Here is a 40412-nt window from a genome sequence, read left to right on the forward strand (position 1 = left end):
ATTTCGGGGGGGCGGTAGGGGGCGCGGTGCGCACCAGCACAGACCTCGCTGCCTGCGGTGCGCACGGCGCACCCTACGGGATCGCGTTTTAAGCCGTTGCGGTCGCTTCCAAGAAGTCCTGGGCGAAGCGCTGCAGCACGCCACCGGCTTCGTAGATCGACACTTCCTCGGCGGTATCCAGACGACAGGTCACGGGGACGTCCAGGCGTTCGCCGTTCTTGCGCGTGATCACCAGCGTCAGGGTTGCACGGGGGGTGCGCTCGCCGAGCACGTCGTACAGCTCGGTGCCGTCCAGGCCCAGGGTCAGGCGATTGGTGCCGGGTTTGAACTCCAGCGGCAGCACGCCCATGCCCACCAGGTTGGTGCGGTGAATGCGCTCGAACCCTTCGGCGGCAATCGCTTCCACGCCCGCAAGGCGCACGCCCTTGGCAGCCCAGTCCCGCGACGAGCCCTGACCGTAGTCGGCGCCGGCCACGATGATCAGCGGCTGCTTGCGCGCCATGTAGGTCTCGATCGCTTCCCACATGCGAGTGACCTTGCCCTCGGGCTCGATACGAGTCAGCGAACCCTTCTTCACCTGGCCGTCGACCACGGCCATCTCGTTAACCAGCTGCGGGTTGGCAAAGGTGGCGCGCTGGGCGGTCAGGTGGTCGCCGCGGTGGGTCGCGTAGGAGTTGAAGTCCTCCTCCGGCAGGCCCATTTTCGCCAGGTACTCGCCTGCCGCGCTGTCGGGCATGATCGCGTTGGACGGCGACAGGTGATCGGTGGTGATGTTATCCGGCAGCAACGCCAGCGGGCGCATGCCCTTGAGCGAGCGTTCGCCGGCCAGCGCGCCTTCCCAGTACGGCGGACGGCGAATGTAGGTGGACTGCGGGCGCCAGTCGTACAGCGGGCTTTCCGCTTCGGCGAAGGTGCCCAGGTCGAACATCGGGATGTAGACCTGACGGAACTGCTCGGGCTTCACCGAGGCAGCGACGATGGCGTCGATTTCCTCGTCGCTCGGCCACAGGTCCTTCAGGGTAACCGGGTTGCCGGCCTGATCGTGACCGAGCACGTCCTGCTCGATGTCGAAGCGCACCGTACCGGCAATGGCGTAGGCGACCACCAGCGGTGGCGACGCCAGGAACGCCTGCTTGGCGTAGGGATGGATGCGCCCGTCGAAGTTGCGGTTGCCCGAAAGTACGGCGGTGGCGTACAGGTCGCGGTCGATGATTTCCTGCTGGATCACCGGGTCCAGCGCACCGGACATGCCGTTACAGGTGGTGCAGGCGTAGGCGACGATGCCGAAACCCAGCTGTTCCAGCTCGCTGAGCAGGCCGGCTTCTTCCAGGTACAGCTTGGCCACCTTCGAACCCGGCGCGAACGAGGTTTTCACCCAGGGTTTGCGCAGCAAGCCCAGCGCATTGGCCTTCTTCGCCAACAAGCCGGCGGCCACCACGTTGCGCGGGTTGGAGGTGTTGGTGCAACTGGTGATGGCGGCAATGATCACCGCGCCATCGGGCAGCAGGCCTTCGCTCTCCTCCACCTTGGCGGCGGCCAGCAAGGTTTCGCCGGCAATGCCGCGCTCTTGCAGCGCCGAGGTCGGCAGGCGTTTGTGCGGGTTGCTCGGGCCGGCCATGTTGCGCACCACGGTGGACAGGTCGAAGCGCAGCACCCGCTCGTACTCGGCGGTCACCAGGGCATCCGCCCAGAGACCGGTGAGTTTGGCGTACTGTTCGACCAGCGCCACCTGCTGCGGCTCGCGCCCGGTGAGCTTGAGGTAGTCGATGGTCTGCTGGTCGATGTAGAACATCGAGGCCGTGGCGCCGTATTCCGGGCACATGTTGGAGATGGTCGCGCGGTCGCCGATGGACAGGCTATTGGCACCTTCGCCGAAGAACTCCACGTAGGCGCCGACTACCCGCTCCTTGCGCAGGAACTCGGTGATCGCCAGCACGATATCGGTCGCGGTGATGCCGGGCTGGCGCTTGCCGGTGAGCTCCACGCCGACGATGTCGGGCAGGCGCATCATCGAGGCGCGGCCGAGCATCACGGTCTCCGCCTCCAGCCCGCCGACGCCGACGGCGATCACGCCCAGGGCATCCACGTGCGGCGTATGGCTGTCGGTGCCGACGCAGGTGTCCGGGTAGGCCACGCCGTCGCGCGCCTGGATCACCGGGCTCATTTTCTCCAGGTTGATCTGGTGCATGATGCCGTTGCCGGCGGGGATCACGTCGACGTTCTTGAACGCGGTCTTGGTCCACTCGATGAAGTGGAAACGGTCCTCGTTGCGGCGCTCTTCCACGGCGCGGTTCTTCTCGAACGCATCGGGGTCGAAGCCGGCATATTCCACCGCCAGCGAATGGTCGACGATCAACTGGGTGGGCACCACGGGGTTGACCTTCGCCGGGTCGCCTCCCTTGTCGGCGATCGCGTCACGCAGGCCGGCCAGGTCCACCAGAGCGGTCTGGCCGAGGATGTCGTGGCACACGACGCGCGCCGGGTACCAAGGGAAATCGAGGTCGCGCTTGCGCTCGATCAGTTGCTTCAGCGCATCGGTGAGCAGCGTCGGGTCGCAGCGGCGCACCAGTTGCTCGGCCAGCACGCGCGAGGTGTAGGGCAGCTTGTCGTAGGCGCCGGGCGTGATGGCCTCGACCGCCTCGCGGGTGTCGAAGTAGTCCAGCGCGCTGCCGGGCAGGTTCTTGCGGTATCGAGTGTTCATGCTGATCATGGGCGCTCCTTGAGCGGCACAAACTTAAGGTCTTCGGGACCGGTGTAGTTGGCGCTCGGGCGGATGATCTTGCCGTCGATGCGCTGCTCGATCACATGGGACGACCAGCCCGAAGTGCGGGCGATGACGAACAGCGGCGTGAACATGGCGGTGGGCACGCCCATCATGTGGTAGCTCACGGCGCTGAACCAATCGAGGTTGGGGAACATCTTCTTGATGTCCCACATGATGGTTTCCAGGCGCTCGGCGATGTCGAACATCTTGCTGTTCTTCTGTTCGACGGAGAGCTCGCGCGCGACCTCCTTGATCACCTTGTTGCGTGGATCGGACACGGTGTAGACCGGATGGCCGAAGCCGATCACCACTTCCTTCTTCTCGACGCGGGCGCGGATATCGGCCTCGGCCTCGTCCGGGTTGTCGTAGCGCTTCTGGATCTCGAAGGCCACCTCGTTGGCGCCACCGTGTTTCGGACCGCGCAACGCGCCGATGGCGCCGGCGATGCAGGAATAGATGTCCGAACCGGTGCCGGCAATCACCCGCGAGGTGAAGGTGGAGGCGTTGAACTCGTGCTCGGCGTAAAGGTTGAGCGAGGTGTGCATCGCACGCACCCACGACTCGCGCGGTTTTTCGCCATGCAGCAGATGGAGGAAATGCCCGCCGATGGAGTCATCGTCGGTTTCCACGTCGATGCGTTTGCCGTTGTGGCTGAAGTGGTACCAGTACAGCAGGGCCGAGCCCAGCGACGCCATCAGCTTGTCGGCGATATCGCGGGCGCCGGGATGGTTGTGGTCGTCCTTCTCCGGTGATACGCAGCCCAGCACAGAGACGGCGGTGCGCATCACATCCATCGGGTGCGCCGACGGCGGCAGCTGTTCCAGCGAGGCTTTGAGCGCTGCCGGAAGGCCACGCAGCGCCTTGAGTTTGGCCTTGTAGCTGGCAAGCTCGGCCACGTTGGGCAGCTTGCCGTGCACCAGCAGGTGGGCGATTTCCTCGAATTCGCAGCGGTTGGCGAAGTCGAGTACGTCGTAGCCGCGGTAATGCAGGTCGTTGCCGGTACGGCCGACGGTGCACAGGGCGGTGTTGCCAGCAGCGGTGCCGCTCAGGGCCACCGATTTCTTGGGTTTGAAGCCCGGCGTGGTCGTCTCTTGGGGTGCGCTCATCGCGGGTTACTCCTCATCTGATCCGGTTGATGTTCTTGTTGTTCATCGGAGCCTTCTGTTCGATACGCGGCCCGATCGATCACTTCTTGGCGGCGAACAGCGCATCGAGCTTCTGCTCGAAGGCGTGGTAATCGATGCGCTCGTACAGCTCCATGCGCGTCTGCATGGTGTCGACCACGTTCTTCTGGGTACCGTCGCGGCGAATCGCCGTGTAGACGTTTTCCGCCGCCTTGTTCATCGCGCGGAAGGCCGACAGCGGGTAGAGCACCAGGGAAACATCGGCGCCGGCCAACTCCTGCGTGGTGTACAGCGGGGTCGAACCGAATTCGGTGATGTTGGCGAGGATCGGCGCACGGACCTTCTCGGCGAACAGCCTGTACATGTCCAACTCGGTGATCGCCTCGGGAAAGACCATGTCGGCCCCCGCCTCTACGCACGCCGCGGCACGCTCCAGCGCGGACTCCAGGCCCTCGACCGCCAGCGCATCGGTACGCGCCATGATCACGAAGCTGTCGTCCGTGCGTGCATCCACCGCGGCCTTGATGCGGTCGACCATTTCCTGCTGGGAAACGATTTCCTTGTTCGGCCGGTGACCGCAGCGCTTGGCACCCACCTGATCCTCGATGTGGATCGCGGCGGCGCCGAACTTGATCATCGACTTGACCGTACGGGCCACGTTGAACGCCGAGGAGCCGAAGCCGGTGTCGACATCCACCAGCAGCGGCAGGTCGCAGACATCGGTGATCCGGCGCACGTCGGTGAGCACGTCGTCGAGACCGGTGATGCCGAGGTCGGGAACCCCCAGCGAGCCCGCGGCCACGCCGCCACCGGACAGGTAGATCGCTTTGAAGCCGGCACGCTTGGCCAGCAGTGCGTGGTTGGCGTTGATTGCCCCGACCACCTGCAGCGGGTGCTCGCTGGCTACGGCGTCACGGAAACGTTGCCCGGCAGATACATGACTCATGGCTGACCTCTTGTTGTGGTTGTTTCCTGGGTGCCCGGGTGGGCGCTGGGATAATGGCGCTCGACGTTGCGCTTGGACGCGGCGATGTGACGGCGCATCAGGAGTTCGGCGAGCTCTCCGTCGCCATCGGCGATGGCGTCGAGAATGCGGTGGTGTTCGGTAAAGGCCTGGCGCGGACGATTGGGTATCGCCGAGAACTGGATGCGGTACATGCGCACCAGTTGGTAGAGCTCGCCGCAAAGCATCTGCGTCAGCGTGCGGTTGCCGCTGCCCTGGATGATCCGGTAGTGGAAATCGAAGTCGCCTTCCTGCTGGTAGTAGCCCAGCCCGGCCTGGAACGCCTCGTCGCGCTCGTGCATGTCCAGCACCTGGCGCAGCTCGTCGATCTCCGCCTGGCTCATGCGCTCCGCGGCCAGGCGACAGGCCATGCCTTCGAGGGATTCGCGGATTTCGTAGAGTTCGATCAGTTCGGCGTAGCTCAGCGAAACCACGCGAGCACCCACGTGGGGCACGCGCACCAGCAGGCGCTGGCCTTCCAGCCGATGGATCGCCTCGCGCAACGGGCCGCGGCTGATGCCGTAGACGCGCGCCAGCTCCGGCTCGGAGATCTTGCTGCCAGGAGCGATCTCGCCCTTGACGATGGCCGCCTGGATACGCCGGAAGACGTGCTCGGAAAGGGTTTCCGAATCGTCTGCCACGGCCAGATTGATATCGGCGGCTTCTAGCATATTGTCGACACCAGGCAGGTTTGGTTCGGGAAAAATTACGCCTGAAGACCTATTCAGTCAAACCCAATCACCCGATTGTTGACAATCCTCCGGGATGACCGAAAGACGTCATGGCCAGAACCACCGCTGTTGCGGCCTATATGCGTCTGTCACCGCAGAAAATCAGCATGCTAGAATGCCCACCGCTTGCGCTGCCCAGGAATGATGCCCGCCATGCCCGCGAGCCCCGAGAACAAAGGCTCCAGCCACCCGCCGGTCATGCCGACCCGCCGTCGCGATCATCCAGGACGTATGAGATTCAAGCCCTTCGCTCCTTCCCTCTTCTGCCTGTTCCTTGCGCCCGACGCGGGTTTCGCCGGTGAGAAGACCGTGTACGGCCTGAACGAGCACGCGCGCCTCGCCGAGCTGGATCTGGAAGTGGCGGCGAAGCTGGACACCGGCGCCAAGACCGCCTCGCTCAGCGCACGGGACATCCAACGCTTCAAGCGCGACGGCGAATCCTGGGTACGCTTCTACCTCGCCATCGACGACGCCCATGCCCATCCCATCGAGCGACCGCTGGCGCGGATCAGCAAGATCAAGCGCCGCTCGGGCGACTACGATCCTGAACAGGGCAAGACCTACACCGCGCGCCCGGTGATCGAACTGAGTGTCTGCATGGGACGCGCCCGGCGCGACATCGAGGTCAATCTCACCGACCGCAGCGCCTTCGAATACCCGCTCCTGATCGGCTCCGAGGCGCTCAAGCGCTTCGAAGCACTGGTCGACCCCAGCCTCAAGTACGCCGCCGGCAAGCCCGGATGTGCCGACTCAATCTCTGCCGAGTAGACCCCATGCGCTCTCTTACCCTGCATCTGAAAGTCCTGATCACCGTGCTGGTGACGCTGGGCGTTCTGATTACGGCTTACCAGATCTTCATCCTCGGCATCCCGGTGACCGAGGACGAAACCGACGATCTGTGGAACATCGACGCCAAGGTCGAGTTCGTGGCCACGCCGCATGAGCCGGTCAAGGTGCAGATGTTCGTTCCGCCGCTGAACCAGAACTACGTCAGCCTCAACGAGAGCTTCATCTCCAACAACTATGGCGTGAGCATCAACCGCACCGGCGACAACCGGAAGGTGACCTGGTCGGCGCGCCGTGCCAAAGGCAACCAGACGCTCTATTACCGCCTGGTACTCACCAAGCGCTACAGCGGCGAACAGCTCAAGCCCAAGGGGCCGATCTTCCGCGACGAGCAGATTCCCGTGGATGGCCCCGAGAAGATCGCCGCCGAAGCGCTGATGGCGCCGATCCGCCAGCATTCGGCGGACGTCGAAACCTTCGTCGGCGAGACCATCAAGCGGGTCAACAACGTCAACGACGATAACGTCAAGCTGCTGCTGGGCGGCGACCAGTCCACCGTCAACAAGGCCAGGGTGGTCGACCTGCTGCTGTCCATCGCCCACGTGCCAATGGAGCGCGTGCACACCCTCCGCCTGATCGCCGACCAGCCGCAGAATCCGGAACTCTGGCTGCGCAGCTTCAACGGCGACAAGTGGCTGTACTTCAACCCGGAGACCGGCGAACAGGGCCTACCGGCTGACCGCCTGATGTGGTGGACCGGCGACGAACCGCTGGTGACGCTGGATGGCGGCAAGAAGATCCAGGTCAACTTCACCCTGAACAACAGCGAGATGAACGCCATCCGCCTGGCCAAGCTGACCGACGAGAACACCGACGTCGATTTCCTCGAATACTCGCTCTACGGCCTGCCGCTGCAGACCCAGCAGACCTACCAGATCATGATCATGATCCCGATCGGCGTTCTGGTGATCCTCATCCTGCGCAACCTGATCGGCCTACAGACTCTCGGCACCTTCACTCCGGTGCTGATCGCACTGGCCTTCCGCGAGACGCAGCTGGGTTTCGGCATCGCGCTGTTCACCCTGATCACCGCGCTGGGCCTGTCGCTGCGCTCCTACCTAGAACACCTGAAGCTGCAGATGCTGCCGCGGCTGTCGGTGGTGCTGACCTTCGTCGTGGTGCTGATCGCGGTGATCAGCCTGCTCAGCCACAAGCTCGGCCTGGAGCGCGGGCTTTCGGTAGCGCTGTTCCCGATGGTGATCCTGACCATGACCATCGAGCGCCTGTCGATCACCTGGGAAGAGCGCGGCGCCGGCCACGCGATGAAGGTGGCGATCGGCACGCTGTTCGCCGCGACCCTGGCGCACCTGCTGATGATGGTGCCGCAGCTGGTCTACTTCGTGTTCACCTTCCCGGCGATCCTGCTGGTGATGGTCGGCTTCATGCTGGCGATGGGTCGCTACCGCGGCTACCGCCTGACCGAGCTGTTCCGCTTCAAAGCCTTCCTCAAGGACTGAGCCATGATAGGTCTGTGGAAGAGATGGAAGGCCCTGGAAGCGCTCGGCATCATGGGCATCAACCGGCGTAACGCGGACTACGTGCTGAAGTACAACAAGCGCAGCCTGTACCCGATCGTCGACGACAAGATCATCACCAAGCAGCGCGCCATCGAGGCTGGCATCCACGTGCCGGAGATGTACGGGGTGATCTCCACCGAGAAGGAAATCGACAAGCTCGACGAGATCATCGGCGACCGCACCGATTTCGTCATCAAGCCGGCCCAGGGCGCCGGCGGCGACGGCATCCTGGTGATCGCCGACCGTTTCGAGGACCGCTACAAGACGGTGTCCGGGAAGATCGTCAGCCACGAGGAAATCGAGCACCAGATTTCCAGCATCCTCACCGGGCTGTACTCCCTCGGCGGCCACCGCGACCGCGCGCTGATCGAATACCGCGTAACCCCGGACCAGATCTTCAAGAGCATCAGCTACGAAGGCGTGCCAGACATCCGCATCATCGTGCTGATGGGCTACCCGGTGATGGCCATGCTGCGCCTGCCGACCCGGCAGTCCGGCGGCAAGGCCAACCTGCACCAGGGCGCGATCGGTGTCGGCGTCGACCTCGCCACCGGGATCACCCTCAAGGGCACCTGGCTGAACGCCAAGATCACCAAGCACCCGGACACCACCAACGCGGTGGACGGCGTGCAACTGCCGAACTGGGACGGTTTCATGCGCCTGGCCGCCGGCTGCTACGAGCTGTGCGGCCTGGGTTACATCGGCGTGGACATGGTGCTGGACCAGGACAAGGGCCCGCTGATCCTCGAACTCAACGCCCGCCCCGGCCTGAACATCCAGATCGCCAACGACTGCGGCCTGACCTTGCGCACCCACGCCGTCGAGGCGCACCTCGCGCAACTGGCCGAGCAGGACATTCAGGAGAGTCCGGAAGAGCGCGTGCGCTTCGCGCAATCGCTGTTCGGTCACGTGCCGAACAAGGATTGAACCCGTTGGCGCCTCGCGGTGCCAACCCTCTCAGCCTTCGCTGATCAGGCCCAGCGTCTTGCCCTTGAGCACCGCCTGGGTGCGGCTGCGCACGCCCATCTTGGCGAACAGCTTGTGCAGGTGCCATTTGATAGTCGCCTCGGAGAGGTGCACGGCCTGGGCGATGTCGCGATTGGACATGCCGGCGGCGACGAAACGCAGGATTTCCTGCTCGCGGTAGCTGACGTCCTGGTTTTCGTCGATCTTGTCCGGGTCGATGCCGAGGCGCGCGAACTGCCCGCGCAGCAGCTCGCCGAGCCCTTCCCAGGCACTCGCACGCAGCGGCTCCTGCACCTTCCAGGCCTCCCACAGTGGCAACAGCCAGAGCGCATCGTCCTGGAAGGCACGGCGGTAGCCCCGGCTCCAGGCATCTTCCAGATGAACCTGGAACAGCGCGAAGGCTTTTTCCAGATAACCCTTGCGCCAGTACGCCACCGCCAGCAGCAGCGACAGACGCAGCCGACGATCGCGCTGGTGCTCGGCCGCTTCGCCGGCAAGGCTGCTTTCCAGCACGGCCTGGGCCTTCTCCGGGCGCCGTTCGCTGAGCGCCAGGCGCGCCTGTGAAAGGGCCAGCGCAGTGCAGGCGTCGGGATAGCGTTCGGCCGGCAGCCCCTCCATGAGGCGCGCCAGCTGCAGGCAAATGCGCTCGGCCTCGCCAAGCTGGCGCTGCCACAGCAGCAGTTGCACCTTGCAGCCCATGCCCAGCGCCAGCACGCGCTCGTGCCCCGCGCCCTGCAAGCCGGTGAGCCAGGCATCGAGCTGCCCGAGCCCCTGCCGGGTATCGCCGGAGAAGAACCGCGTCCGCGCCATCACCAGCTGCCCGCGGCTGAACAGCTCCAGCGGCGTCGCCACATCGCGCCAGGTGTTCGCCGCCGGCAGCTCGCCGAGGATCGACGCATGCCGGTCCTGTTCGTACAGGAGATCGGCATAGGCCAGCGCCAGCGGGCCGCCTACCCGGCTGTTGGCGCCGAAGACCCGTTCGACCCGCCCGCGCGCCGCCTCGGCGATCGAACGACCACGTTCCAGCTCGCCGCTTTCCTTGCAGATCAGCGCCTCGATCAGGCTGGTAAGCGCCAGCAGGTACTCGCTGTTCACCTCCTTTAGGTTCTCATGCACTCGGGCGATCGCGCTGGCCGCCTCGCCGTAGTCGCCCAGCAGACCGAAAGCGGCGGCCTGCACGCAGAACAGGCTGGCGCGGAACACCGTCTGGTTCTCCGGCGCCAGTTTCAGCCAGTAGCGCGAAACCTTCAGGCAACTTTCCAGCTTGTCCTGATAGAGCATTACCAGCGCCTTGAGCACCTGCGCCGCCGCTAACAGCTCGGCCAGGCCGTAGTGCATCGGCCTGCCCTGCCCCTGCATCAGGCGCGTGCTGACCTCCTCGATCAGGGCCTCGGCCTCGGCGTACTTCTGCTCGAAAGCCAGTTGCCAGGCATAGAAGATCTGGAACACCGGATGCTCGCGGATTTCCTCGGCGGGCACCTGCTCGAGCCGCTTCAGCACGCCGTACACGCGGTTGCCGGCGATCAGCCCGGCGCCCTTGCGCTCCAGCAGGTCAGCCGCGTGCGGGTAGTCCCGGGCCCGCAGCGCGTAGCCGATGGCCCGTTCCGATTGCTCGTTGCTCTCGCACCAGCGCGCCGCGGCCTGCAACAGGTTGGTGCTGTCGCCGCGCTTGTCCAGGCGGCCCTGGAGAAATTCGGCGAACAGCGGGTGATAGCGAAACCACTCGCCGCGCTCGTCCAGTGCGATGACGAACAACTGCTCGCTCTGCAGGCGCAGGAGCATGTCCAGCGCATCGCGGCGCCCGGTCAGGGCGTTGCACAGCTCGGCGCTGAACTCGTCCAGCAGCGAGGTCTGCTCGAGGAACGCCAGCAGCGACGGCGGCAGGCCATCTAGCACGTCTTCCTCAAGGTAGTCCGCCAGAGTCCGCTCGGCCCCGGAGAAATCGGCGATGAAACGCGCCTGATCGGGTTGCCGGCGCATGCCCAGCGCCGCCAGGTGCAGGGCGGTGATCCAGCCCTCGCAGCGTTTACCCAGTTGCTTGAGCTGCGCGTCGTCCAGCTCGAGCACGCATACCTCGGAGAAATAGCGCGCCATCTCGTCGCGAGAAAAGCGCAGGTCCTCGGCCTTGATCCAGAACACCGATGCCTTGAGCACCGGATCGTCCTCGATGAACAGCGGCCCGAAACGGGTGCTGACCACCAGGTGGACGTGCTCCGGCAGGCGCTCCAGCAGGTAACGTCCGCCCTTGCCGAGGAACGGATGGCGGAGCCGGTGGAAATCGTCCAGCAGCAGATAGAGCGGGCGCTCCAGGGTCTTCAGGTCGGCGATCAGCGCCTCCAGCAGGGCCTCTTCCGGCCAGTTGGCCTGATCGTCGAGCAGTGCCATCGCGCGGCTGCCGAAGCCGGGGCAGACCGCACCGATGGCGGCGATCAGATAGCGCAGCAGGCGCTCTGGCGGGCTGTCCGACTCGTCGCAGGAGAGCCAGGCGACGCACTCGCCGGACGCCGCCAGGCACCCGGCGAACTGGCCCAGCAGCGTGCTCTTGCCGTAGCCCGCCGGCCCGCTGACGATCAGCAGGCGCCGCTCGCGGGCGGCGAACAGACGCTCGACCAGCGCGGTGCGTGCGAGCTGCGCCTGCTGCCCGCGGTCCATCGGCGAGAGCTTGGTGCCTAGCAGCGGAAATCCGGATACCTGAGCCAGTGAGCCATTCATGCGTCGAGCAACTCCAGTTCGCGGGCGCGGCGGATCGCGTGGGTGCGGTTACGCACCTTGAGCTTGTCGTAGATGTTGTGCAGGTGCCATTTCACCGTGCCCAGCGCCAGGGCCAGGCGAACGCCAATTTCTTCGTTGGACATGCCGGTGGCGGCCAACCGGATGACCTCCATCTCGCGGTCGGTGAGCTCATCGCCCGGCGACTCGACCGTTTCGCGCGCCGGGCTGCCCGGCCAGACCGTCAGCAAGCCGCGAATGAAGCCCTGCAGCGCCGGTTGGCGCTCGGTGACTTCGAGCTGCTGGAGCATCTGCCGGATGGCCTCGCCCTCCTCGATGAACAGACTGCGCAGCCCTTCGCGTTCGGCATCGATGAGGCATTGCACGAGCGTGCTCAACGCCCGCTCCTGATAGCCCAGCCGCTGGTGGCTGAGTGCCGCGAGAATCTCCAGGCGCAGGCGCTGCACGCCATGCCAGCCGGGTTGCAGCAGCTCACGCAACTGGGCGATCTCGTGCAACGCCTCGCTGTATTGCCCGCGCGCCTGTTGCAGGCGCACGCGGCTAACGCCCAGGCTCCAGCGCACCGGATTGAACGGCTGCGCGGCGTAATGCGCGGCATGACGTTCCCAGTCGAGGCTCTTCAGGCGCTGCTCGGCGCGGCGGATGCGGTCCGCCGCCGGTTGCTGCAGGATCAGCGCGATCTCGTCCGCCACCGCCTGCGCCTGGAAACGCCAGGACTGGTTGCGCACCGCCAGTCCTTGAAGCAGCACCAGGCTTTCCAGCGCCTCGCGGGTCTGGTTTCGGGCGCGCTGGAGGCGCGAGAGGAACAGCAGGCCCTGGGCATAGAGGTCGATCGGGTTGATCACATCGACCTGGCGCAGCGCGCGTCCGAGGCGCTCCTCGAGTCCGTCGTAACGCGCCTGCTGGTAAGCGATCAGTGACTCGGTGATGGCGGGCAGCGCCAGCGCGCGGGACCTGTCGCCGAACCACGGCATCAGCCTCCCGCGCAGGCGTTCGGAAAGCAGCTGCGCCTGCCGCGTGCAGCCCTGTTCCAAGGCCAGCAGCACCTCGACGTTGCTCAGTTGCATCGCCAGGTAGCGGCCTTCGAGAAAGTGATTGCGCTGCTGCGCCAGCGCGAGCAGGTGCCGCGCCGCTTCGGGACGGGCGAGCATCACCTGCGCCAGCGCGCCGACGACCAGCAGTGCCACCTCGAGAAACGCCGCATGCTGACCCAGCTGTGCTTCGACCTTGCCGGCCAGTTCCACGCACAGCGCAAGTTCGTCCTTCTGCAGCGCGATCAGCGCCTTCACCGCCATGGCAGCCAGATAACCCTGCTGCAACGGCTCGCCTTCGCCCGCGTCCCAGCGTTGCAAGAGTTCGTCGAGCAGGCGCTTGGCCTCGGGCAACGACTGGCCAGCCGCCTTCTCCCAGACAGTCGCCAACACCAGCACCGGGTAGCGCTCGGCAATGGCGTCGGGAATCTGCTGGCGCCAGCGGTAGATCTGGCTGAGCTGACCGCGGTTGATCAGCTCCAGCCCGCAGCCATCCACCAGCGCGGCAAGCATTTCAGGGTCTTCGGCGAGGCAGGCGTGCTCGATCGCCAGGTTCTGCATGTGATGGTTGGTGAACCACAGGCTGGCGTTGAAATGCAGGTGCTTGAGGCGTTCCGGGTCGCGCTGGCGCAGGCGCGCGCGGAGGAAGTCCGCGAACAGGTGGTGGAAGCGGTACCAGTGCCGGGCGCGATCCAGCGGTTCGAGGAACAGCTGGCGCTGCTCCAGTTCCTCCAGCAAGGCCTGCCCGTCGTCGCAGCCGGTCAGTGCCCCGGCCAGTTCGCCGCTCAGTTGGTTGGCCACCGCCAGCGCCAGCAGTTGCTCCTGCAGCGGCTCCGGCAGTTGCTCGAATACGGTGCTCAACAGGTAGTCGCCGACCGCCAGTTCGCTGACGTTGCGGGGCATCGGTGCGTCATCGGAACGGTTGTGCAACCACAGGCTGGCGAGGTGTACACCGGCCAGCCAACCCTCGGTCTGCGCATGCAGCGCCGCAACGGTGGCGGTATCCACGCAGAGCCCGGCGCTGCGCAGGTATTCGCCGGTCTCCTCCAGGCTGAGGCGCAGCTCGTCGCTGCCGATCTCCAGCAACAACCCTTTGGCGCGCAGGCTGGCCAGACGCAGCGCGGGCAGAGAGCGGCTGCCAAGGGCGAGGACGAATCCGGGTGGCCCCAGCAGCACCATGCGATTGAGCGCAGCCAGCAAATCGGGGTCCTGGATCAGGTGAACGTCGTCGATCACCAGCAGCAGCGGCTGCCGCTGCTCGGACAGGTCCGCCAGGAGGCTTTCCACCACCGCGGCCACCGGCACCTGCATGGTGTTGCGCAGGTAGCTCAGCGCATCCGCGCCGATGCCCGGAAAGGCGCTGCGCAATGCGGCGATCAGCTGAGTCAGGAAATGCAGTGGATCGTCGTCGCCTTCGCCCAGGGAATACCAGGCGCTGGCGTAGCCCTCGGCGCTGCGCGACGCCGCAAGCTCGGCCAGCGCGATGGTCTTGCCGAAGCCCGCGGGGGCGCGGAACAGCACCAGCCGCGCGGAGGGTGCGCCGAGAAGGGCCTGGAGATGGGGCCGGGGAAGGCTCGCGGACGGTTGCGGTGGCAACAGCTTCGAGCGCGACAGACTGCTTGAGGCTGGATCTAGAACTGCGTCCACGGCCTGGGTCCTCGTCCTTATGGTTGTTAGTCGGAGTCATACTCCTCGGACTCCGACATTCTAGGGGCTGTCGAGGCCTCACCGCGAGCCGCATCGCCGCGAATCAGGCCTCAACCGACCCCAGTAGCCGCCGAAGAACCCCCTGGCGGCTAGGATCATGCGTACGGCGGCACTACAATCGCCTCCCGTGCCCGTCTGACCCCTCCCCATGTCGACCTGTTCCCTCCACGCCCTCGGTTACCGCGCCGACCCGTCCGCCTTCTTCGCCTCGATCTGCGACGCGCCGGGAGCCGTGCTGCTCGACGCCGGGCGCCCGGACGCCGAGCGCGGACGCTTCGACATCCTCAGTGCCTGGCCGCTGGCGGAATTCACGCCTGCCGCCGATGAGCCGGCCGAAGCCTTTCTCCAGCGCCTGCGCCAGGCCCTGGCCGAAATGGCCCCGGCCGAGCTGCCGGCGGGCGTCGAACTGCCCTTTGCCGGCGGGCTGATCGGCTACCTCGGCTACGATTTCGGTCGCGGCCTGGAGCGCCTGCCGAGTCGCGCGCAGGACGATCTGCATCTGCCCACGGCGACCCTCGGTCTGTATGCCTGGGCGCTGATCAGCGATCACCAGCTCGGCACCAGCCAGTTGCTGTTCCACCCGGCACTGGCCGAGTCCGAACGCCGGCGGCTGTGCCGCCTGTTCGAGCAGCCCACGACGTCCGAGCCTGAGCCGTTCTCGCTGCGCGCGGCGTTTCGCGCCGACATCGATGCCGAACAGTACCGTTCCGCGATTGCCCGCATCCAGGCCTACATAGCGGCTGGAGACTGCTACCAGGTGAACTTCGCCCAGCGCTTTCGCGCGCCGTGCCAGGGCGAACCCTGGCTGGCCTACCGCGCGTTGCGCCGCGCCTGCCCCACCCCGTTCGCCGCCTACCAGGCGCTGGCGGGCGGCGGCGCGATCCTCAGCCTCTCGCCCGAACGCTTCCTGCAACTCAGCCAGGGCCAGGTGGAAACCCGGCCGATCAAGGGCACCAGGCCGCGCGGCGCGACGTCCGCCGAAGACGAGCGGCAGGCGCGCGAGCTGCTGGCGAGCGACAAGGACCGCGCGGAAAACCTGATGATCGTCGACCTGCTGCGCAACGATCTCGGCCGCAGCTGCCGCATCGGCACGGTGAAGGTGCCCGAGCTGTTCGCGCTGGAAAGCTACCCGAACGTGCACCACTTGGTCAGCGCGGTACGTGGCGAACTGGCCGAAGGCCGCGATGCGCTCGACCTGCTCGCGGGCTGCTTCCCCGGGGGATCGATCACCGGCGCACCGAAGATCCGTGCGATGCAGATCATCGACGAGCTGGAGCCGACACGCCGCTCGATCTACTGCGGCTCGCTTCTCTATCTGGACGTGCGCGGGGAAATGGACAGCTCGATCGCCATCCGCAGCCTGCTGGTCAAGGATGGTCAGGTCAGTTGCTGGGGCGGCGGTGGCATCGTCGCCGACTCGGACTGGCAGGCGGAGTACGAGGAATCCAAGACCAAGGTGCGCGTGCTGCTGCGCACCCTGGAAGCCCTGTAGCGGTGGCCCGCCTCAGGCAGGCGGGAATTACAGCGTCAGGCTGCGATTGGAGGCCTTGAGGAACTCCTGCTTGAGGGCCTCGAAGGTATGCACGGCGGGGAACTGCGGGAACTCGCGAATGACGTTCTCCGGCGCATGGAACAGGATGCCGGCATGCGCTTCGTCGAGCATCGCGGTGTCATTGTAGGAGTCGCCGGCCGCGATCACGCGGTAGTAGAGACTCTTGAAAGCGATCACCGACTGACGCTTGGGGTCCTTCTGGCGCAATTCGTAGCCGACCACGCGGTCGCTCTCGTCCACCACCAGCTTGTGGCAGAGCAACGCCGGGAAGCCGAGCTGGCGCATCAGCGGCTGGGAGAACTGGTAGAAGGTGTCGGAGAGAATCACCACCTGGAAACGCTCGCGCAGCCAGTCGATGAACTCGCGCGCGCCTTCGAGCGGCTGCAGCGTGGCGATCACCTTCTGTATGTCGGAAAGCTTCAGGCCGTGCTCGTCGAGGATGCGCAGGCGCTGCTTCATCAGCACGTCGTAGTCGGGAATATCCCGAGTGGTGGCCTTGAGCGCGTCGATACCGGTTTGCTCGGCGAACGCGATCCAGATTTCCGGTACCAGGACCCCTTCCAGGTCGAGACAGGCGATTTCCACAGGAGTCTCCAAAGACTGCTTATCGAAGGGGCGGCACTTTAGCAGCCAGCCCAGGCGAAGGCTATCGAACCGCGGAGCGGTGGTTGGCGCCCGGCGGCGCTGGTACCATCGCCCTCCTTCGCGAACCGCGCCCAATCACAGGAGCCCGCCATGAGCCTCGATCTGGACACCCTCAATGCCGAACTCGGCCACGACGCCGAGAAGCTCGTGGAATGGGCTCTGGGCCTTGGCAAGACGGCCATCTGCACGACCAATTTCCGGCCTTTCGAGGCGGTGATTCTGCACATGGTCAGCCGCGTCGACCCGAACATCCCGGTGATCTGGATGGACAGCGGCTACAACACCGACGCCACCTACCGTTGCGCCGACGAAATCTGCCGCAAGCTGAACCTCAACCTGAGCATCTACCTGCCGAAACGCTCGCGCGCGCACCGCGAAGCCGTCGAAGGCGCCACGCCGGCGCTGGACGATCCGCGTCACGCGGCGTTCACCGAGGAGGTCAAGCTGGAGCCCTTCGCCCGCGCCTTGCGCGAAACCGCGCCGCAGGTGTGGTTCACCGCCCTGCGCGCCACCGACACTGCCGTGCGCGCGGCGATGCAGCCGATCAGCCTGAACCCGGACGGCTTGATCAAGGTCGCGCCCCTGCTGCACTGGACGTCGAAGGACCTCTACCAGTACCTGACCCGCTACGACCTGCCCAACGAGTTCGACTACTTCGACCCGACCAAGGGCGAAGACAACCGCGAGTGCGGGCTGCACCTGAGCCACTGATCCCTGGCGGAACGAAAAAAGCCTCCCAACGGGAGGCTTTTTTCATGGCGCGGAAACTCAGTAGACCGGCAGCTCGACGTTCTTGAACAGCTCGTCCATCTCGGCCTTGTTGTGGCACTGCACCGCCTTGGCCAGCACGTCGCGGGTCAGGTGCGGTGCGAACTTCTCGATGAAGTCGCACATGAAGCCACGCAGGAAGGTGCCGCGACGGAAGCCGATCTTGGTCACGCTGGACTCGAACAGGTGGCTGGCGTCCAGCGCAACCAGGTCATCATCGAGTTTCTCGTCGACCGCCATGTGGGCAACGATGCCGACGCCAAGGCCCAGGCGCACGTAGGTCTTGATGACGTCGGCGTCCACCGCGGTGAACACCACTTTGGGCGTCAGCCCGCGGTGGCTGAAGGCCTCGTCGAGCTTGGAACGGCCGGTGAAGCCGAACACGTAGGTCACCAGCGGCTGCTCGGCGAGCCCCTCGAGGGTCAGCTTGGGCAGTTTGGTCAGAGGATGGCCCTTGGGCACGATCACGCAGCGGTTCCAGCGGTAGCACGGCATCATCACCAGGTCGCCGAACAATTCAAGGCCCTCGGTAGCAATGGCGAAATCGGCCGAACCGTCGGCGGCCATTTCCGCGATCTGCAGCGGCGTGCCCTGCTGCATGTGCAGGGTGACGTCCGGGTACTGTTTGATGAAGGCGCTGATCACCGGAGGCAATGCATAGCGCGCCTGGGTGTGGGTGGTGGCGATGGACAGCGTGCCCTTCTTCTCGTTGGAGAATTCCTGGGCGATCTGCTTGATGCTCTCGCACTTGCGCAGGATCTCGCCCGCGGTGGTGATGATCCGCTCGCCCGCCGGTGTCACGCGCGTCAGATGCTTGCCGCTGCGAGCGAAGACTTCAACGCCCAGTTCGTCCTCCAGCAGGCGAATCTGTTTGCTGATCCCCGGCTGGGAGGTGTACAGGCTCTGCGCCGTGGCCGACACGTTCAGATCGTGATGGGCGACTTCCCAGATGTAGCGCAGTTGCTGAAGCTTCATGGCTTTCCCTCAGTGGTTCTTTCGCTGCCCATCGGCAGGTTTTTATAACCATATTATTAGTTGAGGGTGTAAGGCTAGACGATTTTTATAGGCACGCTCACATTTAGTGCGCGCTATTTCAAAAATCCGCCCGCGCACGCGTCTGCAACATCGGCACCAGATAGACCGGCACCTCGGCCAATTGCATCACGCAGGTGGCGGTGCGCCCGAGGGAAGTACCGTTACAGCTGTCCTGGCTGTGCGCACCGAGCACCACTGCATCCACCGCCAGTTCGCGGGCCTGTTCGAGGATGACCTGGGGCGGGTCGCCGCGGATCACCCGCACCGTGCGGATCAGGTCCAGGTTTTCGTAGGCTTCGCCCATTTCGTCGCGGAAGCCTTCCAGTACGCGCTGTTGGATGTTCGACATGACCACATCCAGTCCGTCGGTGCGCAGGCGTTCGAGCGTGTCCTTGTCCAGGTAGGTCTGCAGGACCGACTCCGCGAACAGCCCCATGGGCTCCACCGCGTGCACCACGTAGAGCTCGGCCTTGTAGGCCTGGGCCAGGGAAACCGCATGCTGTAACACGTAAGGCGCGTAAAGACCGAGGTCCGTGGCGTAGAGAATGGTCCGGATCATATGCCCTCCGACTGCGAGCGAATTGGGCCTCGCCACAGCTTAGCAGCGGATATGAAAATGGCATGTCTCGGTCGACCGTCGACAATCCGAACCCATTCTGCTCGCAGAAAGGCGCTAGATGCGCCCCGCGCTCAGAAAGCTCAGCGCCTGATACAGCGCGCGCGTACAGGGCATGTCCTGCCCCTTGGCCTCCGCCGCGGCGAGCGGTGCGGCATAGATGGCCGGCAGCTCCAGCGGGCGGCGGGACAGATGATCGTGGTACATGCTCGGCAGGTAATCGCTCATCCGTTCGGTCATGACCAGCAACTTGTCGGCAAGACCGGGCGGCATCGCATGGCCACAGGCCTCGGCGCCCTGCACCACCTCCAGCATGATCGAGCGAATCAGCGCGCGGCTGTCCGCTTGCCCCATGAGTGCCTCGGTTCCGGCATCGAGCAGCACCGAGAGCCCGTTGTAGGGCACGTTCCACACCAGCTTCTGCCAGCGCGCCTGGTCAAGGTTGGCCATCGCGGTGGATTCGAGCCCCGCCTGGCGGAACATTTCGCAGCCGCTTTCGAGGAGCGCCTGGCGCTCGGCCGCGTCGATCGCCAGCCCCGAGTGATAGCCGAGGTTGACCCCGCCCAGGGCCTGGTGCACCACTTCCCCCGGCGCACGACGGTGGGCGCAGATGTAGCAGAGCCCGCCGATCAGGTGCAGCCCTTCGGGCAACAGCGGGCGCAACGCCTCCTCGACCCCCAGGCCGTTCTGCAACATCACCACCCTGGCATCCGGCGCAGCCGCCTGAGCGATCAGTGGCGCGAGGTCGGCGTTGCTGGTGGTCTTGGCACCCACCAGCAGCCAGTCGCAGGGCGGCATCTGAGCAGCCTCCCGATAGGCCTGCACCGGGTTGAGCAGCAGTTCGCCGTGCACCGCGCTATCCACCCGCAGGCCGCGCTCGCTCACCGCCGCGAACTCGCTGCGCAGCAGGAAATGCACGTCGTAGCCCGCGCGCGCCAGCATCAGGCCGTAGAAGCCGCCGATGGCGCCCGTGCCGATGATGCCGATGCGTGGACGATGGATTTCGCTCATCAGGGAAGCTCCTCTGCGGGACCGGCCAACGCCGCGTCCAGGGCTGAAACAAGGGAAGCGCGCTCGAGTCGCGCTTGCAATGCGCCAAAGAACTGGCCGTCGCGGATCACGAACAACGCCGGCAAGTGGAAAACGCCATAGCGTTCCAGCAGTCCGCCATTGTTGCCAGCGTCCACCCAGCACAGACGCTCGACGGGCAACGCCATGCCGGGCAACTCGCGACGCGCCCAGCGGCAACTGGCACAACCGATGCTTGTGAATACCAGCAGCGAAACGCCCGACAGGTCGAGCAGGCGGTGATCCGCGTCGAAGTCTGTCAACTCGAGCTGGGTTCTTATACTGTCTTCAGCAGCCATCGTCGTGTCATCACAGGAGTCGTCCATGCGCCGGTTCTTACGTCACCCCAGCGACATGCCCATCGAGTTGAAGCTGCGCGACCAGGAGCGCCTGCCGCGACAGCGGCTGAACAATATCAGCCTTGGCGGGGTGGCGTGCAATTGTACGGAGCGCCTGCAGAACGGCACGCCGATCGAACTGCGCATCCCCCTGTTCGGCGACGACGCCACCTGCAACGGCGTGATCGCCTGGTGCGAAAAGGAAGCCACCGGTTATCTGGTGGGCATCACCTTCATCGACGAGGACACCCTGTTCAAGGCGCGGATGGTGCAGCAGGTCTGCCAGATCGAGCGCTATCGGCGCGAGCGCGAGGAACAGCTGGGTACCCAACTGGGCATCGAGGACGTCGCCCAGGAATGGATGAGCGCCCATGCCGAGGAGTTCTCCCGCGACAGCTTCGACCGCCACTGACGCCGGTCCGCGCAGGCGCATCGCCCATTGTCTCGCTCCCGCCTAAGCGGTAAGGTTCCGTTCCCCCGCGCTCGACCCTCGGTGATCCGCCTCGCAGGGGAACGCGAGCGGCTCGAAAGCCGCGCTCCGACGACCCGACCTGATGAAAAGCACGATGGCTGATTTACCGATCGACGATCTTAACGTTGCCTCCAACGAAACCCTGATCACCCCTGATCAACTCAAGCGTGAAATCCCTCTCAGCGAAGCGGCTCAACGTACCGTGGCGCATGGCCGGCAGGTTATCCGCGATATCCTCGACGGTCGCGACCACCGTCTGTTCGTGGTGGTCGGGCCCTGCTCGATCCACGATATCAAGGCCGCTCACGAGTACGCCGAACGCCTGAAGGCGCTTGCAGCGAAGGTATCGGACAGCCTGTATCTGGTCATGCGCGTGTACTTCGAGAAGCCGCGCACCACGGTCGGCTGGAAGGGCCTGATCAACGATCCGTACCTGGATGACTCCTTCAAGATCCAGGACGGCCTGCACATCGGCCGCAAGCTGCTGCTGGACCTGGCGGAGATGGGCCTGCCCACCGCCACCGAAGCCCTCGACCCGATCTCGCCGCAGTACCTGCAGGACCTGATCAGCTGGTCGGCCATCGGCGCCCGCACCACGGAATCCCAGACCCATCGGGAAATGGCTTCCGGCCTGTCCTCCGCGGTCGGATTCAAGAATGGCACCGACGGTGGCCTGACCGTGGCGATCAACGCACTGCAATCGGTTTCCAGCCCGCACCGTTTCCTCGGCATCAACCAGCAGGGCGGCGTCTCCATCGTCACCACCAAGGGCAATTCCTACGGCCACGTGGTGCTGCGCGGCGGCAACGGCAAGCCAAACTACGACTCGGTGAGCGTGGCGATCTGCGAGCAGGAACTGACCAAGGCGAAGATCCGCCCGAACGTGATGGTCGACTGCAGCCACGCCAACTCCAACAAGGACCCGGCGCTGCAGCCGCTGGTAATGGACAACGTCGCCAACCAGATCGTCGAGGGCAACAGCTCCATCGTCGGCCTGATGGTGGAAAGTCACCTGGGCTGGGGCAACCAGTCGATCCCGAAGAACCTGTGCGACCTGAAGTACGGGGTGTCGATCACCGATGCCTGCATCGACTGGGACACCACCGAGAAAACCCTGCTGGGGATGCACGCGAAGCTCAAGGACGTGCTGCCCAAACGCCAGCGCGGCTGAGCCGCCGGGCAATGAAAAACGCCGGGCATTGCCCGGCGTTTTCGTGTCTGGACCCGCTTCACTCCTTGGCTTTGAGCTTCTCCTGACGCTCCATGTAACGCTCAACGTAGGAGCAGGAAGCGATCACCGAATAGCCGATGCGCTCGGCGTAGGCCAGCGCGTGCTCGGTCAATGCCAGGGCGATACCGCGTCCACGCAGGGCGTTGGGGACGAAGGTGCGGTAGATGTCCAGCGTCTGTTTACCCAGGTCCATGTATGCCAGGTAGGCTCGATTACCATCCACGATGATCTCGAACTGATGAGCCGTCTGGTCATGCCGGATGGATAATGCCTCGCTCATTGCTTACTCCTCGGCGGACCTCGTGGGCGGGTCCGAATCTTATTGATCTTATTCTGGCGGAGACTGTGACCGGTCGTTGCCACTTCGACAGGCGTTGTCGCCTCGGCGTTCTGGCTTTTTAACACTCCGATGCCAGACAAGTGAATAGTCGATATGCCCGACGGTCCACTCCACAGTACGCGGGAGGATCACGGCGCCCCTCCGCGGAGTTGTACCGGGGCGTTTTCAGGACAGGAGAGATCGCTCCGTCAGGCTGACGTGCTGGAGAATCCCTGGCTATTGCCTGTTAGACGAATGAAAAGTGTCATCGCCGCATAGTGTCCACGGACTGGGCGGATATGTGAGAAGAACACCAGCTGGTTGCTTTTTATACAAAAAAAGGCGCCAAGAGCATTCTCTGCGCAACTTCTTCAAAAAACCACCTATACCTTGCGTTTGCCGCGTTTACTTGGCCCAAGTTATAGGTAACATATAGCCCGCAAATTTCCTGGTTCGGGAAATTGCTTGAATAGATTGTCCACCTTAAGGGGAACACGATGAACAACGTTCTGAAATTCTCTGCTCTGGCTCTGGCCGCAGTTCTGGCTACCGGTTGCAGCAGCGTCACCAAAGAAACTGAAGCCCGTCTGACCGCCACCGAAGACGCCGCTGCTCGCGCTCAGGCTCGTGCCGACGAAGCCTACCGCAAAGCCGACGACGCCATGGCCGCTGCTCAGAAGGCTCAGCAAACTGCTGACGAAGCCAACGAGCGCGCTCTGCGTATGCTGGAAAAAGCCAGCCGCAAGTAATAGTCTCCGGACTATCGAAGCCGACCTCTGGGTCGGCTTTTTAATGCCTGCGATTCGTCCAATAAAAAAGCCCCGCCGGCAATGCACGGCGGGGCTCTTTGTCAGAGAGATCACTGGGCGACGGGAAGGCTCGCGGCATGCATGACGCTGTCGGCGACTTCGATCGGCAGGCCGTCTTCGGCCGCCACGACCTCGCGAACGATTTCCCAGTCCATCTGCTGGTTGGCGGCGATGTCCTGACGCTGCAGCAGCGTGTTGATCACTGCAGTGTGCTTGTCGACGTGCGACGGGTCACCGTGGTCATCCAGTGGCTGATGGGCTTCGAGATAGATCTTTCCGCCGCTGACGCCGAACTTGTAGGGCTCGTTGATGATGCGCACCGGCGTTCCCACCGGCGCCATCTTCGCCAGTTCCAGCACGTTCTGGTTGAGCATGCGGAAACAACCGTGGCTGACGCGCATGCCGATGCCGAACTTCTTGTTGGAGCCGTGGATCAGGTAACCGGGCAGGCTCAGGCTGAACTTGAACGGACCCAGCGGGTTGTCCGGCCCCGGCGGCACCACCGTCGGCAGCGGGTCACCCTCGGCGACATGTTCGGCGCGGATCGAGGCCGGCGGATACCAGGCCGGATTGGCGGTCTTGGCGGTCACCTTGGTCAAGGTGATCGGCGAACCCCAACCCTCGCGACCGATGCCCAGCGGGTAGGTGTGCACCACGTTCTCGCCTTTCGGGTAGTAGTACATGCGGTACTCGGCGAGGTTGATGACGATGCCCTCGCGCGGACCGGGCGGAAGGATGAAGCGTGTCGGCAGGATGATTTCGGTGCCGGCACCCGGCAGCCACGGGTCGACACCGGGGTTGGCGGCGACCATTTCCAGGTAGCCGAGGTCATTGGCCTCGCCGACGTCGGCGAAGGTGTCCTCGTATTTGGCGGTGACCACCTGAATCTGCCCGACCACGTCTTCACCCGGCGGCGGCAGGGGCAGCTCCAGTGCGGAGGCGGAACCCGCGACACTCAGCGCGGTGGCGAACAATGAGCAGGCGACCGCAGGAACGCGCGACGACATCCGAAAAATCCTTGAGGGGTATGACGGGAAAGAGGCGAAATTGTACACGCAGGCCTCTGCCTCGGGGAGTCCTGGGGGCGGCCCGAACTCAGGCCATCGGCCATTCGGGGCGGCTGCCGCGCCGGTGCTGCTGCAGCATGGCCTTGCAGTGCGCGCACAGGCGCCGGTCATGCAGCGCAGCCCGCTCCATGCTCCGCCAGCGCGGCATGGCCGGCAGCAAACCGCCGCACAGGGTGCGATCGGCATGCCCGCTCAATTCGAGTTGGCGTTCGACGATATGCAGACGTATCTCGCGACAGGCGAACAGGTCGAGCTGCTCGTCCGGCTCGATCAGTTGATAGGCATGCAGAGACCAGGCGGGACGCGGCATCGGGGGCTCCAGAACGGGGCCGCCACCTTAGCCGAAAGGCCCCGCGCGGAAAAGATGGCGCGGCGCGTTAAAGCAGCGGCTCCAGGGTCGGCCACAGGTTGTCGAGCATCCGCGGCTGACCCACCGCCGCCGGATGGATGCCGTCCGCCTGCATCATCCCCGGTACGCCGCCGACGCCTTCGAGGAAGAACGGCACCATCGGCACCTTCTCCTGTTCGGCCAGCGTCGCGAAAACCTGCTCGAAGTTGCGGTTGTAGCGCGCGCCATAGTTCGGCGGCAGGCGCATGCCCAGCAGCAACACCCTCGCGCCGCTGGCCTTCGACTTCTCGATCATGGCGGCAAGATTCTGTTGCAATTGCTGCGGTGGCTGGCCGCGCAGTCCATCGTTGCCGCCAAGCTCGATGATCACCAGCTCCGGCTTGTGTTCGGAGAGCAGCGCGGGAAGCCTGGAAAGCCCGCCGGCACTGGTGTCGCCGCTGATCGAGGCGTTCACCACCTGATGATCCACGCCCTTTTGCTGCAGGCGTTTTTCCATCAGGGCGACCCAGCCCTGGCTGGTATCCAGTCCCAAACCCGCGCTGATACTATCGCCGACGACCAGCAGGGTGCCGGCAGTCGCCCCTTGGGCCCACAGCAGCAAGGCGATGGCGGTACCGAAAAACCACGTACGCATTGGATTCTCCATGAGCGCAAGCATTCTCAAAGCGCAGAACCTTAGCAAAGTGGTCCCCAGCGCGGAAGGCGCGCTGACCATCCTCCACGATCTCTCCCTCGATCTTCAGCCCGGCGACAGCATGGCCATCGTCGGTAGCTCCGGCTCCGGCAAATCGACCCTGCTCGGCCTGCTTGCCGGGCTCGATCTGCCCAGTTCAGGTGAAGTGACGCTGGCCGGCAACCGCCTCAACGACCTCGGCGAAGACCAGCGCGCCCAGGTGCGTGCCGATCACGTCGGGTTCGTCTTCCAGTCGTTCCAATTGCTCGACAGCCTGAGCGCACTGGAGAACGTGATGTTGCCGCTGGAGCTCGACGGACGTCGCGATGCCCGCGAACGCGCCCGCGAGCTGCTCGACCGCGTCGGCCTGGGCCAGCGTCTCACCCACTACCCACGACAGCTTTCCGGCGGCGAGCAGCAGCGCGTGGCGATTGCCCGCGCCTTCGCCGCCGAACCGGATGTGCTGTTCGCCGACGAACCCACCGGCAACCTGGACAGCCACACCGGCGCGCACATCAGCGATCTGCTCTTCACACTGAACCAGGAAAACGGCACCACGCTGGTCCTGGTCACCCATGACGAACGCCTGGCGCAGCGCTGCCGCCGGGCGATCCGCCTGGAGGGCGGCCAACTGGTGGATCGTCGGGAGCCCTGATGAAACGCCTGCCCCTGACCCGCCTGTTCGCCCTGGCCTGGCGCCAGTCGCTACGCGATGCCCGTGCCGGAGAATTGCGCGTGCTGTTCTTCGCCTTGCTGGTCGCCGTGGCGGCGAGCACCGCCATCGGCTACTTCGGCGCCCGCCTGAACGGCGCCATGCTGATGCGCGCCACCGAGTTTCTCGGCGCCGACCTGGTCCTGCGCGGCTCCTCGCAGGCGTCCCCGGAGCAGGTCGAGGCCGGCACCGCGCTCGGCCTGGACCACGCCCAGGCAGTGGAATTCTCCAGCGTGATCGCCACGGACAACGGTATCCAGCTGTCCAGCGTCAAGGCGGTGGACAGTGCCTACCCGCTGCGCGGCGAACTGAAGAGCGCCGCTGAGCCCTACGCAGAGGAACGCGCCGGCGGCGGCCCGAAACCCGGCGAAGCCTGGGTCCAGAGCCAGTTGCTCGCCGCACTCGACCTGAAGATCGGCGACTCCATCGACGTCGGCGAGAAGACTTTGCGCCTGACCCGCGTGCTGACCTACGAGCCGGACAGCAGCGCCGACTTCTACAGCCTGACGCCCCGCATGCTGATGCACATCGACGACCTCGCGGCGACCGGCATCATCCAGCCGGGCAGCCGCGTGCGCTACCGCGAACTCTGGCGCGGCGACAGCCAGGCCCTGGCGCGCTACCGCGATGCGGTGAGCCCGCAACTGCAGCCTAACCAGCGCCTGGAAGATGCCCGCGACGGCAACCGGCAGATCGGCGACGCCCTGGGCCGCGCCGAGCGCTACCTGAACCTCGCCAGCCTGGCATCGGTGCTGCTCGCCGGGGTTGCCGTGGCGCTGTCGGCGGCACGCTTCGCCGCGCGGCGCTTCGACGCCAGCGCGCTGCTGCGCTGCCTCGGCCTTTCGCGGCATGCCGCGCTCGGACTGTATGCGTTGCAGCTGGCGATGCTCGGCCTGCTCGCGTGCAGCATCGGCGCGCTGCTCGGCTGGCTGGCCCAATACGCGCTGTTCCATCTGCTGCGCGGCATGCTGCCGGCCACCCTTCCAGGCGGTGGCGTGTGGCCGGCGCTGGCGGGGATCGCCACCGGCATGGTCGCCCTCGCCGGCTTCGCCCTGCCGCCATTGGCAGCGCTCGGTCGCGTTCCGCCGCTGCGCGTGCTGCGCCGCGACATGCTTCCGGTGGCCCCGAGTTCCTGGTTCATCTACGGCGCCGCCCTGCTCGCCCTTGGCCTGATCATGTGGCGTCTGAGCCTCGACCTGATGCTCACCTTAGCCCTGCTCGGCGGCGGGATCGCCGCGGCGCTGTTGCTCGGCGGCCTGCTATTGCTGGCGATGCGCGGGCTCCGTCGGCTGCTGGCGAAGGCTTCGCTGCCCTGGCGACTGGGTCTTGGCCAACTGCTGCGCTATCCCCTGGCCGCGGCCGGCCAGGCGCTGGCCTTCGGGCTGATCCTGCTGGCGATGTCCTTGATCGCGCTTCTGCGCGGCGAGCTGCTGGACACCTGGCAGAACCAGTTGCCGGCGAACGCGCCGAACCACTTCGCGCTCAACGTGCTGCCCGCCGACAAGGACGCCTTCGCCGCACGCCTCGCCGAGCTGTCGCCGCATCCGGCGCCATTGTTCCCGATCATTCCCGGGCGCCTGCTGACGATCAACGGCGAGCCGGTGCGCGAACTGGTGAGCAAGGACACCCAGGGCGACCGCGCGGTGCGCCGCGATCTCAGCCTGACCTGGGCGCAGGATCTGCCCAGCGACAACACACTCACCGCCGGTACCTGGTGGGACGCGCTACCGACCGGCGGGCTGCCTGGGCTGTCCGTGGAAACCCAGCTCGCCGAAAGCCTCGGCCTGAAACTGGGCGACCGCCTGCGCTTCAACATCGGCGGGCTGGAGCGCGAGGCCCAGGTCACCAGCCTGCGCGACGTGCATTGGGACAACTTCCAGCCGAACTTCTACATGATCTTCCAGCCCGGCACGCTGCAGGATCTGCCGGCCACCTACCTGACCAGCTTCTATCTGCCGCCCGGCAACGACAAGGCACTGGTCGGGCTCGCGCGGCAGTTCCCGGCCGTGACGCTGCTGCAGGTCGAGGCGCTGCTCGCGCAATTGCGCAGCATCCTCGCCCAGGTCACCGCGGCGGTGGAGTTCGTCCTGCTGTTCGTGCTCGCCGCCGGTCTCGCGGTGCTCTTCGCCGGCCTGCAATCGACGCTGGACGAGCGCATCCGCCAGGGCGCGCTGCTGCGCGCGCTGGGCGCCGGTCGGTCGCTGCTGCTGAAGGCTCGCCGCGCGGAGTTCGGCCTGCTGGGCGGCTGCGCGGGCGTGCTCGCCGCGCTCGGCTGCGAACTGGTCAGCGCCCTGCTCTACCGACTGGTGTTCGACCTGCCCTGGCATCCGCATCCGTGGCTGCTGCTGTTGCCGGTGATCGGTGCGTTGCTGGTCGGCGGCGCCGGCGTGATCGGCACCCGTCGCGCACTGAATGCCAGTCCGCTGACCGTTCTGCGCGAGGGTTGAGCTTGCTAGACTCCGCGCCCCAATCCTTGCCGCGAACCCCATGAGCCGCTATCGCCCACCGCGCACCGCTGGAACCCCGCTGATCACCCCCGAAGGCGAGGCACGCCTGCGCGCCGAGCTGCACGAGCTGTGGCACGTGCGTCGGCCGCAGGTCACCCAGTCGGTTAGCGAAGCCGCCGCCCAGGGCGATCGTTCGGAAAACGCCGAGTACACCTACGGCAAGAAGATGCTGCGCGAAATCGACAGCCGCGTGCGCTTCCTGACCAAGCGCCTGGAAAGTCTCAAGGTCGTGGATGCGCGCCCTGCCGATGCCGGCAAGGTGTATTTCGGCGCCTGGGTGACGCTGGAGGACGAGGATGGCGTCGAGTCGCGCTACCGGATCGTCGGCCCGGACGAACTGGACCTGAAGCAGAACCTGATCAGCATCGATTCGCCGCTGGCCCGCGCGCTGGTCGGCAAGGCGCTGGACGCGGAGGTCAGGGTCCATACCCCGACCGGCGAGAAGACCTGGTACATCGTCGCCATCGACTATTCGTGAGAATGCGGCGCCTTGGTTGACCCTCAGCGGCGGGTGATCAGCCCCTGGCGCGCGACGCGGGTCAGTTCATGTATGCAGGCTTCCAGGTTCTTCGCGTCCGGCGCAGGTAGCACGGCGAAATCGAAGCTGTCGCTGGCGAGGTCGGCCAGGGATTCGTCGGCACGTACGAACTGGATGAGGAAATTGCAGGCCTTGTTGCGATCCTTCGGCCAGCCATCGAGGTAGCGCAGCAGTCGCGGCTGGTTGTCGCCGGCGAGGAGGATCTTGGGGTTGCGCGGCAGCAGCCTCGAGGTGATCGGGGCCAGGCGCAGATTGGAAGGAGAAGGAATCACGTCTATTAATCTCTGCCTCAGGGTCCGCTGGGCAGCGGCGAGAGGCATCACCGAACCAGCGCTTTAGCGGTATTTCGAAGCCTTTTGGCTCCCGGCGCCCCGCAAGTAGCTGACTAAATCGGCGCATGGGTGAAATGCTAGAGAACCGCGCTCGCCACTGTCAACTGCCGGGCGACCTGCAGGTCACGCCTGAACCATCGGGCGTTAACCAAAGCGGCGCATACGCGGGTAATGCTGCAACCCTCGCCGCACATGGCGTTCCACCTCGTAACAACCGGTTGTCTGGCGCTCGGCCTGGCCAGCATTTGGCCATGCCGCCAGGGACCGCGTCATAGAGGCATCGGGCCTTAAAACACGCCACGTGGCACGCATCCTGCGATGCCAGGGTGGCAGACGCGCCATGGGGACGCGTCGCGAAATCGGTCGCCATCCATGAAGAAGCACCTCAGCGTCGCTTCGCCGGCGGAGCAACGCCCTTATCGAACGGCGCCAAGGTTTGCGCTTGCTTCCCGCGCGAAACCGACGGCGGCTCGCCGCCTTCTGCCGGTGTTGCTGCTGACTGCGGTGTGCCTGGCCGCCACGCTGCACTCCGCGCCCTTGCAGCAGAACGGCGGCGGCCTGTCGAACGCCGAGCAACGTGCCGAGCTCGAACAGGCCCAGCGCTGGGATCACCGTCTGCAGTCATTCCGCAAATCGAAAGCGCGTATCGAGCTGAACGAGCAACTCGATCAGGGAGAACGCGCGGTGGCGATTCGGCGACTGGCCGAGGCGTCCTTCGCCGCCGACGAGATACGCTGGCTGGAAGCGTCCGAGCAGCTCGCCTTGGCCCGTAACGGCGGTAATCGCTGAGTCAGTTGGCGCTCAGCGCGGTGCGCCGCGGCTCCAGCCGTTCGCGCTCGCGCTGGTAGGCGAGGAAATACTTGTTCACCGCATTCACGTAGCTGACCACACCCATGCCCACCTGCTCGGCGGCCACGCGCTCCACCTGGAAGAACCACTGATTGGGGTTGAGCCCGCGGCGCTTGGCTTCCGCACGCAGCCCCTGGACCCGTTGCGGACCGAGGTTGTAGGCGGCGAGCACGAACGCCATCCGCTCGCGCTCGTCGAGCCTGCCGCTGTTGAAGTACTGGCGGCGCAGCATCGCCAGGTACTTCGCACTCGCCTGCACGTTATTGTCCAGCGACTGCACATTGTCGACCCCCACCGTGCGTGCCGCCGCCGGAGTGATCTGCATCAGCCCCACCGCGCCGCTGGCGCCACGCGCCGCCGGGTTGAGGGTCGATTCCTTGAACGCCAGCGCGGCAAGGTTCAGCCAGTCGAACTCGTGCTGATCGGCGTAGCGCTGCAGCACCGGACGCACCTTCTCCAGGCGCTGCCGCTCGCTGCGCGCCAATGGATCGTGTACCTGGTAGAGCCTGCGGTAGACGCGCTGGAACGTGGCGTCGCCGTTCGCCGGTGCACGGTAGCCCTGCAGGAAGCGATCGACGCTGGCGCGCAGCATGGGCGCATCATGGCTGGCGAACCACGCCACCTGACCCTCGTCGCCCAGCGCGATGTTGCGATCGACGCGCAGCTTCGGCAGCACCTTGGCCCAGCGCTCGGCAATCGGGCGTTCGACCACGGTGAGCGGATAGATGCCGGCCTGGACCATCTCCAGCACGTCCTCCACCGCCAGCGACGGGTCCACCCATTCGATGACGATCGGCTTCTGCTTGCGCCGGGCCAGCTCCTGATTCACCTTGCCCAGCGCCTCGCCGGCCGCGCTGCCGGCGGGCAGAACGACGGTGCGCCCGGCCAGCTGGTCGACCCGTTGGTAACGGCGATTGCCCGCGCGCGCGACCAGCACCAGAGGCACCTTGTCGATGACCGCGGTACTGGCGCTGACACCACGCTCGTTGCGCATCCCCATCAGTTCGCCTGGCACAACCAGATCGCCCTCGCCGCGCTGCAAAGCACCGAACAACTGATCCTTAGCCCGCGGAATCAGCTTAAGGCTGAGCGTCCTGCCATCGCGGGCGTTACGATTGAGGTATTGCTCAAAGGCCCGCAGGCGGTTGTACTCCACGCCGATGGACTCACCGGCGACTTCGCCGGAGGTGTTGCGGCTCTGGTTCACCAGCACGCGCAGCACGCCGCTGCGGCGTATATCGGCGAGATCGCGCACGTCGCTCTGCGGCTGCCAGTTCTCGGCCTGGCCCGCCAGGCGCGCTGCGGCAGGCAGCGGAGCCAGGGCCAGAAGGCCGAGAAGAAGGAGCAACGCTCGCGTCATCGGATCTCCCGGCCGAAAACGCCCGCATGCAGGGCCTCCAGCCGTCCAGGAATGAGAGACTGTCGGCGACCGTGGCCGCCCACTTGATCAGCGAGAGTCTCACAGGCCGTGCAAAGGCGCCAGTCCAACAAGACAAAGCACATCAAGTAATATTCCTATAATTATGTTTTTATTGAAGATATTAGATGAGTAAAGATCCTGATACGCGGCCCCACGAGCTGATCGACATCGGCGTCAACCTGACCCACCCGAGTTTCGCGAATGACTGTGAAGCCGTGCTGGATCGCGCCTACGAGGCCGGTGTCAGCCAGTTGGTACTGACCGGCACCAGCGTCGAGGAGAGCGAAAAAGCGCTGCTGCTGTGCGAGGCGCTGGACCCGGATGCCGTTCGCCTGTTCGCCACCGCCGGCGTGCACCCGCACGACGCCAGCCAGTGGTCCGCCGACAGCGCGAGCCAGCTGCGCGTGCTGCTCGGCGATCCGCGCGTGCGCGCCGTCGGCGAATGCGGGCTGGACTTCAACCGCGACTTCTCCCCGCGGCCGCAGCAGGAAAAGGCGCTGGAGGAGCAGCTGTCCCTCGCGGTGGAACTGAACCTGCCGGTGTTCCTGCACGAACGCGACGCCAGCCTGCGCCTGCTGGAAATCCTCCGCGACTATCGCGATCGTCTGCCCGCCGCGGTGGTGCATTGCTTCACCGGCGAGAAACGCGCGCTGTTCGGTTACCTCGACCTGGATCTGCACATCGGCATCACCGGCTGGATCTGCGACGAACGCCGCGGCCTGCACCTGCAACCGCTGGTGCGCGAAGTGCCCCGCGGCCGCCTGATGCTGGAAAGCGACGCGCCCTACCTGCTGCCACGCAGCCTGCGGCCCAAGCCCAAGGGCAACCGAAACGAGCCAGGCTATCTCGGCGAAGTGCTCGGCGTTGTGGCGGGCCACCGCGAGGAGTCGCCAGCGCTCCTGGCGGAGCACAGCAGCGCCTGCGCGCGAGAGTTTTTCCGCCTTCCGCTGCCGCCGAGATAAATCGGTCGCTATCCTCAAGCCTGAGGTTTAGCCGCCGTTAACCTGTCATGACGGCTTGACCATCGTCAGCAGCCAACGAGCCATTGCTGGCACAATACTGGCACTGCCAATCGATCAGTTTTGAATAGAAGAAGAACGCCATGGGTGTCTGGATTCGCGACCTTTCTCTGAAGTACAAATTCTGGGCGCTCAATGCAGTGTCGTTCCTCACCACCTTGCTCGTGGTGCTCTACGCGATGCACCTGGAACAGGGTGGTCGCAGCGTCGATGCGCAGCGCCATGCCCAGGAGCAGGCTCGGATCGTCGCCAGCTGGCCGGCGCAGCAGCCCCTTCCCACCTCTTCCAGCCTGCTGAGCTTCAGCAAGGACTCGCCGCCCCGCCTGGAGAACAACCTCGGTGCCGAACTGACCCGCGCCAGCGGTTGGATCGAGTTGCCGCACGATTCGCTGCTCGGCGACCAGCCGTTGATCGGCGCCCAGGTGATCGACCTGAATGGCGCGCGCGTCGCGCTGCTGGCGCGGGCGCCGAGCCTGCTGGATATCTTCATCGAACGCGCTCCGGCCTATGCCATTGCCGTGGCCGTGCTGATGCTGCTGTTGCTGGCCGCCTCGCAACTGCTCATCCGTTTCCTGCTCAGCCACCTGAACATGCTCAAGGACGTGATGCTGCACGTGGAAAGCAGCGGCGATCTGTCCGCCCGCGTGCCGCTCGAAGGCAAGGACGAGGTCGGCCGCATGGCCAGTGCCTTCAATGCCATGCAGGCGGGTTACCAGCGTGTGGTAAGCACCGTCGCCCAGGCCGCTTCGCGCCTCGACGAGGGCGCCGGCAGCCTCGCCACCAGCATGAGCGAGGTGCGCCAGGGCATGCTCGGCCAGCAGAGCGAGACCGACCAGGCAGCCACCGCGATCAACGAGATGTCCGCCACCGTTCACCACATCGCCCAGCACACCGCTGACACCCGCGATCAGTCGCGTTCGGCCGACCAGTTGGCCGGCGCCGGGCAGAATGTTGTAGGCCGGGTCAAACAGTCGATTTCCGGACTTTCCACCGGCGTACAGCAGACCGCCGAGATGATTCAGCAACTGGCGGCCGACAGTCAGAAGATCAGCAGCGTGGTCAGCGTGATCCACGGCATCGCCGAACAGACCAACCTGCTCGCCCTCAACGCCGCCATCGAGGCCGCACGCGCCGGCGAAATGGGTCGCGGATTCGCCGTGGTCGCCGACGAAGTGCGCAACCTGGCCAAGCGCGTCCAGGACTCCACCGACGAGATCACCAACATGATCGGCGCGCTGCAGTCCGGAACCCGCGACGCCGTGGAATTCATGCAGGAAAGCTCGCTGAAGGCCGATGACTGCGTGAAGCTGGCCAACGATGCGGGCGAGGCGCTGGAAGCCATCACCCAGGCCGTTGCGCAGATGCGGGACAGCAATACCCAGATCGCCGTCGCCGCCGAGCAGCAGAGCCAGGTCGCCGAGGAAATGACCCGTTCGGTGGTGGGCATCCGCGACGTCACCGAACAGACCGTGCAGCAGACCGTCTCCTCCGCCGCCACCAGCAGCGAGATCGCCTCGCTGGCCGGCGAGCTGAGCCGTGCGATCCGTCAATTGAAGCTCTGAGTCTTTCCGCGTGACTGCCTATGGCCTCCATAGGCAGTCCTCATTCGCCGCCCGGCATCGCTGCACCCTAGACTTCAGGCATCTCTTCAAGGAATGCCGATCATGGGCCTACGCCTGCACTACCCGTCCCGTTCGACGCCGGACTACGCCGCCACTCACCGTCACCCGACCAACCTGCTGCTGCACCTGATCGCCGTGCCGCTGTTCATCGTCGCCAGCCTGCTGTTGCTCATCGGGTTGCTGGGCGCGAGCCTGTTGCCGGTGGTGCTGGGGGTGATCGGGCTTGTCGCCGCGCTGGCGCTGCAGCGCCAGGGGCACAAACGGGAGGAATACGCGGTGGACGCCCATCAGGAATGCCTGCAGGAGGTACTGCTGGAGCAGTTCGTGACCTTTCCGCGCTTCGTCCTGAGCGGCGGCTGGTGGCGTGCCTGGAAGCGTCGCCGACCCTGAACGCGCGACGCCTCAGCCAAACACCGTGACGGTTTGCCGGCTCAACGCGACCAGTTCGCCAGTGGGTGTCCACAATGCAGCGGCGACATGGCCGTAGCCGTCTCGGGCATGTTCGATTTCGGCGCGGTACAGGCACCAGTCGTGGGTGGTCAGCGGCGGTATCGGCTGGACGAATTCGATGGTCCAGGTCAGCGAGCTGCCCGGCACCGGGCTGCTCAGGTGGGAAAGCGGCGCGGGCGGCCAGGCGTCGACGAGCGCCAGCAGATGCGCCTCGTTCACCGGCAACTCATCGACCTCACCGCGCAAACGCACCCAGCCGCCCATTTCCCGAGACGGGTTGTTACTGAATGGAAAGCCGCCGAGTCCCCAGCGCATCGACAGGTGACGGCCGAATTCCGGCGTGATCCCCTTGATGTAGGGCAGCTCCGGGCACTCCTCGACCGGTTTCATGGCCGGAGCCGGCAATGCCGGAACGTTCACCGCGGACTCGCGGGACGCTCCAAAGCTGCCCTGTACCAGGGTCACTACCTGGCCATCCTGAACGGCGCGACCGAGCACCTGGCTCACTGCCTTGCCCTCACGCAGCACCTCCGCCTCGAAGCGCACCGGCTTCTCGCAGATCAAAGGGCCAACGAAGGTGATCGCCAGCGATCTCGACGGCCTGCCTTCCGGCACTTTCGCCCGCATCGCCTCGTAGACCAGCGCCGCCGCCAGCCCGCCAAAGCCGGCGCGGCCCTGACCCCACTCCTTGGGAACCTGGATGTTGTTCGGGTCCATGCGTACAGCCTGGATCAGTTCGAACAGGGTCATGCTCACCTCATCATTGTGCACTGCGACCTGGAAAGGGATGCATCTTAGGGGATGGATGCCGGCGCCAGACAAGGCTGTTACGCCAATTGCGCTGGCTGATCGGCGCTTCAGCGGGTGCTGCGGGTGAACCGCCAGGGCAGGCGCCGACGCAAACCGGTGAGTGCCTGACGCAGTTCGCCGACGGCACCGGGGCTGCCGGCATAACGCTGTGCCTCGTAGACGCGAAGGAACCCGCGGATGCTTTCGGCCTGTTGCGGCAGCGCCGTGGCGGCACGCTCGGCGAATGCCCGCGGCCCCTCGCCCCGCGCCCGGCGCAGGCCGTGGCGCGCCAGCAGACGCTCGAAGCCCAGAAACACCCGCTGCTGCGGATCGCGTTCGCGACGCCAGGGTTTCAACAGCCCGAGCGCCACCCCCGACAGAATCAGCCCACCGCCACCGACCAGGGCAATCAGCAGCAGACGTGTATCGAAGGCGCCGAACCACCGCTGCAACAGATTGGCCTGTTCCTCGCCCTGATAGGCCAGCACCCAGCGTTGCCAACCGTAGTTCAGGTTGTCCCAGGACAGGCGCAACTGGTTCATCCAGCCGATGGAGCGGTAGCGCAGCGCGGAGAACGGCGAGCCTTGCAGGAAGCTGCGCTCTGCGGCCACCGCCTCCTCCAGGCCCTGTTCGATACGTGTCGGGGCGACCTGGAACGTGGGGTCGACGCTCACCCAGCCGCGTTCGGGAAGCCAGTACTCGACCCAGGCGTGGGCGTCGAACTGGTGGACCGAGATGTAGTTGCCGGCCGGATTCACCTCGCCCCCCTGGTAGCCGGCCACCACGCGCGCCGGAATGCCGGCCGCGCGCAGGACGAAGGTCATGGCGCCCGCGTAGTGCGCGCAGAAACCGCGGCGGGTATCGAAGAGGAACGCATCGATGCCATCCACCCCGGTCGGCGGCGGTTTCAGCGTGTAGACGTAGGGTTCCCGATTGAAATGCTGCAGCAGCGCCTGCACCAATGCCTGCGGGTCGGCATAGCGGCGCTTGAGGTCGGCGGCCCAGGCACGAGCGCGCGGTTCGCCCTGCTCGGGCAGCTGCAATGCACGGCGCCGAAGGAGGGGCGAATCCTCGGGTTCGCGCACGGCATCCGGCCATGAGGTCACCTGATAGAACAGCGACTTGTCCACCGGACGATATCGCTCCAGGCGGAAATCGCTCATCAGCCGGGTGCGCTCCAGGCTGGTCTCGCCGGTATCCAGGGCGAACAGCCAGGGCCTGGAGCTGGGCTGCATGATGACGTTGTAGCGCAGCGCCTCGCCGCGCTTCTGCCACTGCGGCTCGATCGGGTACTGCGCCACCGACGACTGCGACCAGCGTCGGCCATCGAAACGCTCCAGTGTCAGCGCCCGCCAGTAGAGCTGCGAGCGGGGCGGCATCGGACCGTCGAAACTGGCCCGGAAGGCCAGTTCGCCGGACTGGCTGAGCTCGGCGATATCGCCGGGCTCGATGTTGTCGGAAAGCCCGGTCACCGCGCCGCCCGCCGGTTGCGGCAACGACCACAACGGGCCGAGCCGGGGGAAGAAGACGAACAGCAGCAGCATCAGCGGCAACGCCTGCGCGAGCATCCCGCCGGCCAGGCGCAGGGTCGGCCAGGGCCGCTCGGCGAACGCGCTTTGCTGCAGGCCGATCAGCGAGGCCAGCAAGGCGCTCACCGAAAGCAGCGTGAACAGCGCGAGGAGCATGCTGTCGTCGAACAGGTAACCGGTGACCACCACGAAGAAGCCGAGGAACACCAGCACCAGGGCGTCGCGTCGGCTGCGCGTCTCCACCAGCTTGAGGACGAACGCCGAGATCAGCAGCACGCTGCCGGCATCCAGGCCGATCAGGCTGCCGCGGGAAAACCATACCCCGGCCGCGGCGCCGGCCATCAGCACGACCTTGGCCAGCGCATTCGGATAGCCCGCGCGCATGCGGTAAATCTGGATGCGCCAGAGCGCGCAGACCAGCCACAGGGCGATGGTCCAGGCAGGCAGATGGAACAGGTGCGGCACCATCACCAGCGCCTGGGCGATCAGCAGCCAGGTCAATGCCACCCGCGGGATGGGCTGCGCGACGCCGGAACGGCGGGTGCTCACGGTCGGTTCCCCGGGCGCTGCTCGTTTGCGTACAGCGCCAGTGCGCGCAGGCACGCCTCGCGATGGGTCTCGCCGCTGTCCGGCCCGAGCTGGACGCCGGGAAGATGCAGCGCGAACGCCTGGCCTTCGTTGCAGAACTGCAGCACCCAGTGACAGAGCAGCGACAACCTGGACTCGAGGTCGCCTTCCAGCGCATCCAGGTCCAGGTGCAGGTCGCGACCGCTGAGCGCGGCGAATTCCTTGACCAGCAGGCCATGCCCGCGCGAGTAGGCCTTCCAGTGCAGGCGCTGCTTCGAGTCGCCCGGCTGGTAGGTCTTGAGGCCCTGGTAATCGTCCGCGCCCTGGCCCAACTGATGGCTCCCGGACTCCTCGCCGTCGTCTCCCCTGCCGGCTGCCAACGGCAGGTCACCGGGCAGCGGCCGCGGATAGACCAGCAGCGCCTGATCCAGATCGACCCATGACCAGGCGACCAGGATGCCCAGCGGGAAGCGGCTTTCCACCTTTAGCCGACCGGGACGCAACCAGCCGCGATGCAGCGCCGGCTGGCTCAATTCGCACTCGCCAAGGCCCAGCGCAGGCACATCGAGGCTCTGCAGCTCTGCCGGCGGCCAGCCGATGGCGATCGCCTGGTGCGCCCGCCCGCTGCTTTCCAGCAGGACCTTGAAGCGCGCCTGCTCGCCGACGAACACCGCGCCGCCGCCCCCGGCCTTGAGCACCAGCCCGGCCAAGTTGCGGTAGGTATGCAGGATGGCGACGATGCCCACGGAGGCCAGCAGGAAGGTCAGCCCGTAGGCCAGGCTGTTCTGGTAGTTGATGCCGGCAAGCAGCATCAGCAGCAGGGATACGCCGAACGCCGCGCCGACCCGGCTGGGCACGATGAAGATGCGCCGCTGATCCAGGCGCACCCGCTGGGCCGCCGGGATACGTTTGGCCAGCCAGCGATCCCAACGTGGACGCCGCAGGGTATCGGCCATCAGACCGCCGCCACCTCGGTCAGCAGCCAGCGCACCAGCGCGCCGCCACCGTGTCCGCTGGGATCGGCGCGCTCGCGCAGGCGGTGGCCGACCACCGCCGGCAGGACGGCTTGCACGTCCTCGGGAATCACGTACTCGCGGTCGGCGAGGAACGCCCAGGCACGGGCGGCGGCGAGCAGGGCCAGGCTCGCGCGCGGCGACAGCCCCCAGGCGAACTGCGGCTGGCTGCGCGTGGCCTCGACCAACCTCAGCACATAGTCGACCAGCGCATCGCTGGCGCGGACCTGCGGCACCAGCTCCTGCAGCTTCGCCAGCTCGGCATGGTCGAAGACCGGCTCCAGGCGCGGCAGCAGATCGCGCCGCGCCTCGCCGAGCAACAGGGCCTTCTCGGCGCCCTTGGCCGGGTAGCCCAGCGACAGGCGCATCAGGAAGCGATCGAGCTGCGATTCGGGCAACGCGAAGGTGCCGCCCTGGGTCACCGGGTTCTGCGTGGCGATGACGAAGAAAGGGTCCGGCAATGGCCGGGTAGCGCCTTCAATAGTCACCTGGCCCTCCTCCATCGCCTCGAGCAGCGCGCTCTGGCTCTTCGGCGTGGCGCGGTTGATTTCGTCGGCGAGCACCAGCTCGGCGAAGATCGGTCCGGGATGGAAAGCGAACTGCCCGCTGTCCTTGTCGAACACCGAAGTGCCGAGGATATCCCCGGGCAGCAGGTCGGACGTGAACTGGATACGCTGGAAACTCAGGCCCAGAGCCTTCGCCAGAGCATGGCTGAGGGTGGTCTTGCCCATTCCCGGCAGGTCTTCGATCAGCAAATGGCCGCGTGCCAGCAGGCAGGTCATCGCCAGGCGGACCTGATGTTCCTTGCCCAGCAGGACACCGTTGACCATCTGCAGGCAGGCATCGAGTTTGGTGCGCATGCGGCTCTCCTCCGGGATGAAAGGCCGATGCTACTGGCCCGTTCCCGCCCGGCAAAGCCTTTGTAACCTTTACTGACGAAAAACCGGCGTCATAAAAGTCGGCGTGCGTGAGGCGTCAGTTCGGCCGCGTCAGGTCGAAACGCTCGCGGGTGTAACTGTAGGACTTGCCGCCCAGGCGTCCGACGATATCCAGCTTGCCGGCATCGATCCGGCCCTGTTCGTCGAGCACGCTCTGATCAATGTGCGCGTAGAGTATTTCGGCGAACACCAGGGTGCAGTTCGGCTCGTGCGCCGGATAAGGCAACAGTTGCGCCACCCGGCACTCGAAGGCCACCGGCGCACCCTTCACGCGCCGCGGTGCGACCCGCACCGAGGCCTCGCTGGCGATGCCGCAGTGCTCGAACTCGCTAGTGCCGCGTGGCAGGGTCGCGGAGCTGGCGTTCATCGCCTCGACCTGATCGGCGCAAACCAGCTGGATCACCAGCTCGCCGGTTTCCTGCAGGTTCAGCATGCTGTCCTTGAGGCTGCCATCGCCGCGCGTGGAGATGTTCACCATCAGGATCGGCGGGGTATCGCTGATCACCTGGAAGAAGCTGAACGGCGCCAGGTTGGCGACACCGTCGGCGGACAGCGTGGAGACCCAGGCGATCGGCCGCGGCGTCACGGTGTTGGCCATCCAGCGATACGCTTCGAGCGACGTCAGGGCGGAGAAATCGATCTGCATCGGGGAACCACTTGGTAGGAGGATCGCCACCGGCGCCACGGGCGTGGGGCCCGCGGGGGGGGGCGCGGCCCGGGGGGGGTTAGCGCCGGTAGAAGGGCCGGTTGGCGACCCTGTTAACGC

General features: G+C 65.7%; 37 protein-coding genes. 15 read left to right on the plus strand and 22 right to left on the minus strand.

Features of this window, described 5'->3' with window-relative positions:
* Positions 1 to 88: 88 nt before the first annotated feature.
* The 4 genes from acnD to QMX85_RS17630 all read right to left on the minus strand — a co-directional run bounded on the left by acnD (position 89) and on the right by QMX85_RS17630 (position 5562).
* Complete coding sequence (gene acnD, locus QMX85_RS17615; RefSeq protein ID WP_282343080.1) at positions 89 to 2701, minus strand: Fe/S-dependent 2-methylisocitrate dehydratase AcnD; 2613 nt, start codon at positions 2699 to 2701, stop codon at positions 89 to 91.
* A gap of 5 nt (positions 2702 to 2706) precedes the next feature.
* Entirely contained in the window at positions 2707 to 3870 is a 1164-nt protein-coding gene (gene prpC, locus QMX85_RS17620) for a 2-methylcitrate synthase (protein WP_282343031.1), read from the minus strand.
* A gap of 79 nt (positions 3871 to 3949) precedes the next feature.
* Positions 3950 to 4834 carry a methylisocitrate lyase gene (gene prpB, locus QMX85_RS17625; protein ID WP_090230986.1) on the minus strand — a complete coding sequence of 295 codons (885 nt, stop codon included), beginning with the start codon at positions 4832 to 4834 and terminating at the stop codon, positions 3950 to 3952.
* Positions 4831 to 5562 (minus strand): GntR family transcriptional regulator, encoded by a 732-nt coding sequence (locus QMX85_RS17630; protein WP_282343035.1) that lies wholly within the window; start codon positions 5560 to 5562, stop codon positions 4831 to 4833. Before QMX85_RS17630 ends, prpB begins: the two co-directional genes overlap by 4 nt.
* Positions 5563 to 5853: 291 nt before the next feature.
* On the opposite strand from QMX85_RS17630, the gene QMX85_RS17635 reads away from it, so the two are divergent.
* The 3 genes from QMX85_RS17635 to QMX85_RS17645 are packed head-to-tail and all read left to right on the plus strand — an operon-like array spanning position 5854 to position 8912.
* Positions 5854 to 6390, plus strand: coding sequence for an ATP-dependent zinc protease (locus tag QMX85_RS17635; RefSeq protein WP_282343037.1), 537 nt, complete (start codon positions 5854 to 5856; stop codon positions 6388 to 6390).
* Positions 6391 to 6395: 5 nt separating this feature from the next.
* Positions 6396 to 7925 carry an inactive transglutaminase family protein gene (locus tag QMX85_RS17640; RefSeq protein WP_090230988.1) on the plus strand — a complete coding sequence of 510 codons (1530 nt, stop codon included), beginning with the start codon at positions 6396 to 6398 and terminating at the stop codon, positions 7923 to 7925.
* 6 nt (positions 7926 to 7931) lie between these two features.
* Positions 7932 to 8912 (plus strand): alpha-L-glutamate ligase-like protein, encoded by a 981-nt coding sequence (locus QMX85_RS17645; RefSeq protein WP_282343082.1) that lies wholly within the window; start codon positions 7932 to 7934, stop codon positions 8910 to 8912.
* A gap of 30 nt (positions 8913 to 8942) precedes the next feature.
* Here the strand turns inward: QMX85_RS17645 and QMX85_RS17650 are convergent, their stop codons facing one another.
* Both QMX85_RS17650 and QMX85_RS17655 read right to left on the minus strand, forming a co-directional pair.
* Positions 8943 to 11603 (minus strand): LuxR C-terminal-related transcriptional regulator, encoded by a 2661-nt coding sequence (locus QMX85_RS17650; RefSeq protein WP_282343084.1) that lies wholly within the window; start codon positions 11601 to 11603, stop codon positions 8943 to 8945.
* Positions 11604 to 11659: 56 nt separating this feature from the next.
* Positions 11660 to 14359 carry a LuxR C-terminal-related transcriptional regulator gene (locus tag QMX85_RS17655; RefSeq protein ID WP_282343039.1) on the minus strand — a complete coding sequence of 900 codons (2700 nt, stop codon included), beginning with the start codon at positions 14357 to 14359 and terminating at the stop codon, positions 11660 to 11662.
* Between the two features lie 208 nt (positions 14360 to 14567).
* Between QMX85_RS17655 and pabB the strand changes: the two genes are divergently transcribed.
* On the plus strand, positions 14568 to 15911 hold the full coding sequence (gene pabB, locus QMX85_RS17660) for an aminodeoxychorismate synthase component I (protein WP_282343042.1): 1344 nt from the start codon (positions 14568 to 14570) through the stop codon (positions 15909 to 15911).
* A 27-nt stretch (positions 15912 to 15938) separates the two neighbouring features.
* Here the strand turns inward: pabB and thrH are convergent, their stop codons facing one another.
* On the minus strand, positions 15939 to 16556 hold the full coding sequence (gene thrH, locus QMX85_RS17665) for a bifunctional phosphoserine phosphatase/homoserine phosphotransferase ThrH (protein ID WP_273231548.1): 618 nt from the start codon (positions 16554 to 16556) through the stop codon (positions 15939 to 15941).
* 150 nt (positions 16557 to 16706) lie between these two features.
* Here thrH and QMX85_RS17670 point away from each other — a divergent pair, with 150 nt between their 5' ends.
* Positions 16707 to 17327, plus strand: coding sequence for a phosphoadenosine phosphosulfate reductase family protein (locus QMX85_RS17670; RefSeq protein WP_282343043.1), 621 nt, complete (start codon positions 16707 to 16709; stop codon positions 17325 to 17327).
* 57 nt (positions 17328 to 17384) lie between these two features.
* Here the strand turns inward: QMX85_RS17670 and cysB are convergent, their stop codons facing one another.
* The 4 genes from cysB to QMX85_RS17690 all read right to left on the minus strand — a co-directional run bounded on the left by cysB (position 17385) and on the right by QMX85_RS17690 (position 20429).
* Positions 17385 to 18359 carry an HTH-type transcriptional regulator CysB gene (gene cysB, locus QMX85_RS17675; protein ID WP_282343044.1) on the minus strand — a complete coding sequence of 325 codons (975 nt, stop codon included), beginning with the start codon at positions 18357 to 18359 and terminating at the stop codon, positions 17385 to 17387.
* Positions 18360 to 18477: 118 nt separating this feature from the next.
* On the minus strand, positions 18478 to 18978 hold the full coding sequence (locus QMX85_RS17680; RefSeq protein ID WP_090230996.1) for a universal stress protein: 501 nt from the start codon (positions 18976 to 18978) through the stop codon (positions 18478 to 18480).
* 114 nt (positions 18979 to 19092) lie between these two features.
* Positions 19093 to 20046, minus strand: coding sequence for a putative 2-dehydropantoate 2-reductase (locus QMX85_RS17685; protein ID WP_282343045.1), 954 nt, complete (start codon positions 20044 to 20046; stop codon positions 19093 to 19095).
* Positions 20046 to 20429: a thioredoxin family protein gene (locus QMX85_RS17690; protein WP_282343046.1), complete on the minus strand. Its 384-nt coding sequence runs from the start codon at positions 20427 to 20429 to the stop codon at positions 20046 to 20048. The genes QMX85_RS17685 and QMX85_RS17690 overlap by 1 nt, the downstream gene beginning before the upstream one ends.
* Here QMX85_RS17690 and QMX85_RS17695 point away from each other — a divergent pair.
* Together QMX85_RS17695 and QMX85_RS17700 are read left to right on the plus strand one after the other, a co-directional pair.
* Entirely contained in the window at positions 20428 to 20853 is a 426-nt protein-coding gene (locus QMX85_RS17695; protein WP_282343047.1) for a PilZ domain-containing protein, read from the plus strand. The genes QMX85_RS17690 and QMX85_RS17695 overlap by 2 nt on opposite strands.
* 154 nt (positions 20854 to 21007) lie before the next feature.
* A complete protein-coding gene (locus tag QMX85_RS17700) occupies positions 21008 to 22084 on the plus strand; it encodes a 3-deoxy-7-phosphoheptulonate synthase (RefSeq protein ID WP_282343048.1) in 1077 nt (358 codons plus the stop codon).
* A 58-nt stretch (positions 22085 to 22142) separates the two neighbouring features.
* On the opposite strand, the gene QMX85_RS17705 is transcribed toward QMX85_RS17700, so the two are convergent.
* Complete coding sequence (locus QMX85_RS17705; RefSeq protein WP_090231001.1) at positions 22143 to 22424, minus strand: GNAT family N-acetyltransferase; 282 nt, start codon at positions 22422 to 22424, stop codon at positions 22143 to 22145.
* A gap of 536 nt (positions 22425 to 22960) precedes the next feature.
* On the opposite strand from QMX85_RS17705, the gene QMX85_RS17710 reads away from it, so the two are divergent.
* On the plus strand, positions 22961 to 23212 hold the full coding sequence (locus QMX85_RS17710) for an Lpp/OprI family alanine-zipper lipoprotein (protein ID WP_090231002.1): 252 nt from the start codon (positions 22961 to 22963) through the stop codon (positions 23210 to 23212).
* A gap of 110 nt (positions 23213 to 23322) precedes the next feature.
* Here the strand turns inward: QMX85_RS17710 and QMX85_RS17715 are convergent, their stop codons facing one another.
* The 3 genes from QMX85_RS17715 to QMX85_RS17725 all read right to left on the minus strand — a co-directional run bounded on the left by QMX85_RS17715 (position 23323) and on the right by QMX85_RS17725 (position 25322).
* The gene (locus tag QMX85_RS17715) at positions 23323 to 24279 is read right to left on the minus strand and encodes a L,D-transpeptidase family protein (RefSeq protein WP_282343053.1); all 957 of its coding nucleotides are present in this window, start codon (positions 24277 to 24279) and stop codon (positions 23323 to 23325) included.
* A gap of 88 nt (positions 24280 to 24367) precedes the next feature.
* Positions 24368 to 24649, minus strand: coding sequence for a hypothetical protein (locus QMX85_RS17720; RefSeq protein WP_282343054.1), 282 nt, complete (start codon positions 24647 to 24649; stop codon positions 24368 to 24370).
* A 67-nt stretch (positions 24650 to 24716) separates the two neighbouring features.
* Positions 24717 to 25322 (minus strand): arylesterase, encoded by a 606-nt coding sequence (locus tag QMX85_RS17725; RefSeq protein ID WP_282343055.1) that lies wholly within the window; start codon positions 25320 to 25322, stop codon positions 24717 to 24719.
* A gap of 10 nt (positions 25323 to 25332) precedes the next feature.
* Between QMX85_RS17725 and QMX85_RS17730 the strand changes: the two genes are divergently transcribed.
* Genes QMX85_RS17730 through greB form a run of 3 tightly spaced genes read left to right on the plus strand, consistent with a single transcriptional unit; the run spans position 25333 to position 29058 of the window.
* A complete protein-coding gene (locus QMX85_RS17730; RefSeq protein ID WP_282343056.1) occupies positions 25333 to 26016 on the plus strand; it encodes an ABC transporter ATP-binding protein in 684 nt (227 codons plus the stop codon).
* Positions 26016 to 28520, plus strand: a complete 2505-nt coding sequence (locus tag QMX85_RS17735) for an ABC transporter permease (RefSeq protein ID WP_282343059.1) — start codon at positions 26016 to 26018, stop codon at positions 28518 to 28520. Before QMX85_RS17730 ends, QMX85_RS17735 begins: the two co-directional genes overlap by 1 nt.
* 40 nt (positions 28521 to 28560) lie before the next feature.
* A complete protein-coding gene (gene greB, locus QMX85_RS17740; protein ID WP_282343061.1) occupies positions 28561 to 29058 on the plus strand; it encodes a transcription elongation factor GreB in 498 nt (165 codons plus the stop codon).
* A 23-nt stretch (positions 29059 to 29081) separates the two neighbouring features.
* Here the strand turns inward: greB and QMX85_RS17745 are convergent, their stop codons facing one another.
* Positions 29082 to 29390: a hypothetical protein gene (locus tag QMX85_RS17745; RefSeq protein ID WP_090231009.1), complete on the minus strand. Its 309-nt coding sequence runs from the start codon at positions 29388 to 29390 to the stop codon at positions 29082 to 29084.
* Between the two features lie 546 nt (positions 29391 to 29936).
* Here QMX85_RS17745 and QMX85_RS17750 point away from each other — a divergent pair.
* Positions 29937 to 30239: a lipase secretion chaperone gene (locus tag QMX85_RS17750; protein ID WP_282343063.1), complete on the plus strand. Its 303-nt coding sequence runs from the start codon at positions 29937 to 29939 to the stop codon at positions 30237 to 30239.
* Position 30240: 1 nt separating this feature from the next.
* Here QMX85_RS17750 and QMX85_RS17755 read toward each other — a convergent pair whose 3' ends face one another.
* Positions 30241 to 31659 (minus strand): transglycosylase SLT domain-containing protein, encoded by a 1419-nt coding sequence (locus QMX85_RS17755; RefSeq protein ID WP_282343064.1) that lies wholly within the window; start codon positions 31657 to 31659, stop codon positions 30241 to 30243.
* 185 nt (positions 31660 to 31844) lie between these two features.
* Between QMX85_RS17755 and QMX85_RS17760 the strand changes: the two genes are divergently transcribed.
* The 3 genes from QMX85_RS17760 to QMX85_RS17770 all read left to right on the plus strand — a co-directional run bounded on the left by QMX85_RS17760 (position 31845) and on the right by QMX85_RS17770 (position 34750).
* Positions 31845 to 32681 (plus strand): TatD family hydrolase, encoded by an 837-nt coding sequence (locus tag QMX85_RS17760; RefSeq protein WP_282343066.1) that lies wholly within the window; start codon positions 31845 to 31847, stop codon positions 32679 to 32681.
* A 140-nt stretch (positions 32682 to 32821) separates the two neighbouring features.
* The gene (locus QMX85_RS17765; RefSeq protein WP_282343068.1) at positions 32822 to 34300 is read left to right on the plus strand and encodes a methyl-accepting chemotaxis protein; all 1479 of its coding nucleotides are present in this window, start codon (positions 32822 to 32824) and stop codon (positions 34298 to 34300) included.
* Between the two features lie 102 nt (positions 34301 to 34402).
* Entirely contained in the window at positions 34403 to 34750 is a 348-nt protein-coding gene (locus QMX85_RS17770) for an Mpo1-like protein (protein ID WP_282343070.1), read from the plus strand.
* Between the two features lie 12 nt (positions 34751 to 34762).
* Here QMX85_RS17770 and QMX85_RS17775 read toward each other — a convergent pair whose 3' ends face one another.
* The 5 genes from QMX85_RS17775 to QMX85_RS17795 all read right to left on the minus strand — a co-directional run bounded on the left by QMX85_RS17775 (position 34763) and on the right by QMX85_RS17795 (position 40292).
* A complete protein-coding gene (locus tag QMX85_RS17775; RefSeq protein ID WP_282343072.1) occupies positions 34763 to 35560 on the minus strand; it encodes a thioesterase family protein in 798 nt (265 codons plus the stop codon).
* A 107-nt stretch (positions 35561 to 35667) separates the two neighbouring features.
* The gene (locus QMX85_RS17780; protein WP_282343074.1) at positions 35668 to 37677 is read right to left on the minus strand and encodes a DUF3488 and transglutaminase-like domain-containing protein; all 2010 of its coding nucleotides are present in this window, start codon (positions 37675 to 37677) and stop codon (positions 35668 to 35670) included.
* Positions 37674 to 38651, minus strand: a complete 978-nt coding sequence (locus QMX85_RS17785) for a DUF58 domain-containing protein (protein WP_282343076.1) — start codon at positions 38649 to 38651, stop codon at positions 37674 to 37676. Before QMX85_RS17785 ends, QMX85_RS17780 begins: the two co-directional genes overlap by 4 nt.
* A complete protein-coding gene (locus tag QMX85_RS17790; RefSeq protein WP_090231016.1) occupies positions 38651 to 39568 on the minus strand; it encodes an AAA family ATPase in 918 nt (305 codons plus the stop codon). Before QMX85_RS17790 ends, QMX85_RS17785 begins: the two co-directional genes overlap by 1 nt.
* Before the next feature lie 115 nt (positions 39569 to 39683).
* Entirely contained in the window at positions 39684 to 40292 is a 609-nt protein-coding gene (locus QMX85_RS17795; protein ID WP_282343078.1) for a flavin reductase family protein, read from the minus strand.
* Positions 40293 to 40412: the final 120 nt, after the last annotated feature.

Origin of the sequence: Pseudomonas sp. PS02288 (assembly GCF_029959715.1) — a bacterium.
Taxonomy (GTDB): Bacteria; Pseudomonadota; Gammaproteobacteria; order Pseudomonadales; family Pseudomonadaceae; genus Pseudomonas_O; species Pseudomonas_O kuykendallii.

What these genes read in the sequence shown, in the direction of transcription:
- acnD (WP_282343080.1), bottom strand. Translation starts at nt 2,701, where the DNA reads ATGAACACTCGATACCGCAAGAACCTGCCCGGCAGCGCGCTGGACTAC.
- prpC (WP_282343031.1), bottom strand. Translation starts at nt 3,870, where the DNA reads ATGAGCGCACCCCAAGAGACGACCACGCCGGGCTTCAAACCCAAGAAA.
- prpB (WP_090230986.1), bottom strand. Translation starts at nt 4,834, where the DNA reads ATGAGTCATGTATCTGCCGGGCAACGTTTCCGTGACGCCGTAGCCAGC.
- QMX85_RS17630 (WP_282343035.1), bottom strand. Translation starts at nt 5,562, where the DNA reads ATGCTAGAAGCCGCCGATATCAATCTGGCCGTGGCAGACGATTCGGAA.
- QMX85_RS17635 (WP_282343037.1), top strand. Translation starts at nt 5,854, where the DNA reads ATGAGATTCAAGCCCTTCGCTCCTTCCCTCTTCTGCCTGTTCCTTGCG.
- QMX85_RS17640 (WP_090230988.1), top strand. Translation starts at nt 6,396, where the DNA reads ATGCGCTCTCTTACCCTGCATCTGAAAGTCCTGATCACCGTGCTGGTG.
- QMX85_RS17650 (WP_282343084.1), bottom strand. Translation starts at nt 11,603, where the DNA reads ATGGACCGCGGGCAGCAGGCGCAGCTCGCACGCACCGCGCTGGTCGAG.
- pabB (WP_282343042.1), top strand. Translation starts at nt 14,568, where the DNA reads ATGTCGACCTGTTCCCTCCACGCCCTCGGTTACCGCGCCGACCCGTCC.
- QMX85_RS17670 (WP_282343043.1), top strand. Translation starts at nt 16,707, where the DNA reads ATGAGCCTCGATCTGGACACCCTCAATGCCGAACTCGGCCACGACGCC.
- cysB (WP_282343044.1), bottom strand. Translation starts at nt 18,359, where the DNA reads ATGAAGCTTCAGCAACTGCGCTACATCTGGGAAGTCGCCCATCACGAT.
- QMX85_RS17680 (WP_090230996.1), bottom strand. Translation starts at nt 18,978, where the DNA reads ATGATCCGGACCATTCTCTACGCCACGGACCTCGGTCTTTACGCGCCT.
- QMX85_RS17685 (WP_282343045.1), bottom strand. Translation starts at nt 20,046, where the DNA reads ATGAGCGAAATCCATCGTCCACGCATCGGCATCATCGGCACGGGCGCC.
- QMX85_RS17695 (WP_282343047.1), top strand. Translation starts at nt 20,428, where the DNA reads ATGCGCCGGTTCTTACGTCACCCCAGCGACATGCCCATCGAGTTGAAG.
- QMX85_RS17690 (WP_282343046.1), bottom strand. Translation starts at nt 20,429, where the DNA reads ATGGACGACTCCTGTGATGACACGACGATGGCTGCTGAAGACAGTATA.
- QMX85_RS17700 (WP_282343048.1), top strand. Translation starts at nt 21,008, where the DNA reads ATGGCTGATTTACCGATCGACGATCTTAACGTTGCCTCCAACGAAACC.
- QMX85_RS17705 (WP_090231001.1), bottom strand. Translation starts at nt 22,424, where the DNA reads ATGAGCGAGGCATTATCCATCCGGCATGACCAGACGGCTCATCAGTTC.
- QMX85_RS17710 (WP_090231002.1), top strand. Translation starts at nt 22,961, where the DNA reads ATGAACAACGTTCTGAAATTCTCTGCTCTGGCTCTGGCCGCAGTTCTG.
- QMX85_RS17715 (WP_282343053.1), bottom strand. Translation starts at nt 24,279, where the DNA reads ATGTCGTCGCGCGTTCCTGCGGTCGCCTGCTCATTGTTCGCCACCGCG.
- QMX85_RS17720 (WP_282343054.1), bottom strand. Translation starts at nt 24,649, where the DNA reads ATGCCGCGTCCCGCCTGGTCTCTGCATGCCTATCAACTGATCGAGCCG.
- QMX85_RS17725 (WP_282343055.1), bottom strand. Translation starts at nt 25,322, where the DNA reads ATGCGTACGTGGTTTTTCGGTACCGCCATCGCCTTGCTGCTGTGGGCC.
- QMX85_RS17730 (WP_282343056.1), top strand. Translation starts at nt 25,333, where the DNA reads ATGAGCGCAAGCATTCTCAAAGCGCAGAACCTTAGCAAAGTGGTCCCC.
- QMX85_RS17735 (WP_282343059.1), top strand. Translation starts at nt 26,016, where the DNA reads ATGAAACGCCTGCCCCTGACCCGCCTGTTCGCCCTGGCCTGGCGCCAG.
- greB (WP_282343061.1), top strand. Translation starts at nt 28,561, where the DNA reads ATGAGCCGCTATCGCCCACCGCGCACCGCTGGAACCCCGCTGATCACC.
- QMX85_RS17755 (WP_282343064.1), bottom strand. Translation starts at nt 31,659, where the DNA reads ATGACGCGAGCGTTGCTCCTTCTTCTCGGCCTTCTGGCCCTGGCTCCG.
- QMX85_RS17760 (WP_282343066.1), top strand. Translation starts at nt 31,845, where the DNA reads ATGAGTAAAGATCCTGATACGCGGCCCCACGAGCTGATCGACATCGGC.
- QMX85_RS17765 (WP_282343068.1), top strand. Translation starts at nt 32,822, where the DNA reads ATGGGTGTCTGGATTCGCGACCTTTCTCTGAAGTACAAATTCTGGGCG.
- QMX85_RS17770 (WP_282343070.1), top strand. Translation starts at nt 34,403, where the DNA reads ATGGGCCTACGCCTGCACTACCCGTCCCGTTCGACGCCGGACTACGCC.
- QMX85_RS17775 (WP_282343072.1), bottom strand. Translation starts at nt 35,560, where the DNA reads ATGACCCTGTTCGAACTGATCCAGGCTGTACGCATGGACCCGAACAAC.
- QMX85_RS17785 (WP_282343076.1), bottom strand. Translation starts at nt 38,651, where the DNA reads ATGGCCGATACCCTGCGGCGTCCACGTTGGGATCGCTGGCTGGCCAAA.
- QMX85_RS17790 (WP_090231016.1), bottom strand. Translation starts at nt 39,568, where the DNA reads ATGCGCACCAAACTCGATGCCTGCCTGCAGATGGTCAACGGTGTCCTG.
- QMX85_RS17795 (WP_282343078.1), bottom strand. Translation starts at nt 40,292, where the DNA reads ATGCAGATCGATTTCTCCGCCCTGACGTCGCTCGAAGCGTATCGCTGG.